Annotated in this window: 38 protein-coding genes; 19 read left to right on the forward strand and 19 right to left on the reverse strand. The window is 72.0% G+C overall.

What is annotated here, in order from left to right; genetic code table 11:
- Positions 1-301: 301 nt before the first annotated feature.
- The 4 genes from EDF19_RS03715 to EDF19_RS03730 all read right to left on the reverse strand — a co-directional run bounded on the left by EDF19_RS03715 (position 302) and on the right by EDF19_RS03730 (position 4,614).
- The gene (locus EDF19_RS03715) at positions 302-658 is read right to left on the reverse strand and encodes a hypothetical protein (protein ID WP_123679542.1); all 357 of its coding nucleotides are present in this window, start codon (positions 656-658) and stop codon (positions 302-304) included.
- Positions 659-783: 125 nt separating this feature from the next.
- A complete protein-coding gene (locus EDF19_RS03720) occupies positions 784-1,530 on the reverse strand; it encodes a 1-acyl-sn-glycerol-3-phosphate acyltransferase (protein WP_123679543.1) in 747 nt (248 codons plus the stop codon).
- A 90-nt stretch (positions 1,531-1,620) separates the two neighbouring features.
- Positions 1,621-3,474: a DNA helicase RecQ gene (gene recQ, locus EDF19_RS03725; RefSeq protein ID WP_123679544.1), complete on the reverse strand. Its 1,854-nt coding sequence runs from the start codon at positions 3,472-3,474 to the stop codon at positions 1,621-1,623.
- Positions 3,475-3,483: 9 nt separating this feature from the next.
- Positions 3,484-4,614 (reverse strand): CPBP family intramembrane glutamic endopeptidase, encoded by a 1,131-nt coding sequence (locus EDF19_RS03730; RefSeq protein ID WP_123679545.1) that lies wholly within the window; start codon positions 4,612-4,614, stop codon positions 3,484-3,486.
- Between the two features lie 36 nt (positions 4,615-4,650).
- On the opposite strand from EDF19_RS03730, the gene EDF19_RS18995 reads away from it, so the two are divergent.
- Positions 4,651-5,637: an EamA family transporter gene (locus EDF19_RS18995; RefSeq protein WP_185022653.1), complete on the forward strand. Its 987-nt coding sequence runs from the start codon at positions 4,651-4,653 to the stop codon at positions 5,635-5,637.
- Positions 5,638-5,856: 219 nt separating this feature from the next.
- Here the strand turns inward: EDF19_RS18995 and EDF19_RS03740 are convergent, their stop codons facing one another.
- On the reverse strand, positions 5,857-6,297 hold the full coding sequence (locus EDF19_RS03740; RefSeq protein WP_123679546.1) for a GNAT family acetyltransferase: 441 nt from the start codon (positions 6,295-6,297) through the stop codon (positions 5,857-5,859).
- A gap of 95 nt (positions 6,298-6,392) precedes the next feature.
- Between EDF19_RS03740 and EDF19_RS03745 the strand changes: the two genes are divergently transcribed.
- Together EDF19_RS03745 and EDF19_RS03750 are read left to right on the forward strand one after the other, a co-directional pair.
- Entirely contained in the window at positions 6,393-7,202 is an 810-nt protein-coding gene (locus EDF19_RS03745; protein WP_260216902.1) for a class E sortase, read from the forward strand.
- Positions 7,199-7,405, forward strand: a complete 207-nt coding sequence (locus EDF19_RS03750; RefSeq protein ID WP_260216903.1) for a hypothetical protein — start codon at positions 7,199-7,201, stop codon at positions 7,403-7,405. Before EDF19_RS03745 ends, EDF19_RS03750 begins: the two co-directional genes overlap by 4 nt.
- A 49-nt stretch (positions 7,406-7,454) precedes the next feature.
- On the opposite strand, the gene EDF19_RS03755 is transcribed toward EDF19_RS03750, so the two are convergent.
- From EDF19_RS03755 to EDF19_RS03770, 4 genes are all read right to left on the reverse strand, one after another.
- A complete protein-coding gene (locus EDF19_RS03755) occupies positions 7,455-10,430 on the reverse strand; it encodes an AAA family ATPase (RefSeq protein ID WP_123679548.1) in 2,976 nt (991 codons plus the stop codon).
- Positions 10,430-11,593 (reverse strand): exonuclease SbcCD subunit D, encoded by a 1,164-nt coding sequence (locus tag EDF19_RS03760; protein ID WP_123679549.1) that lies wholly within the window; start codon positions 11,591-11,593, stop codon positions 10,430-10,432. The genes EDF19_RS03755 and EDF19_RS03760 overlap by 1 nt, the downstream gene beginning before the upstream one ends.
- A gap of 61 nt (positions 11,594-11,654) precedes the next feature.
- On the reverse strand, positions 11,655-12,875 hold the full coding sequence (locus EDF19_RS03765; RefSeq protein ID WP_123679550.1) for a signal peptidase I: 1,221 nt from the start codon (positions 12,873-12,875) through the stop codon (positions 11,655-11,657).
- A gap of 92 nt (positions 12,876-12,967) precedes the next feature.
- Complete coding sequence (locus EDF19_RS03770) at positions 12,968-13,567, reverse strand: hypothetical protein (RefSeq protein ID WP_123679551.1); 600 nt, start codon at positions 13,565-13,567, stop codon at positions 12,968-12,970.
- A 242-nt stretch (positions 13,568-13,809) separates the two neighbouring features.
- Between EDF19_RS03770 and EDF19_RS03775 the strand changes: the two genes are divergently transcribed.
- A complete protein-coding gene (locus EDF19_RS03775; protein WP_123679552.1) occupies positions 13,810-14,358 on the forward strand; it encodes a MarR family winged helix-turn-helix transcriptional regulator in 549 nt (182 codons plus the stop codon).
- A 36-nt stretch (positions 14,359-14,394) separates the two neighbouring features.
- Positions 14,395-14,904 (forward strand): mycothiol transferase, encoded by a 510-nt coding sequence (locus EDF19_RS03780; RefSeq protein WP_123679553.1) that lies wholly within the window; start codon positions 14,395-14,397, stop codon positions 14,902-14,904.
- A 172-nt stretch (positions 14,905-15,076) separates the two neighbouring features.
- Here EDF19_RS03780 and EDF19_RS03785 read toward each other — a convergent pair whose 3' ends face one another.
- Positions 15,077-17,176, reverse strand: a complete 2,100-nt coding sequence (locus EDF19_RS03785; protein ID WP_123679554.1) for a DEAD/DEAH box helicase — start codon at positions 17,174-17,176, stop codon at positions 15,077-15,079.
- A 268-nt stretch (positions 17,177-17,444) separates the two neighbouring features.
- Complete coding sequence (locus EDF19_RS03790; protein ID WP_185022654.1) at positions 17,445-18,299, reverse strand: PPK2 family polyphosphate kinase; 855 nt, start codon at positions 18,297-18,299, stop codon at positions 17,445-17,447.
- 108 nt (positions 18,300-18,407) lie between these two features.
- Between EDF19_RS03790 and EDF19_RS03795 the strand changes: the two genes are divergently transcribed.
- Positions 18,408-19,442 (forward strand): alpha/beta hydrolase, encoded by a 1,035-nt coding sequence (locus EDF19_RS03795; RefSeq protein WP_123679555.1) that lies wholly within the window; start codon positions 18,408-18,410, stop codon positions 19,440-19,442.
- A gap of 235 nt (positions 19,443-19,677) precedes the next feature.
- Positions 19,678-19,971 carry a hypothetical protein gene (locus EDF19_RS03800; RefSeq protein ID WP_123679556.1) on the forward strand — a complete coding sequence of 98 codons (294 nt, stop codon included), beginning with the start codon at positions 19,678-19,680 and terminating at the stop codon, positions 19,969-19,971.
- On the opposite strand, the gene EDF19_RS03805 is transcribed toward EDF19_RS03800, so the two are convergent.
- From EDF19_RS03805 to EDF19_RS03815, 3 genes are all read right to left on the reverse strand, one after another.
- Positions 19,968-23,081, reverse strand: a complete 3,114-nt coding sequence (locus tag EDF19_RS03805; RefSeq protein WP_123679557.1) for an efflux RND transporter permease subunit — start codon at positions 23,079-23,081, stop codon at positions 19,968-19,970. The two genes, EDF19_RS03800 and EDF19_RS03805, sit on opposite strands and share 4 nt — an antisense overlap.
- A 38-nt stretch (positions 23,082-23,119) precedes the next feature.
- Entirely contained in the window at positions 23,120-23,827 is a 708-nt protein-coding gene (locus tag EDF19_RS03810) for a DUF6518 family protein (protein WP_123679558.1), read from the reverse strand.
- A 95-nt stretch (positions 23,828-23,922) separates the two neighbouring features.
- Positions 23,923-25,374 carry a PLP-dependent aminotransferase family protein gene (locus EDF19_RS03815; protein WP_260216905.1) on the reverse strand — a complete coding sequence of 484 codons (1,452 nt, stop codon included), beginning with the start codon at positions 25,372-25,374 and terminating at the stop codon, positions 23,923-23,925.
- Positions 25,375-25,435: 61 nt separating this feature from the next.
- On the opposite strand from EDF19_RS03815, the gene EDF19_RS03820 reads away from it, so the two are divergent.
- The 3 genes from EDF19_RS03820 (at position 25,436) to EDF19_RS03835 (ending at position 27,756) form a co-directional block, all read left to right on the forward strand.
- On the forward strand, positions 25,436-26,113 hold the full coding sequence (locus tag EDF19_RS03820; RefSeq protein WP_123679560.1) for a YitT family protein: 678 nt from the start codon (positions 25,436-25,438) through the stop codon (positions 26,111-26,113).
- Positions 26,114-26,266: 153 nt separating this feature from the next.
- On the forward strand, positions 26,267-27,178 hold the full coding sequence (locus tag EDF19_RS03825) for a DUF4097 domain-containing protein (RefSeq protein WP_260216907.1): 912 nt from the start codon (positions 26,267-26,269) through the stop codon (positions 27,176-27,178).
- Positions 27,175-27,756 carry a PadR family transcriptional regulator gene (locus tag EDF19_RS03835; RefSeq protein ID WP_123679561.1) on the forward strand — a complete coding sequence of 194 codons (582 nt, stop codon included), beginning with the start codon at positions 27,175-27,177 and terminating at the stop codon, positions 27,754-27,756. The genes EDF19_RS03825 and EDF19_RS03835 overlap by 4 nt, the downstream gene beginning before the upstream one ends.
- Before the next feature lie 120 nt (positions 27,757-27,876).
- Here EDF19_RS03835 and EDF19_RS03840 read toward each other — a convergent pair whose 3' ends face one another.
- Entirely contained in the window at positions 27,877-28,665 is a 789-nt protein-coding gene (locus tag EDF19_RS03840; protein WP_123679562.1) for a MerR family transcriptional regulator, read from the reverse strand.
- A gap of 130 nt (positions 28,666-28,795) precedes the next feature.
- Here EDF19_RS03840 and EDF19_RS03845 point away from each other — a divergent pair, with 130 nt between their 5' ends.
- The 4 genes from EDF19_RS03845 (at position 28,796) to EDF19_RS03860 (ending at position 32,693) form a co-directional block, all read left to right on the forward strand.
- Positions 28,796-31,015: an APC family permease gene (locus tag EDF19_RS03845; protein ID WP_123679563.1), complete on the forward strand. Its 2,220-nt coding sequence runs from the start codon at positions 28,796-28,798 to the stop codon at positions 31,013-31,015.
- Between the two features lie 11 nt (positions 31,016-31,026).
- Positions 31,027-31,782, forward strand: a complete 756-nt coding sequence (locus EDF19_RS03850) for a hypothetical protein (protein WP_123679564.1) — start codon at positions 31,027-31,029, stop codon at positions 31,780-31,782.
- A 115-nt stretch (positions 31,783-31,897) separates the two neighbouring features.
- A complete protein-coding gene (locus EDF19_RS03855) occupies positions 31,898-32,143 on the forward strand; it encodes a DUF3072 domain-containing protein (protein ID WP_123679565.1) in 246 nt (81 codons plus the stop codon).
- A gap of 109 nt (positions 32,144-32,252) precedes the next feature.
- Entirely contained in the window at positions 32,253-32,693 is a 441-nt protein-coding gene (locus EDF19_RS03860) for a DoxX family protein (protein ID WP_123679566.1), read from the forward strand.
- 192 nt (positions 32,694-32,885) lie between these two features.
- Here the strand turns inward: EDF19_RS03860 and EDF19_RS03865 are convergent, their stop codons facing one another.
- Complete coding sequence (locus EDF19_RS03865; RefSeq protein WP_123679567.1) at positions 32,886-34,007, reverse strand: NAD(P)-binding domain-containing protein; 1,122 nt, start codon at positions 34,005-34,007, stop codon at positions 32,886-32,888.
- Positions 34,008-34,165: 158 nt separating this feature from the next.
- Between EDF19_RS03865 and EDF19_RS03870 the strand changes: the two genes are divergently transcribed.
- Positions 34,166-34,384, forward strand: coding sequence for a DUF3073 domain-containing protein (locus tag EDF19_RS03870; protein WP_123679568.1), 219 nt, complete (start codon positions 34,166-34,168; stop codon positions 34,382-34,384).
- A gap of 394 nt (positions 34,385-34,778) precedes the next feature.
- On the opposite strand, the gene purM is transcribed toward EDF19_RS03870, so the two are convergent.
- Positions 34,779-35,876: a phosphoribosylformylglycinamidine cyclo-ligase gene (gene purM / locus EDF19_RS03875; RefSeq protein WP_123679569.1), complete on the reverse strand. Its 1,098-nt coding sequence runs from the start codon at positions 35,874-35,876 to the stop codon at positions 34,779-34,781.
- A gap of 73 nt (positions 35,877-35,949) precedes the next feature.
- On the opposite strand from purM, the gene purF reads away from it, so the two are divergent.
- Entirely contained in the window at positions 35,950-37,407 is a 1,458-nt protein-coding gene (purF, locus tag EDF19_RS03880) for an amidophosphoribosyltransferase (protein ID WP_123679570.1), read from the forward strand.
- Between the two features lie 86 nt (positions 37,408-37,493).
- Here purF and EDF19_RS03885 read toward each other — a convergent pair whose 3' ends face one another.
- Complete coding sequence (locus EDF19_RS03885) at positions 37,494-37,883, reverse strand: hypothetical protein (protein WP_123679571.1); 390 nt, start codon at positions 37,881-37,883, stop codon at positions 37,494-37,496.
- A gap of 107 nt (positions 37,884-37,990) precedes the next feature.
- Between EDF19_RS03885 and EDF19_RS03890 the strand changes: the two genes are divergently transcribed.
- A complete protein-coding gene (locus EDF19_RS03890; RefSeq protein ID WP_148071023.1) occupies positions 37,991-40,576 on the forward strand; it encodes a LuxR C-terminal-related transcriptional regulator in 2,586 nt (861 codons plus the stop codon).
- 292 nt (positions 40,577-40,868) lie between these two features.
- Here the strand turns inward: EDF19_RS03890 and EDF19_RS03895 are convergent, their stop codons facing one another.
- Positions 40,869-41,228 carry a sterol carrier family protein gene (locus tag EDF19_RS03895; protein ID WP_123679932.1) on the reverse strand — a complete coding sequence of 120 codons (360 nt, stop codon included), beginning with the start codon at positions 41,226-41,228 and terminating at the stop codon, positions 40,869-40,871.
- 57 nt (positions 41,229-41,285) lie between these two features.
- On the opposite strand from EDF19_RS03895, the gene purD reads away from it, so the two are divergent.
- Both purD and EDF19_RS03905 read left to right on the forward strand, forming a co-directional pair.
- Entirely contained in the window at positions 41,286-42,554 is a 1,269-nt protein-coding gene (gene purD / locus EDF19_RS03900; protein ID WP_123679573.1) for a phosphoribosylamine--glycine ligase, read from the forward strand.
- A complete protein-coding gene (locus EDF19_RS03905) occupies positions 42,551-43,420 on the forward strand; it encodes a phosphoribosylaminoimidazolesuccinocarboxamide synthase (RefSeq protein ID WP_123679574.1) in 870 nt (289 codons plus the stop codon). Before purD ends, EDF19_RS03905 begins: the two co-directional genes overlap by 4 nt.
- The last annotated feature ends 573 nt before the right edge of the window (positions 43,421-43,993 follow it).

A 43,993-nucleotide genomic window follows, 5' to 3' on the forward strand; every position in this document is an offset into this window, starting at 1 on the left:
CGCGGCGACGTCGGACGGGGCGAGGTCGGACGGGGCGAGGTCGGACGGGGCGCAGCCGAACGGGACGGGACCGGACGGCGCGCAGCCGGACGCGGCTGGCTCGGTCGGTCGAGGGACGTGGGAGCCGAGGCGACGGGAGGGGACACCGTCACCCCGGCAGCTGTGGGGCCGTTCGGTCGGGCGGCACGGCGACCGCGACCAGGCGTCGACGTGGCTCGGTTGGCCGCCCGTCGTGCCGCACCACGTGGGCGCAACGGCGGGCCGGCAGCAGGCGCGGGCGTCACGTCGGGGACCGACCGGGTCAGACGCGGACGATGCCGTCGCGGGCGATCCGGTCGAGCTCTTCGGCGACGGCGTCGACGACGGCGCGGGTGATGGCGTCGGCGACGACCTCGACCAGGGCGAGCTGCTCCGGCCGGACGGCGAGCTCGGTCACCATCGTCGAGGTGACGCGGACCGGGATGTCGTCGATCGCGGCGACGAGTGCGGCGGGGACGAGGGTGGAGGCGATCGTCCGGACGGGAGCGGAGACGGGCGAGGCGGGAACGGGAACGGGAACGGGCACGGGGGCCGCCGGGACCGCTGCCGGCACGGGCACCGACCGCATCGGCTGGTCGCGGTGCTCGGCGATGGAGTCGAAGAGGGGCGTTGAGGACATGCTGCTGACCGGCCGATCTGGAGTCGTGGCTGACAGGCCGTCATCGGGCGACCTGCTCGGGGTGGCGTGCCGTCGGGCACGGCCCCATTCAACCATCGATATTTCAGATACGCAATGCTTCTCGCTCAGTCTGGGTCGACGGCCGCCGCGGTCGGGTCGTCGGGCTGCAGTACACGCCGGACCCGCTCGACGATCGTCGCCGGCGGGTTGTTGTACGTGTTCGCCGGCTCCTGGCCGCTGAGCTCCTGGATCGCCGCCATCACGGCATCGGTGGCGTGCCGTCGTGCGCGCCCGGACGACGCCTCGCCGAACGAGGACAGGTCGATCGGCTTCCCGAACTCGATCGTCACCTTCGCGAGCCTCGGCAGCTTCGAGCCCACCGGCTGCACGTCCTGGGTGCCCGTCAACGCCACCGGCACGACCGGGGCCCCACTGGTCAGGGCCAGCCAGGCGACCCCGGTCCGGCCCTTGTAGATCCGGCCGTCGAGGGACCGGGTGCCCTCCGGGTAGATCGCGAACGCCTCACCCTCGTTCAGTCGCGCGAGCCCGAGGTCGAGTGCCTGCTGCGCCGCCGCGCCGGCACCCCGCTCGACGCCGATGGCGCCGATGCCACCGAAGAACGCCCGCGACACCGCACCACGGACGCCCGAGCCGGTGAAGTACTCCTGCTTGGCGAGGAACGACACCTTGCGCGGCGCCATCAGCGTGATCGCCGGGGAGTCGATGAACGAGCGGTGGTTGCTCGCCAGGATGACCGGTCCGCGTTTCGGCACGTTCCGCCGTCCGATGATCTTCGGACGCCACAGCAACCGGGCGAGCGGCGTCACCACCGCTCGGCTGAGAACGGTGGCGAACTTGGTCGAACCGGACACCGGGCCTCCTCGTCGTGACGGCGAGCTTCCGAGTGTAATGACGTGCGCCACGACCACATGCCCGGAGCGGCATGGACCCTGACCGTGTCGTCAGTCGGCCGTCGCGACCACGTCGAGCACGGCCCGGCCGTAGTGCTCGAGCTTCGCCGCACCCACGCCGGAGATCTCGGCGAGCTGGTCGACGTCAGCCGGGCGCACGGCAGCGATGCCCCGGAGCGTCGCGTCGTTGAAGACCACGTACGCCGGCACGCCCTGCTCGCGGGCCTGCGCCGCACGCCAGGCACGCAGCGCCTCGAACAGGCCGACGGCTTCCTGCGGCATGTCCGTGACGACGGTTCGTCGAGAGCGGGTCGCCCGAGGGGCCTTCACCGGGTCGCGGCGCATCCGGACCTGGACCGAGCCGGTCAGGACCTCGGCGCTCGTGGGACTGAGGACGACCGTGCCGAACCCGTCGCCGGACACCGCGGCGTACCCCTGTGCCAGCAACTGTCGGGCGACGGCACGCCACTCGCCCTCGGACAGGTCGGAGCCGATGCCGAAGGTCGCGAGCGAGTCGTGCTTGAGCTCCTGCACGCGCGGCGACTGCTTGCCGATGAGGATGTCGACCAGGTGCGAGACGCCGTACCGCTGGCCACGCTCACGGTCGAGCCGGACCACGGTGGACAGCAGCTTCTGGGCGGGGACGGTCCCGTCCCACGACTCCGGCGGCGCGATGCACGTGTCGCAGTTGCCGCACGCGGTGCTCTCCTGCCCGAAGTACGCGAGCAACCGCACCCGGCGGCACTCGATCGTCTCGCACAGGCTGAGCATGGCGTCGAGGTGCGCGCTGAGCTGCCGTCGGTGCGCGGCGTCGCCCTCCGACTGGTCGATCATCCGTCGCTGCTGCACGACGTCGTTCAGGCCGTAGGCGAGCCACGCGGTGGAGGGCAGGCCGTCACGACCGGCACGTCCGGTCTCCTGGTAGTAGCCCTCGACCGACTTCGGCAGGTCGAGGTGCGCCACGAACCGCACGTCGGGCTTGTCGATCCCCATGCCGAACGCGATCGTGGCGACCATCACGACGCCGTCCTCGCGCAGGAACGTCGACTGGTTGCGGGCACGGACGCGGGCGTCGAGACCGGCGTGGTACGGCAGCGCGTTGATCCCCTGCTCGGCCAGTGCCGTCGCGGTGCGCTCGACCGAGTTGCGGGACAGGCAGTAGACGATGCCGGCGTCGCCGCTGTGTTCGGTGCGGATGAAGGTGAGGAGCTGCTGCAGCGCCCCGGTCTTCGGTTCGATGCGGTACTGGATGTTCGGCCGGTCGAAGTCGGCGACGAAGTGCGCGGCGTCGTCGAGGCCGAGGCGGGCGGAGATCTCGCGGTGCGTCTGCGGGGTGGCCGTCGCGGTCAGGGCGATGCGCGGCACGGTCGGCCAGCGCTCGTGCAGGATGCTCAGTTCGAGGTAGTCCGGCCGGAAGTCGTGGCCCCACTGAGCGACGCAGTGTGCCTCGTCGATGGCGAACAGCGCGACGCGGGCCCGGTCGAGCAGGGCGCGGGTGGACTCGAGCCGGAGGCGCTCCGGTGCGAGGTAGAGCATGTCGACCTCGCCCGCGACGATCGCCCGCTCGACCCGCGACCGTTCGTCCGGTCCCTGCGTCGAGTTGAGGAACGCGGCCCGGACGCCGTTCGCCGCGAGGGCGTCGACCTGGTCCTGCATGAGGGCGATGAGCGGCGACACCACGACCCCGACGCCGTCGCGCACGAGGGCGGGCACCTGGTAGCAGAGCGACTTGCCGCCACCGGTGGGCATCAGGACGAGGGCGTCACGGCCGGCGACCACCTGGTCGATGATCGCTGCCTGCTCACCACGGAAGTCGTCGTAGCCCCACACCCGGTGCAGGACGTCGAGCGCCGCGGCACGGGACGCCGACACAGCGGCAGGCGCGGGCGCAGGGGTGGTGCTCATGCCACGAGCCTACGGGCGACCGGCGACACCCACGGTCTTCTCCACAGTGCCGTCCGTGCCGGAGCCGGCCAGGGCGTCGGACCCGGCCACGTCGTCGGCGCGGGTCGGTGCGATCGCCCAGCCCGTGCCTCCAGGCCGGAGCCAGCCGCGCCCGCCCGCCCAGGCCGGGGCCACACCGCGGAACCGGGGTGCCTCGCGCCCCGCGAACGTGCGGTCCAGTCCGCGCCACCGCGCCAGGAGCTCGACCATGCCCCAGAACGCCAGCGACGTGCCGAGGGTGATCAGCCAGCCGCCGATCGTGCCGTTCGACGAGTCCAGGTCGACCCGCGACCACCCGGGCGCCTGCAGCACGAAGATCATGATGTTGTTGAACGCGTGCTGCAGGACGGTGGCCTCGAGCCCTCCGGTGCGGAGCACGATGATCGCCGCGATCAGGCCGAACGAGCCGACGTCGAGGATGCCCCAGACGTTGTAGCCGTTCGGGATGTGCAGCAGGGCGAAGACGACGGTCGACACCAGCACGGCGATGACCGTGCCCGTCTTCCGCCACGGGATCCACGATCCGATCGTCTGCATGAGGAACCCGCGGAAGATGAACTCCTCCGCCGCGCCCTGGAACGGCACCAGCACGATGACGAGGGCGATCGTCAGCGTCAGGGTGCCGAGGGAGACCGTCGACTGGCCGAGCAGCTCGTGGTTCCAGCCCAGCCCGCCCTCGAACGTGAACGAGCCCCAGCTCTGCACCAGGAACATGATCACCGCGATGACGAGCGTCGGCAGCAGGCACCACGCCGTCCAGGCCCAGCGGACCCGGAAGCGCGTCGAGGTGAGGATGCTGCCGGGGCCGAGCCGAGCGATCTTCACCGCGAGCAGGATGCCGGGCAGCAGGACGACGAGCGACACCAGCGAGATCGAGAGGACCAGCGGGTCGGTCGGGTCGAGCGCGCCGGACTGCAGCCCGTCGAGCAGGTCGAACAGGCCCGACTGACCACGCACGGCAGCGATCGGGACGAAGTAGGCGACGGTGATGACGACCTGCGACACGATGTACCACCCCGCGAGGAACGCGAGGGCGACCAGCGGGCGCCACCACCTCCAGCGTGCGTCGACACGGGGCAGGCGGTGGTAGGGAACGCTCACGTCACGCAGGCTACCGGCACGGGCAGGATGGGAGCCGTGATCACCGTCGTGCTCGGCCTCGCCGGCGCGCTCGTCTACGGGTTCGCCGACTTCCTCGGCGGGCTGGCGTCGCGGCGCGTCCGGCCGGTGACCGTTGCCGCCCTGGGCGCTGCGATCGGGATCGTGCCGCTGCTGGTCGGGCTCGTGCTCCTCGGCGGGGCCTTCACGTGGACGGGGTCGCTGTGGGGTGCTGTTGCGGGGCTGTCGGGCGGGGTCGGCGTGCTGCTCCTCTACGCGGCCCTCGCGATCGGGCCGATGAGCGTGCTCTCACCCCTCACCGCCGTGTTCGCGGCCGTGGTGCCCGTGCTCGTCGCCGTGGTGCGGGGCACGGTGCTCTCGCCCGTCGCGGTCGTGGCGCTCGTCGTGGCGGTCGTGGCGGTCGTGCTCGTCGCCGCCGTCCGGGACACCTCGGGCGCCCGGATCACGGCACGCGGAGTGGTCGCCGCCGGGGTGGCCGGGTGCGGGTTCGGGGGGATCGTGCTCGCGTACGACATGACGCCGCCAGGAGCGGGCATCGCGCCGTTGGTGGTCGCACGGGTGCTGCAGGCGGTGCTGCTGGGAGCGGCGGCCGTGGTGGTGGCGGTGCGGGCAGCGCACGTTCGGGCCGCGTCGGTGCGGCCTGGGTCGGTCCGCCCTGGGTCGGTCCGCCCTGGGTCGGTCCGCCCTGGAGGCGCGGGAGACCCCGCAGCGTCGGCCGGCGTGCCGGGGTCTGCCGTGCCTCCAGTGCGGTGGTGGCGGTCCAGACTGCTGGTGGTCGTGATCGCGTGCGGCGTCTTCGACGCCCTGGCGAACGTGTTCATCCAGGCGGCGCTGCACTCGAGCGACGACCCGGTGACGCTGCCCGTCGTGAGCGTGCTCAACGCGCTGTACCCGATCGGCACCGTGGTGCTGGCCGGGGTCGTCCTGCGGGAGCGCCTGACGCCGCCGCAGTGGACGGGCATCGGGCTGGCCTTGGCCGCCTCGGTGGCGCTGGCGCTGGCCTGAGCGCTGGGTGCGGCCCGAGCGCGGGCGCGGCGGGCGCGGGCGCGGGCGCGGGCGGGCGGGCGCGGCGAGCGCGGTCCCGGGCGCGAGGTTTCGGGGTGAGCGACAGTCTTCGGGGCGATGTGCCCGAGAACTGTCGCTCAGCCCGAAAAGCGGCCAGCGGCAGGCCGTCGGCAGCCCGACGGCGGCGCGGACGAGGCGCCAGGCGTCAGGCGTCAGGCGTCAGGCGTCGGGGATCAGGCGCTTCCCGAGCGACACCGTGTGGTCGTCGGCGTACCCGAGCGACTCGTAGAAGCCCAGGACCTGCTCGTTGCCGGCACGCACCTGCAGGTTCAGCTTCGGGCAGCCGAGGTCCGTCAGCAGCCGCTCGAACTCCGCCATCAGCGTCCGTCCGAGTCCCGATCCCTGCAGGTCCGGCCGCACGGCGAGGTAGTTCACCCAGCCGCGGTGCCCGTCGAACCCCGCCATTCCCGCGGCGACGACGACCGCCTCGCCGTCCGCCGCGCCACTCGTCGCGACCAGGAAGAGCTCGGGCTGCACCGTCAGCTTGCGCGCGATGTCGCGTCGGGGGTCGTTCCACGGGCGGACGAGACCGCACGACTCCCAGAGGGCGACGACCGCTTCGGTGTCGTCGGGGCGGAACGCGCGGATCCGGTACTCCATGCCCCCACGCTAACGGGGGTGTGCAGAACCGTCGTCACCGCACGGTTCCCGTGATCTGATAGACCTGTCCGACCACCCACCCGATCAGGAGCCCCGTGACCGCACACGACACCTTCCCGTCGCGCCGCAGCGCTCGGGACGACGCCGAGGGTTCGCGGTCGCCCCGTCCACCCCGTCGGCGGATGACCGTCGGTGGCGCGCTCGTCGCCCTGATCGCGGAACTGCTCATCATCGCCGGCGCCGGCACCGGGCTCTACGTCGTCTGGACCGCGTGGTGGACGGACGTGGTCGCCGTGAACGAGCAGACGAAGCTCGTCGACGGACTCGGACAAGTGAAGACGGAGAAGAAGGCGGGGACCGAGCACCGCGGGACCGCCCCCGTCCTGGCCGAACCGCCGGACATCACCGACGTGTTCGGGACCATGCAGATCCCACGCTTCGGCAAGGACTACAACCGGCCGATCGGCGAGGGCACGGACCGCGAGCAGGTGCTCAACACCATCGGGCTCGGGCACTACCAGGACACCGCGATGCCCGGGGCTCCCGGCAACTTCGCCGTCGCCGGCCACCGGGTCACCTACGGCAAGCCGCTCAACCAGATCGCCGAGCTCAAGAAGGACGACTCGATCGTGGTGCGGGTGACCGACGCGAAGACGAAGTTCGACGTCTGGTACGTCTACAAGGTCACCGACAGCCAGATCGTCACGCCGGACCACATCGAGACCATCGCTCCGGTGCCGAACAAGCCCGGTGTCGACCCGAGCCCCTCGGACCGTTGGCTGACCCTGACCGCGTGCCACCCGATGTGGTCGGCCGCCGAGCGCTACGTCACCCACGCCAAGCTCGACTACTGGATGCCCGCGTCGGAGGGCACCCCGAAGGAACTCTCGGAGACCGCCAAGTGATCTTCCCGTTCGTCTGGCGCATCCTGCCCGGGCCCACCGTGCTCAAGCTCCTCGAACTGCTCGTGCTGCTCGCGGCCATCGTGTGGGTGCTGTTCACCTTCGTCTTCCCGTGGATCGCCGCCGACATCCTGCCCCCGCCCGACGGCACGGTGGAGTCGACCGCTACCGCTACCGCCACCGCCAGCGCCACACCGACCCCGTAGCGTCCGGCGACCCGGCAGCGCCAGCAGCGCCAGCAGCAGCGCCGGCCACTCAGACCGTGGTGGTCACGCGCGAGCCGCCGGCCTCGGTCCGACGCACGGCGATCCGCTCCGGGATCCGCTGCTTGAGTTCCTCGACATGGCTGACGATCCCGACCTGACGACCGCCGGCGGTCAGTCGGGAGAGCTGCCCGATCACGTCGTCGAGGGTCTCCGGGTCGAGTGTGCCGAAGCCCTCGTCCACGAACAGCGTGCCGAGGGAGACCCCGCCCGCCTCGGCCTGCACGACGTCGGCGAGCCCGAGCGCCAGGCACAGCGACACCGTGAAGGTCTCGCCGCCGGACAAGCTGCGCGGATCGCGGACGGTGTCGGTCGTGTGGTCGTGCACCGCGAGGGCGAGCCCGGTCCGACGCGCTCGGGATCCCGATTCGCGTTCGTCGGAGGTCTCGAGCGTGAACCGGCCGGCGAGCATCCCCCGCAAGCGGTCGTTCGCGGCGGCGACGACGTCCTCGAAGCGGCGCATGAGCACGTAGGTGCCGAGTGTGATCCCGGTCGGGTTGACCGATGTCGACCCGTTCGCGATGTCGGCGAGCCGGACGACGGCCCGACTGCGCGCCGAGGTCTCGTCGCGGGCACGGACCGCGCGGGTGAGTTCCGCCGCGCACCGATCGACCGCGTCGGCCCGGTCCCCCGCGGTGACGGCGAGCCGGTTCGCCTCGTCGAGAGACGCCGCCGTGTCGTCCCGTGCCGTGCGGGCGCCCCCGAGATCGAGTGCCGCGAGGTCGTCGTCGGCCGCTGCGACCACGGCCGGCTCGGCGAGCCCCGCCTGCACGACGGCGCGCTCCGCATCGGCCGCGGCGACGACCGCCCGGGCCCTGGAGGTCGCGTCCGCGTCGAGCAGGGCGGCCCGGGCATCGGCGACGTCGCTGAACCCCTGCTCGACGAGCACCCGTTCGACCTCGGCCCGGCGCTCGTCGAGGGCACGTTCGGCGACCCGCGCGCGTTCGTCGGCCTCGGTCACGGCACGCAGTCCGGCGAGCCGCCGGTCGAGCCCCTCGACGGCGCTCCGGAGCGTCGTGGGCTCGTCGTCGAGCATCTCCCCGAGCCGGTCGACCGCCGCCCGGACCGCAGCCACGTCGGCCTCGAGCCGCTCGCTGTCCGCGACGATGGTGGACGCGAGCACGGTGCGGCGGGCGTCGAGGTCGTTGCGCTCGCGTTCGAGCGCACGCGTCGCGGTGTCGTGGTCGGTCCGGTGCCGCTCGTGCTGCAGGACCAGCGCGGCGGCGTCGTGCGCTGCACGGACGCGCTCGTCGGCAGCGCCGGCCAGTCGGTCGAGCGCAGCGTCGTCCACCGCCCCGACGACGTCGACCAGGCGCTGGTGCTCCGCACGCTCGAGCGCGAGGTCGGTCGCGGCGTCGGCGAGTGCCTGGTCCGCTGCACGGGTGGCGTCGCCGGCGGACTCGACCGCCTCGATCGTGGGGTGGTCGTCCTGCGGCAGGGCGACCGCGGGGTGCGAACTCGATCCGCACACCGGGCACGGGTCCCCCGGGACGAGTGCTGCGCCGAGTTCTCCGGCCAATCCGGCGATCCGTCGTTCGCGCAGGACCCGCTCGGCGGCGAGGGCCTCGGACGCGTCGGCACGTGCAGTGGCGACCGTGCGTTCGGCCGCCCCGACGCGCACCGCTGCTCGGTCGCGCGCCGCGAGGTCGGACCGCAGGGAGCGGACCCGGGCGACCTCGTGTGCGGCGGCATCGGCGTCGGCTGCCGTCGCGGCGGCGGCACGCGCGGCCTCGACGATCCGGGCCCGTTCGGCCGGCCGGGTGTCCAGGGCGGCATCCCGCTCGACGAGCTGCGCCGCGAGGCGTTCGACCAACGCCGAGGCGTCGGCGATCGCGGACCGGCGGGCGGGGAGGCCGTCTTCGGTCGTGGCGAGCGGCCGGACCGTGGTCAGCTGGTCTGCCAACCCGTCGCGACGCCGCACGACCTCGGCCGCGTCGTCACCGACCACGTGCTGCTCGCGGACTGACCGCGACGCCGCGGCGGTCTCGTCCGCACGGGCGCCGGCGGCGTCGAGTCCGTCGGCGAGCACCGCGACCCGGGCCGCACGTTCCGCGGTGGTCAGTGCGCCGCGGAGCCCGTCCACGGCATCGCCCTCGGCGTCGAGTGCGCTGCGCCGCGCGACCAGGCCGGCACGCCGCTCGAGCGCGGCCGCTCGTGCCGTCACCGTTCGTTCGTGGTCGGCGGCGGTCGTGGCCGCCGCCGTCGCTGCCGTGCGGACGGCCGCCGCCGCATCGGCCGTCGCGCGGATCGACGCAACGGTCGCGGGCACCACGGACTCGTCGGCCTGCTCGATGCCGGCGGCCTGGGCGAAGCGGTTCAGTGCGTCGCGCACCCGGTCGTCGGCGCCGTCGACCTCGGCCTGGACTGCACGGCGTCGGGCGGCGAGCTCGTCGGCGGTGCGGTCGTAGACCTGGGTGCCGAAGAGGGACTGCAGGAGCTTCCGGCGGTCCTCGCCCGGAGAACGGAGGAAGCGCGCGAACTCGCCCTGCGGCAGGACGACGGTCTGCAGGAACTGTGCCCGGTCGAGCCCGACGATCCGGGCGATCTCGACGGCGGCTTCGGGGATGCGCGACGACATCGGCTCACCGGCGACGTCGGCGGGTCCGGCGAGCCGGAACAGCTGCACGGAGGCCTGCTGCTTCACGGTCCCGGTCCCCCGCTGCTTGGGGCGGTCGTACTGCGGGGTGCGACGGACACGGAAGGTCCCCGCGCCGGTCTCGAAGACGAGCTCGACGAACGGCTCGACCGCGGGGTCCGCGTGCTGGCTGTGCAGACGGTCGGAGCTGGCGTCCGACCCCGCGAGGCCGCCGTAGAGCGCGAACACGACGGCGTCGATGATGGTCGACTTGCCGGACCCGGTCGGGCCCTCGAGCAGGAAGACCCCGGAGGCGGCGAGCGCCGCGAAGTCGATCGTCACCAGGTCCGGGTAGGGACCGATGGCGCGCAGTTCGAGCCGGTGCAGGTACATCAGCGGTCCCCTTCGTGCTGCAGGGCGAGCACCGCTGCCTCGTACGCCTCGGTCAGGACCGCGTGCTCGTCGTCGTCCGGTGCAGCACCGGTGGCGAAGGCCACGAAGTCGGCAGCGACCTCGACCGGGTCGGACGTCGCGGTGACGGCACGGGCGACCGACGCCGGGCCACGGTCGGCCGGTTCGTGGGTGATGGCGAGCGCGTGCGGGAAGTGGTCCTTCACGCGGGCGTACATGCGCTCCGGGTGCACGGCGTCGGTGACGGCGACCCGGACCCAGGCGTCGGCGTCGCGCTGGAACGCCCCGGACTCGATGTCGTCGATGCTGCCCCGGACGTCGACCAGGCGCCGCGGCACCGGGGTCGGGACGAGCTCCGCCGTCACCGCTCCCCCGGCGTCGAGTTCGACGACGGTCACGGACTTCTGCTGGTTCCGCTCGCCGAACGAGAACGCCAGCGGGGACCCGGCGTACCGGATCCGGCCGCCGTCGCCCACCCGCTGCGGCCCGTGCAGGTGCCCGAGGGCCACGTAGTCGAACCCGCCGAACACGGACTCGGCGACGCGGTCCACCCCGCCGACGCGGATGTCCTGCTCGCTGTCGCTCGGGTCCGCCCCGCCGACGAACGCGTGCGCGACGATGACGCTCCTGGTGTCGGCACGGCTGGCGAGGTCGGCGCGGATGCGCTCGGTCGCGGCCTGCACGACGGCGTGGTGGGACCGGGCGAGGGGTTCGTCGGGGACCTCGGCCAGGGCGTACCGGGTGAGGTCGGGGTGCAGGTACGGGATGCCGTAGACCGCGACCGGACCGTCGGCGTCGTGGACGAGGACGGGTGTGGCGATGTGGGCGGGTTCGGCGAGGATGCGGACGCGCTGCCCCATCACCCCGGCGCCGAAGCCGAGCCGGGCTGCGGAGTCGTGGTTGCCCGGCGTGAGCACCACCGTCGTGGTCTCGGCGAGGCGTTCGAGCACGCGGGAGAGCATCCGCACGGCATCGACGGGCGGGATCGCACGGTCGTAGACGTCCCCCGCGATGACCACGAGGTCGACCGCGCGGTCGCGCACCAGGTCGACGAGCCAGTCGAGGAACGCCGCCTGGTGCTCGAGGAGGTCGGCACCGAGCAACGTGCGGCCGAGGTGCCAGTCACCGGTGTGCAGGATGCGCATGCGGACACGGTAACGCCGGCCGGGGACATCGTCGGGCGCCCCACGGTGAGCTGTGGAGAACTCAGGGCACGCAGCTCGCCGAGGCGAGGCCGAGGACGGAGACGACCCGCACCTTGACCGTCGGCGTGCTGGTCGCGGTCCAGTTGTTGCCGAGGTTCGTACGGAGGGTCAGGGTGTAGGTGGTGCCGAGGTCGAGCAGCCCCGCGCCGCCGTAGGTGAGCGACCGTTGCCCGCCGGTGGTGGTCGTGAGCTGGGTCGACCCGTTCATCAGGTCGAAGGAGTTCGGCACCGTCGGGTTCGTGTAGCTCCAGGCGATGGTGACCGTGCTCGACGATGCTGCGGTGCAGGTCAGCGTGGGCACACCGGTGGCGGTGCCGGCCGTCAGGGAAGCGGTCGTCACGGTGGTCTTCGACCACGGCACCGCCACCGCCTGTGCGGGCAGCAGCACGCCGACGCCACCGGCGAGCACGAGCACCGCAGCGGCACCGCCGAAGCGGCGCCAGCGCACGACGCGACGCGCCTGCCGCCGCAGCGAGCGACGGGTGATGACGGTGGGTGCGCCGGTCGGGAGGCCCGTGGCGGCGCCGTCCCGCGCCTCCAGACCGTCGTCGGTCCCGTCCGTGGACCCGCCGCCTGCGCCGTCGTCGGCACCGGGATCCGACCCGGAACCGTCGTCGTCCGAGGCGTCCGAGGCGTCCGAGGCGTCCGAGGCGTCCGAGGCGTCCGACGCCACCAGCCGCCGCAGCGACCCGTCGATCGTGCAGAGCGCGAGGACGGCCGTCAGGCCGAGCGCGAGCATGACCACCTTCGCCCACTGCCCCTCGCGCAGCCACAGGATCGGCAGCCCGACGAACGGGATGCGGAGGAACGCGACCCCGTGCACGGCCGACGGCTCGAGCGGGGTGGAGTCCTGCTGCGGGTTCGCGTCACCCTTGGTGACGAGCGTGCCGCCCGGGCCGTCCTCGACGTAGCGGTGCATGCGGAGGTGACCGGGCTGGTCGGGGTCGTCGGCGAGCAGGATCTTGCCGGTCCGGACCTCATCTGCGGCGACGGGTCGCGAGACGACGACGTCGCCGGGGGTGAGCCGCGGCTCCATCGACCCGGTCATCACCGTGGTGGGCTGCCAGCCGATCACGGCGGGTGCAGCTGCCCACAGGGCGAGGCCGAGGAGGGTCGCGACCACGCCGCGAGCGACGGTGGCGACGACGACGCGCCCCCAGTCGACGGCGTCACGGAGCACGGCGTGCGGTGTGGGACCACCGTGCACTGCGATGCTGCTCATGACTGCCTTCGACCGGGGGCGCGTTGTCGGGGGTGGTGTGTAGGGCTGGCTCGGGCTCAGCCCGGCTCACCGGGGACGGGGTGCGACCCGGCTCAGCTGTTCTGGGCCTCCCAGGTGAGGCCGAGGGACGCGGTGCCGCCCTGCACGGTGTTCGGTGCGGTGCTCGAGACCGTGTAGGTGAAGCGGTAGACGCGCGACTCGGAAGCGGAGCCGGTCGGGGCCCAGGTGCCGAGGCCGGTGGCGAAGTTCGTCGAACCGGTGCCGAACGCGGCGAGCGTGCCGTTGTAGAGCGTGCCGCTGGTCGAGGCCGGGGTGAAGCCGGTGCAGGAGCCGAAGCCGCCGCCGGTGCCCTGCTCGATCTGCAGGTTGATGTTGCCCGAGAGGTTGTTCGTGGTGGCCGGGTTCGTGCCGTACAGCTTCACGGTCGAGGCGAGCGAGCCGGTCGACGTGACGGTGATGCAGTTCGCGCCGGTCGAGCCGGGCTTCAGGCCGGTGGCGGTGAAGAGCGCGGTGTTGTTGTCGTCGTCGGTGAGGGCGACGCTGCCGGCGGTCCAGTTGCTGGTCGGGTTGACCGTGGTGGCCGAGAAGGCCGAGTAGGACGCTGTGGAGACGACGATCCCCGATGCCACGAGAGCGGCGGGGATGGCGATCCAGGCGGCGAGACGGGCGGCGCGAGGGGTGACACGAGACATTGCGGGGCTCCTGATCCGGAAGGTGTGGCGCCGTGGTCGCGGTGGTTGGTCGCGTCGGAGCCGAGGTGTTTGCTACGACGATCAAGTTACTTTGCTGCCGAGCTGGTCACAAGTGAAGCAACACCCCCACAGTTGGGGGTACCTTGATGAGTGAGATACTTGTTCACTGAGCAGGACGACGGCACACCTGTTCCGTCCCGCACGATCGCGCTGGCGATCACACTCTGAGAAGAGCCCACCCGATGACGGACACCTCCCAGGCGGTCCTGCCCCCGACGACGCAGCCCGCGACGCCCCCCGCGCCCGTGTCGCCCACCCTCTCGCTGCCCGAGGCCGTCCCGACGGACACCGACCTCGCGAAGCTGCTCACCGCGTTCCGTGTCCTCCAGATGCAGCACGCCCGTGTCCTGCACCACGAGAGCCTCGTCCGGGGACTGAACGCGACCGACACCCGGTTCGTCTTCTTCCTCAGCGCAGCCGACGGCGACGGGGTCACCCCGAAGCAGGCCGGCGAGTACCTCGAACTCACCACCGGCGCGATGACGTCCCTGGTCGACCGGCTCGAGAAGCGGGGCCACCTCGAGCGCCGTCCGAACCCGGAGGACCGCCGCAGCGTGCTCCTGCACCTCACCGCGTCCGGCGCCGAGATCGCCCGTGAGATCGGTGCCGTCTACGCCGACGCGTTCCGCCAGGTGGTCGCACCCGAGGACCGCTCGGCCCTCGCCGAGGCCTTCGACGGCCTCGGCACCGCCCTCGAGCAGCACTCCCGCGCCCGGGGCCGCACCGCGTGACCTCCCGTGTCGGAACGCGCGCGTAGCGTTGCCGGCATGACCCCCTCCGAACTCCTCATCGAAGCGTTCTCCCGCGTGCCGGCCACCGTCGAACGCGCCGTCGACGGCCTCTCCGAGGACCAGCTCGCAGCACGACCGGCCGCCGGGGCGAACACGTTGGCATGGCTCGCGTGGCACATCGCACGCGGGCAGGACGTCCAGGTGGCGGACCTCGCGGGCACCGAGCAGGTGTGGACCGCCGACGGCTGGTACGACCGGTTCGACCTGCCGTTCCCGGCAGAGGCGCTCGGCTACGGCATGTCCCGCGACGACGTCGGCCGCGTCCGCGCATCGGCCTCGCTGCTCACCGGCTACCTGCGCGCCGTGCACGAGCGCACCGTCGCGTACCTCGGCACCGTCGGCGCCGAGGACCTCGACGTCGTCGTCGACGAGGCGTGGGACCCGCCCGTCACGGCAGGCGCGCGCCTGGTGAGCATCCTCAACGACTGCACGCAGCACGCCGGACAGGCCGGCTACGTGCGCGGGCTGCTCTTCTTCAACAGCTGAGCGCGCGCGGTCGCGGGCGCGCGCGCGGGCGTGCTCGCTTCGTGAGCAGCCGCTTCGTGAGCAGAAATGGTCGGGTCCGATTTCGGGACCCGACCATTTCTGCTCACCATGTGACGGACGGGAGGCCCGGTACCAGCTGGTACCGGGCCTCCCGTCGTCCGTGTGGTCGCGACTACCGGGCGGCGAGCTCGCTGACGATTCCGTCGCCGGGTGCGGCCTGCACGAGGTCCGCCGCGATCTCCGCGCGCTCGAGGATGCCCTCGATCTTGCGGATGCGCCCACGCGGGACGAGGGTCACGACGGTGCCCTCCTTGCCCGCACGGCCCGTGCGGCCCGAGCGGTGCATGTACGCCTTGTAGTCGTCCGGGGCGTCGGCCTGCACGACGAGCGACACGTCGTCGACGTGGATTCCGCGGGCGGCGACGTCGGTGGCGACGAGCACGTTCACCCGGCCGCTCGTCAGGAGCTGCAGGTTGCGCGTGCGGCGCGACTGGTTCAGGTCACCGTGGAGCGACGTGGCACGGATGCCGGCGTCCTCGAACTGGTCGGCGAGACGCTCCGCGTAGGCGCGGGTCCGGGCGAAGACGATCGTCTTGCCGTCACCGGCGACGAGCTCCTCGAGGACACGGTCCTTCTCGCGCTGCTCGACGACGAGGACACGGTGGTCGATGGTCGAGGACGCCTGGTCCTCACCCGCGACCTCGTGGACGCTCGGCTCGTGCAGGAACTGCTCGACGAGTGCCGCGACCTGGGTGTCGAGCGTGGCACTGAAGAGCAGCTTCTGCGCGCGGTTGCCCTGCGGGGTGACCTCGGCGGTGGCGGAGAGGATCTCCTGCACCGGCTCGAGGAACCCGAGGTCGCACATGTGGTCGGCCTCGTCGAGCACGGAGATGACGACCTCGCTGAGGTCGAGCTTCCCCTTGTTCATCAGGTCCTGCACACGACCGGGAGTGCCGACGATGATGTCGACACCGCGCTCGAGGGCGCCCTCCTGGCGGCCGTAGGGGACGCCGCCGTAGATCTGCGTCGTGAAGAGGCCCACCGAACGGGCGATGGGCTGCACCGTGCGGTCGATCTGCAGGGCGAGCTCACGGGTCGGCGCGAGGATGAGCGCACGGGGGGCGCGGCCCATCTTGCGCTTCGTGCCGCCGCCGTGCTCCATGAGCTTCTCGACGAGCGGGGCGCCGAACGCGATGGTCTTGCCGGAGCCGGTGCGGCCTCGGCCGAGGACGTCCTTGCCCGCGATCACGTCGGGGATCGTCGCCGCCTGGATCGGGAACGGGCTGCTGGCGCCGAGCTCCTGCAGGGCGCGGGAGATGTTGCCGCCGATGCCGAGGTCGCCGAAGGTCACGCCCTCGACGTCGGAGGCGACGGTGGACTCGGCCTGGAGCTTCGCGAGCTTGACGTCGTCAGCGGGGACGAACTTGCCGCGCTCGGGCTCGTCGAAGGAGCGACGCGGGGCGCGGTCGCTGCGGTCGTCGCGGTCGAAGCTGCGACGGGGACGGTCGTCCTGGTCGCGACGGGGCGCACGGTCGTCGCGGTTGAACGAACGGGGCGCACGGTCGTCACGGTCGAACGAACGACGCGGACGGTCGTCGTTGTCCCGACGCGGGGCACGGTCATCGCGGTCGAAGCGACGGGGGCGGTCGTCCTGGTCACGACGGGGCGCACGGTCGTCACGGTTGGAGCTGCGTGGTGCGCGGTCATCGCGGTCGAAGCGACGGGGCGCACGGTCGTCACGGTCGAAACGACGCGGGCGGTCGTCGTTGTCCCGACGGGGAGCGCGGTCGTCACGGTTGAACGAACGGGGCGCACGGTCGTCACGGTCGAAACGACGCGGGCGGTCGTCGTTGTCCCGACGCGGCGCACTGGGCCCCTGCGAGCCGGTTCCGGCGCGACGCGGAGCTTGCGGAGCGTCGGGACGGCCGTGCGAGTAGGGAGCGTCACGGTCGAAGCGACGGGGCGCACGGTCGTCACGGTCGAAGCGACGGGGCGCACGGTCGTCACGGTTGTAGCCGCGACCACCACGGTCGTCGCGCTCCGGGCGGCGCTGACCGCCCTCGCGGGGCTCCCAGTTCGGCCGGGCAGGGCGCTCGCCCTGGGCCGAACGGCCGCGACGCTCCTCGGCGTCCCAGCGCTGCTTCTGACGCGGAGCGGTCGGCTCGGCGGCACGGAAGCCGCGGTGCTTGCTGCTGCGTGCGGCGGGGGTGCCGTTCGGGTGACGGGTACGGTCGGAGGCGCGGTTGTCCGCGCCCTTGTTGTACGGGGCCATGACTGCTTTCTCGGGTGCGCAACGTACCGCAGCGCCCGACAGCGACATCGGCGGGGGCTGCTTGCGGAGAGGGGGTTCATCCCGTCGCGATTCGACGTGATTCCAGCCCTCGAGCAACACACACCCAACAAAAAGCCCGTGATCACGATGTCACGGCGTCGAAGGCCGACCGAGCGAGTCTACGCGACCCCGCGCTCTGATGCCAGCCCCGTCGTCGACGGTCGGCCGCGAGCCGGACCCGGCCCGTGCCTCCCGGCCCGCCCGTCGGTCAGGACTCGGCGAGCCGCTGACGCTGCTCGGCCACGTCGAAGTCCGCCGGCGGCCACGAGAGTTGCATGTCCTCGAGTGCACGGAGCAGGAGCTGCTGCACGGCCAGGCGGGCGTACCACTTCCGGTTCGCCGGGATGACGTACCAGGGTGCCTGCGGGGTCGAGGTCCGGTCGAACACGATCTGGTACGCGTCCTGGTACCGCTCCCAGAGCAGCCGCTCGTCGATGTCGCCCGGATTGAACTTCCAGTGCTTGTCGGGGCGGTCCAGGCGCTCGCCCAGGCGTTCGCGCTGCTCGTCCTTCGAGATGTGCAGCATCACCTTGACGATCGTGGTGCCCTCGGCGGTCAGACGGTCCTCGAACGCCGTGATCGCGCCGTAGCGTCGCTCGATCTCGGCGGGCGAGGCGTACGCACGGATGCGCTGGATCAGGACGTCCTCGTAGTGGGAGCGGTCGAACACCCCGAGCTGCCCGGCGGCCGGCAGCTGCCGTTCGATGCGCCAGAGGAAGTCGTGCTCGCGCTCCTCGGCCGTCGGGGCCTTGAAGCCGGCGTAGTGCACACCGTTCGGGTCGACGGCGCCGACGACGTGCGAGACGATGCCGCCCTTGCCCGCGGTGTCCATGGCCTGCAGCACGAGGAGCACCCGTCGCTGGTCCCCCGCGGTGGAGGCCGCGTACAGCCGCTCCTGCAGGGCCGACAGTCGGGACGCACCCGCGGCGAGCGCCTCGAGCCCGTCGATCTTCCGGCCGGGGAACCCCGGGGTGGCATCCGGGTCGACCTGGTCGAGACGGAACCCCGGTTCCACGCGGAGGAGCGGCTCGGGATCGGCGTTCCATGCCTTGCGACGACTCACGGGTCCTCCTGCGCTCCGGGTGTCCGGGTGACCCCTCCCCTCATCCTGGCACCGCGACGGCTGATCGGTGTGGTGTGGCGAGCCGCCGGTGCGGCTAGCGTGGAGCCGATGAAGTCCGGCCGCCGCACAGTGCTCGCGCTCGTCGCCGCGGTCGTGGCGCTCGGCGCGGTCGCGTCCTGCAGCTCGGACCCGGTCGGCGACGAGAACGCCACCGTCACCGCGGACAGCGTGATCTACCCACTGTCCTTGCGGTACCACGGCATCGACGTCGTGGCCGACGTGCCGTACGGCACCGATCCGTTGCAGCGCCTCGACGTGTGCCTGCCGGCGGACAGCGACCCCGACACCACGGCCACCCCGACGGCGACACCCGCGCCGTCGGCGTCCGCATCGGCCTCGGCGTCGGCCTCCGCAGAACCGGACCCCGACACCGTCGGCTCGGGTCGCCCGGCGGTCCTGATGATCCACGGCGGCAGCTGGTCGCACGGCGACAAGGCGACGGCCGCGTACCGCTCGGTCTGCGAGTACCTGGCGTCCGAGGGCTTCGTCACGTTCAACGTCGACTACCGGCTCGCACCGACCGACCCGTTCCCGGCGGGGCTCGACGACGTCCGGCGCGCGCTCGACTTCGTGTTCCGACCGGCGACGCTCGAGACCTACGACGTCGACTCGCAGCGGGTCGGGGTGTTCGGCGGGAGTGCCGGCGGCAACCTCGCGGCGATGCTCGCGGTGACCGACCACGAGTCCGCCGCCTACGCCGAGGGCAACCGCATCCGGGCGGTGGTGGACCTGAGCGGCCCGACGAACCTGACGACTCGCTCGACCCGGTCCGACGGGGTGTCCGCATCGTTCCAGCGGAAACAGCTGCTCTACCTCGGGTGCCGGTCGTACGCGAACTGTCCGGCAGCGACCCGGGCGTCACCGGAGTACCACGTGACCGCGGACACGGCGCCGTTCTTCATCGGACACTCCACCGACGAGTTCATCCCGATGTGGGAGTCACAGGAGTTCGCTGCGACCCTCCGGTCCCACGACGTGCCCGTGACGTTCGTGGCCGTGGAGGGGACGGCGCACTCCATCGCGCAGCTCGACGAGGCGATGAGCCGACGCGTCGCGACGTTCCTGCGGAGCCACCTGGGCTGAGCGGGTGGGTGTGCCCTGCCGGACGCCGCGGGCGGCGGGCGGGTGCCACGCTGGACGCCGCGGGCGGCGGGCGGGTGCCACGCTGGACGCCGCGGGCGGCGGGTGCGTGCCACGCCGGACGCCGCGGGCGGCGGGTGCGTGCCACGCCGGATGCCGCGCACGGGCGCGTGCCCCGGCCGGGTGGCACCCGGACTCGGGACTGCCGCCGACGGCCGTGGCGGCGGAGACTTCCGGGGTGACCGACACCTCGACCCGCCCTGCACGCGCCGCCGCGACCCGCTGGGAGCGCAGCTCGCTGCAGACGGCCGCCGAGCTCCTGCTCGGGCTGTCGTTCACCGCCGCGGTGGCCTTCGGCGGCTACGCAGCGGTCACCGGCCAGATGACCGTGGTGTCCCAGGGCGCCGGGATCGTGTTCCTGGTGACCCTGACCTGCGTGCTCGTGTCGTGGTTCCGTGCCGTCGAGCGCGAGGAGCACCCCGCCGCCACGGTCGACCCGATCGCGGCCGTCGACGCCGAGTACCGCCGCTAGTCCTCCACCCCCTCGACCGACTTGACGCCACGTCGGTCGGCACGACGCTCCCGCGCCCGCTCGACCACGTAGTAGAGCGCCGGCAGCACCACGAGCGTGAGCAGCGTCGAGGACACCAGCCCGCCGATCACCACGAGGGCGAGCGGCTGCGAGATGAACCCCGACTTGCCGGTGAGCCCGACCGCCATCGGCACGAGCGCGAAGATCGTCGCGAGCGCCGTCATCAGGATCGGCCGGAGTCGTCGGGTGGCGCCCTCGACCAGGGCCTCCCGGACGCGCAGTCCGCGCCGCCGGTACTGGTTCACCAGGTCGATGAGCACGATGGCGTTCGTCACCACGATGCCGACGAGCATGAGCACGCCGATGAGCGACGCGACGCCGAGCGGGATGCCCGACGCGATCTGCAGCAGGATCGCGCCCGTCGCGGCGAACGGCACCGACACCAGGAGCAGCAGCGGCTGGAGCAGGCTGCGGAACGTCGCGACCATCACCACGTAGACGATCAGGATCGCGACCAGGGCGGCGAGCAGCAGCTGGCTGAACGCGGACGACTGGCTGGACGCGACGCCGCCGATCGACGCCGATGCCCCCTTCGGCAGGTCGAGTCCGTCGACCGCGGTGGTCACCGACTGCACGGCGGCGCCGAGGTTCGACGAGTCCGGGGTCACCGTGATGGTCGCCGTCCGCACGGCGTCCGTGGTGGTGACCGACGTGGGGCCCTCGGCACGCTCGACGGTCGCGACGTCGGACAGCGGCACCGGGCCGGTCGAGGTCGGCACCGAGAGTGCTCGGAGCGCGGTGATGGTCGTGGGCGGGTCGGAGGCGGCGATGTACACGTCGAGCGAGGCGTCGTCGATCTCGACCGTGCCGGTGTCCCGCGGCGAGATCGAGGCGGCGACGATGCCACCGACCTGGGTCTCGGTCAGACCGAGGTCTGCGGCCTTCGCACGGTCGACCCGGACGGCCAGGTACGGCTCGGCCGACGACAGGTTGCTCGTGGCCGCGGTGGTGTTGTCGACGCCCCGCATCTCGCGGAGCACCTGGTCGGCAGCGGTGCGGAGGCCGGCCTGTGTCGGGGCGCTGACGTCGACCTCGATGTCGCTGCTGCCACCGAACCCGCCACCGGACGACGACAGGGCGAGCTCCCCCTGGTCGGGCAACGCGTCGAGTCGCTTCCGGGTGTCCGCCTGCACACGGGTCTGGTCGGCACCCTCGTCCGTGGTCACGGCGTACTGGACCGACGCCGTCCCGCCACCGCCGAACGCGGCCTGGATCGACTCGCCGCTCGTCCCGATCGTCGTCTGGACCGTCTCGACGCCGTCGACCGCACGGATCTGGCGTTCCACGGTGCGGGCGGCATCGGACTGCTCCGCCAGGCTGGTGCCGGGTTCGAGGTCCTGGGTGACGGTGAAGGTGTTCTGGCCGGAGTCGCCGAGGTAGTTGGTCTTCACGAACGGCAGGGCAGCCGCGGTCCCGCCGAGCACGAGCACCGCGGCCAGCAGCACCACCCACGGTGCCCGGATCACGAAGCCGAGGACGGGCTGGTACCCACGGCGCAGGCGGTCCGGCGCTGCGGCGTCGTGCAGGTCCTCGCCGGAGGACAGCGCTCCGGTCGACGGCACCGCCCCGGCGTGCTTGTGCCCCTTCGGCGCCCGGAGGAACCAGTACGCCAGCACCGGGACGATGGTCAGCGCCACGAGCAGCGACGCGACCAGCGCCATGGTCACCGTCAACGCGAAGGGCCGGAAGAGCTCCCCGACCAGTTCCGCGACGAAGGCCACCGGCAGGAACACCACGACGGTCGTCAAGGTGGACGCGGTCACGGCGCCGGAGACCTCGCGGACACCGTCGAGCACCGCGCGCCGCCGGTCGACCCCGGGTTGGAGGTGCCGCTTGATGTTCTCGATCACGACGATCGAGTCGTCCACGACGCGGCCGATCGCGATGGTCAGCGCGGCGAGCGTGATGATGTTGAGCGTGTAGCCCGCCGCCTGCATGCCGATCGCGGCGAGCAGCACGGACGTCGGGATCGAGATCGCGGTGACGATGGTGGAGCGGATCGACAGCAGGAAGAGCAGGATCACGAGCACCGCGAAGCCGAGGCCGAGCAGGCCTTCCTCGGCCAGGGAGTCGATGGACTGCTGGATGTAGGGCGCCTGGTCGAACACCACGGTGAACCGTGGGTCGCCGCTGATCTTGGCCTCGATGTCGGGCAGGGCGGCGCGGACGGTCTCGGACACGTCGACGGTGTTCGCCTCCTGCGTCTTCGTGATCGCGATCGTCAGGGCCTGCTCGCCGTTCACCCGACTGATCGAGGTGCGGGGCGACTCCTCGATGGCGACGTCGGCCACGTCGCCGAGCTCGGCGGCACGGGCGCCGCCGGTGAGCGGCAGGGCCTCGATGTCCTTGATCGAGGCGATCCGTTCACCGGTCTGCACCGAGAGGGTCGAACCGCTCTGCGTGATCGTGCCGCCGGGGATGAGCGTGCCGTTGTCGTCGAGCGCGTCCGAGATCGCGGTCTCGCTGAGGCCCCTGGCGGCCAGGGCGTCCTGGTCGGGCGTGATGACGACACGTCGACCGGGGTTGCCGAAGACGTCTGCCTGCCGGACACCGTCGAGCTTCTCGAGGTCGGGTACCGCGGTGGCGTTCAACCGGTCGACGAGCTGTTCCTGGTCGCCGTCGGCGGACACCGCGAGCTGGATCACCGGCAGGTCGTCGAAGGACCCGGTGACGATCTGGGTCTGCACGGAGTCGGGCAGCGACAGTGCGTTCACCGCGGTCTGGATCTTGTCCTCGGCGCTCGCCAGGTTCGATCCGTACTGGAACGACGCGGACACCACGCTCTGTCCGGTCGACGAGGTCGCACTGGTCGACTCGAGGTCCGGAACGACCTGGATCGCCTGCTCGATCTTCGTCGAGACGTCGTTCGACACGACCTCTGGTGTCGCCCCGGGGTAGGCGCTGACGATGGCGACCTGCGGGAACTCGACGCTCGGGATGAGTTCCTGCTTGAGGTTGGTCAGCGCGATGCCGCCGAAGATCGCGACGACGACGGTGACGAGCGCGATGAGGGCCCGGTTGCGGAGGCTGAAGACCGAGAGGAGGTGCACGCTCCGATCCTCGCAGGGGACGTCCCCGAGCGCCCGGATCAGCCGCCGAGCAGCAGGTACGCCCCGAGGACGCCGACCGTCCCGACCACACCGGTGCCGAGCGCGATCACCCGGCCGACCGACGTCCGTGCGGTGACCACCCCGACGACGAGCAGCACCATGCCCACGACGATCTCGACGACCCAGGTGACCGGCCCCGTGGTGTCCACGACCTGCAGGAGCGCCCGGACCCCCTCGCCGACGAGCACCGCGGCGGTGATCCCGAGCGCACCCGCCCGCCAGCGGTCGTCCCGGGACCGGACGGCCACGGCGACCGCTCCCGCGAGCACCCCGGCCGGGATCCCGATGAGCTCCCAGAACCCGAGCAGCGACAGCGAGTCCGCGAAGCCACGCAGGTTGGTCGTCGCCCAGTAGCCGACGTGCATGAGTTCGAGGAGCACGACCCCGAGCAGCATCGCGAGCGGCAGGGCGACCCGGCCGGCGCGGACACCGGCGACCGCGCAGAGCGCCACGGCGACGAGGAACCAGGGGCCGGCCGAGTTGGCGACCGACGACAGCGCGGGCACCACCTGGCCGAACGAGGTCAGGACGCCGGCCAGCAGGGCGCCGCTCAGGGCCATCGTCACGCGGGCGACCGCGGGGACCGCCGGGCACGGCACGACGCCGCCCGACGGGGACGAGGACGACGACGGGGTCGACGACGGCGCAGCTGCGGCCGGAGCACCGGCGGACATGGTCGCGTTCATGGCATCAGCATCGCGGCACCCGCCGCAGCGCACATCACCCCGTGGAGCGAGAAGGAGCCGACGACCTCACCCCAGAGGATGACCTGCAATCCCCGTCACACCACCGCCGCGAGCGATCCGCGGACCCCCGCGACCTCGCCCCCGATCCGCGTCCACGACCGCTCCAGCACGTCGACGAGCCGACCTCGGTCCGACGGCGCCATCGTGAACGGCACCCGCAGGAACCGCTCGAACCCGCCGTCGGGGCCGAACACGCCTCCCGAGGCGAGCACCACGCCCTCGGCCCGCGCGGCCAGCACCAGCGCGCTCGACACCGGCCGGCCGAGCCCCACCCACGTCGTCAACCCGCCCGCCGGCGACGGCACGTCCCACTCCGGGAGCCGCGCACGCAACGCGCCCACGACCTCGTCGCGACCCTCGCGCAGGGACGCACGCCGCGCCTCCAGGACGGCCGTCGTCCGCGGGACCAGCTCGCGCGCGACGAGCTGGTCGAGGACCGGCGTGCCCAGGTCGCCCGTCGGGCGGGCGAGGAGCAGCCGCTGCAGGAGGGCAGGCGACGCACGGATCCAGCCGATCCGCAGGCCGCCCCAGAAGACCTTGTCGGCCGACCCGATCATCACCACCGACGACCCCGACGGGTCCGCCGCTGCCAACGGCGGCGACGGCTCCCCGTCGATCCGGAGCTCGCCCATCGTCTCGTCGGCGATCACGGTGGTGCCGACCGACGCGGCGACCGACAGCAGCAGCTCGCGGGTCGACGCGGACATCGTCGCTCCGGTCGGGTTGTGCAGCTCCGGCATGACGTACGCCACGGACGGTGCGGTCCGGCGGAGCGTGGTCTCGAGCGCGGTGGCGTCCCACCCGTCGTACGCGTCGACCGGGACCCCGACGAGTCGCCCGCCGGCTTCGCGGAAGGCCTCGTGGGCGTGCGGGTAGGTCGGTGACTCCACGAGCACGGCGTCGCCGCGGCGGACGAGGACGCGGGCGAGGAGGGCGATGGCGTGCTGCGCACCGATGGTCACGATGACCTGCGACGCCTCGGTCGGCAGCCCGCGGTCCGTGTACCGATCGGCGATGGCGGCCCGGAGTCCGGGGTCGCCGACGGTGTCGTACCCGATCCCGGCGAGCGCCGCGGGGACGTGCCGCACCGCTCGTTCGACGGCCTCTGCGATGCCCGGTGCCGAGTGCAGTGCGGCCTTGCGGAGGTCGAGGACCTCGCCGTCGACCACGCCCCCGAGCCGCTCGGGGTCGGGGCGGCCGACGAGCGACGCGGGCAGGTGGACCACGCTGCCGGAGCCACGGACGGAGACGACGAAGCCGTCGGAGCGCAGCCGGGCGTAGGCGTTGGCGACGGTGGTGCGGGAGACGCCGAGCGCGGTCGCGAGTCCGCGTTCAGCCGGCAGCCGCACCCCCTGTGCCACGCGGCCGTCGATGACGAGCACCCGGATCGCGTCGGACAGGGCTTCGTACGCCGGGGCGTCGGTGCCGGCGCGCCAGTCGGTGAGCAGCAGGGCGGCGGAACGGGCACTCAGCAGGACGGGGGTCACGGGTCCACGGTAGCGCGATTGGCCCTCGACCAGCAGTCCAATCTTCGGCGACGATGCATCCATGTCCCGCAACACCGCCCTGACCATCCGCTTGGTCCAGCTCGTCGTCGGGCTGTTCCTCTACGGCGCCTCCACCGCGCTGCAGGTCCGAGCGGTCGTCGGCGTCTCGTCGTGGACCGTCCTGACGCAGGGCCTCGAGAACGTGGTGCCGTGGTCGTTCGGCGTCATCACCGTCGTGTCGAGCGGCGTGATCCTGCTGTTCTGGATCCCGCTCCGCCAGAAGCCCGGCATCGGCACGCTGCTGAACGCCCTGGCGATCGGACCGAGCGCCGACCTCGTGCTGTGGCTCGTCCCGGAGCCGGCGGGCCTCGTCCCCCGCATCGGCTTGTTCGTCGCGGGCCTGGTGCTGCTCGCGATCGCGACGGCGTTCTACATCGGCGCAGGGTTCGGCACCGGCGCCCGGGACGGCCTGATGGTCGGCCTGCACCAACGCCTCGGCTGGCCGCTCTGGCTCGCGCGCACGATCATCGAGGTGACCGTCGTCATCGTCGGGTGGATCCTCGGCGGGGACGTCGGCGCCGGGACGGTGATCGCCGCCTTCGCGATCGGCCCGATGGTGCAGCCGCTCATGCCGCTCTTCCGCCGGTTCCCGTGGAGCCCCGAGCGCACGACATCCGGCACCGGCGCGCCGACCCCCACCCTGGAGGCCCGCCCCGCCCCCGCCGCGCGCGCTTCGTGAGCAGGAATGGTCGGGTCCACTGCCCGCACCCGACCATTCCTGCTCACGATCGCCCCGCGGCCACGCATTGCCCGTGCGCCCCTTGTGGAGACACGGGTCGCGATATAACGTGTCCTCCACAGACGCGATACATCGCGAGTTCGAGGAGGCAACATGGCGCAGGAGAAGTGGCTCGTCGAAGAGCCCAAGGTCATCGACACCGGCATCGTCCGACGTTTGCGCGTCGGACTCGTCGGTGGTCAGGTGGACGTCGTCGCGCACGACGAGCCCACCGCCCGCGTGGAGATCCACAGCGTGTCCGGCAAGCCGATGAAGATCGAGGTCGACGGCGACACCCTCACCGTGGACCACCCGCAGATCCGCTGGGATGACCCGATCGGCTTCCTCAAGTCGTTCCGGGGCAAGGCCCACGCTGACGTCAGCATCCTGGTCCCCCGCGACGCCGGCATCACGCTCGGGGTCGTCTCGGCCGGCGCACTGCTCTCCGGCACGAACCGCGGCGCGACGCTCAACACGGTCTCCGGCGACCTCGTCGTCGACGGCGTCGCGGGTGACGTCACCGTGAACGCGGTCTCAGGTGCCACCACGATCCGCGAGCTCGACGGCGCCCTCACCGTGCACACCGTCTCCGGCGACGTCGTCGCCACGGGTGAGATCCCCCGCTTCCAGGCGGACGGCGTCTCGGCCGACGTCGTGCTCGACCTGCACGGCGTCCCCGACTCGGCCCGCGTGAACACGGTGTCCGGTTCGGTCAGCGTCCGGCTCGAGGACGGCGTCGCCTACCAGTGCACCGTGAGCACGGCCTCCGGCAAGCTGCAGTTCGACGACTCCGAGATCCGCGGCGTTCGCGGCTCCTACGTCAAGCAGGGCGGCGAGCTCTCCGGCCAGTGGCTGGACCTGCGCGTCAACTCCGTCTCCGGCGACATCGCGGTGCTGCACGCCCCGGCCGCGACGGAGACCCCGGCGCCGACCACCGCGGCCCCGGCCGACCCGGCGACGACCCCGTGGAACGCCGCCCCGACCAACGACGCTGCTCCGACCCACGAGGGCGAGGTGCACGAATGAGCCCGGTCTTCGCGCACGGCCACCTGCGCCTCTACCTGCTCGTGCTCCTCGCCGACCACCCGATGCACGGGTACGAGCTCATCCAGGCCCTCGGTGACCGCTTCGGCGGCACCTACGTCCCGAGCGCCGGCACCGTGTACCCGCGGCTGGCGAAGCTCGAGGACGAAGGTCTCGTCTCCAAGACCGCCGACGGCCGCAAGACCGTCTACGCGATCACCGACGCCGGCCGCGCCGAGCTCGACGCCCGCGCCGACGAGATCGCCGCGGTCGAGTCCGGGGTCGCCGACTCGGTGAAGTCCCTGGCCGACGGCGTCCGCGCCTCGGTGGGCGAGGCGATGCGGTCCCTCCGAGCGGACCTCGCAGCCTCGGCCGAGGGTCCCGGCTCCGGCCCCGAGGACGAGCCCGTGTCAGTCCCGTCGGAGAGCGCCCGCGCCCTCCGCGAGCTCGAGATGGCGCTGTCCTCGTTCCGCCAGCAGGTGCGTGCGGACCTGCGCCGTCGCGCGACCCGCGGCACGCTCGGTCCGGACACCGTCACGCGTCTGCGCGACGGTCTGGAGGCCCTGCGCAAGTCGCTCTGACGACCGACGGCCGACAGACGGTCGCGACCCGTGCCTCCCGGCAGTTCGCCAGGAGACACGGGTCGTTCCCGTGTCAGCGCCCACCCGCTGAACCGGGCTCCGTTCGCGACCGGACGCGCGCTACAGCCCGCCGTCGGCGAACGCGACCATCGCGTCCCGCAGGGCGCGTGCGGCGCCCGCGCCGGCCCAGTCGTACGCGTGCGCGAACCGCTCGTCGTGGACGTACATCTCGGCGAGCGTGCGGAACCGCTCCGCGGTGAGCTCGGCCGCCGGTGTGGCCTCGGCGAGCCAGGCGAACTGCCGTCGCGCCAGCGCCTCGGCGGCCGGTGAGTCCGACGCGTCGTCGGAGGCGGCGAGCGCTGCGGCGTCCCGTGCGATCGCACGCAGTTCCTCCTGGAACGCCTGCTTGCCGGTGGCGTCCTTGCCCTGCCACCAGGTCGTGCCGTGCTGCCAGGCGTCCGGCCCCCAGCGCTCCTCGACCTCTTGTCGGAAGCGCGTCTGGTCGAACCCGTCGAACGTGTCCGTGGCGTTCATGTCCTCTCCCTTCTCGATCCTCGTGATGGTGGTGCGCACGGCGGCGAGCTGCCGCGCGAGTCGATCCCGCTCGCGTTCGAGCCAGGCGACGTGTGCCGTGAGCGCGGTGACGTCGTCCTGCTCGCCGTCGAGGACCCGGGCGATCTCCGTCAGGCCCAGTCCGAGTCCGCGCAGGAGCAGGATGCGCTGCAGCCGGACGAGCGCGCGGTCGTCGTAGCGGCGGAGTCCGCCGTCGCCGACCGCCGTCGCCGGCAGCAGCCCGATGGCGTCGTAGTGCCGGAGCGTGCGACTGGAGACGCCCGCGGAACGCGCCACGTCCGCGATGCCGTGCGGTGCTTTCGCAGCTGTGTCGCCGATGTCTGACCGATCGCTCATGCAGGCAACGGTAGAGGTTGACGCAGCGTCAACCGCAAGGGGCGCGGCCGAACTCGTCGCCATCGCCTGCGGCTGATCCGGAATACATGCGTCGGCACCCGTGTTGACTCGCGCTTCGAAACGAGTAGGTTTGCCGCTCGTGACGAACGAGATCCGGTCGTTGAAAGCACGACTGATCGGGGATCCCCTCCCCTCCGAGAAGCTCGAAGGACAGCTCCTCCCGAAGCACCTGGCCCTGCCGATCTTCGCGAGTGACCCGCTGTCCTCTGTCGCGTACGCGCCGCAGGAACTCCTGATGATCCTGCTGCTCGGCGGCATGGCGTTCCTGACCTTCGCGCCGTGGGTGGCCGCACTCGTCGTGCTGCTCCTCGTCGTGGTCGTCGCGTCGTACCGACAGCTGATCAAGGCGTACCCGTCGGGTGGTGGCGACTACGAGGTGGCGCACCGGAACCTCGGTGAGAAGGCCGGCCTCGTCGTCGCGTCGGCGCTGCTCGTCGACTACGTGATGACCGTCGCGGTGTCGGTGGCGTCCGGCGTGGACAACATCATCTCGGCGCTCCCGATGCTCAACCAGTTCCGCGTCGAGCTCGCACTGGTGTTCGTCGTGCTGCTCGCCGCGACGAACCTGCGCGGAGTGCGGGAGTCGAGCAAGGCGTTCGCGATCCCCACCTACCTGTTCGTGGCGTCGGTCTTCGTCATGGTCGTCACCGGCCTGGTGCGGGTCGCCGCGGGCAACGCCCCCGTCGCCGAGTCCGCCGCGTACACGGTGCAGAACGTCGAGCACACCACGCAGGCGGCGTTCATCCTGCTGCTCCTCCGGGCCTTCGCGTCCGGTTGCTCGGCGCTCACCGGCGTCGAGGCGATCGCGAACGGCGTGCAGGCCTTCCGACGCCCGAAGATCAAGAACGCGCAGGCGACCCTCGTGGCGATGGGCGGCATCGCGATCGTCCTGTTCATCGGGCTCATCACCCTCGCGCTCGTGTCCCGCGTGCACTACGCCGAACGCGCCTGCGACCTGCAGGGCTTCGCGGACTGCGCGACGACGCCGCAGCGCTCCCTGATCGCCCAGATCGCGGCGGCGACGTTCGGGGACAACTCGGTGCTGTTCTTCGTCATCCAGGCGACGACCGCGGCGGTGCTCCTCCTCGCCGCGAACACGGCGTTCAACGGGTTCCCGCTGCTCGGCTCGATCCTGGCCCGTGACTCGTACGCGCCGAAGGCGCTCTCCACCCGCGGTGACCGGCTCATCTACTCGAACGGCGTGATCGTCCTGGCGCTGGTCGCCGCCGCGCTGCTCGTGGTCTACCGGGCCAACGTGACCAGCCTGATCCAGCTCTACATCATCGGCGTGTTCGTGTCGTTCACCCTCGGCCAGACGGGGATGGTCGTGCACTGGACGCGGCTGCTCCGGACGGACCCCTCCGTGAACCGGGGGCAGGTCATCCGGTCGCGGATCACCAACGCGATCGGCGCGACGTTCACCCTGGTCGTGCTCGTCATCGTCACCATCACGAAGTTCACGCACGGCGCCTGGCTGGTGTTCCTGATCATGCCGATCCTCTACGTGCTGATGCTCGGGGTGAACCGGTACTACCGCGACGTCTCCCACGAGATCGAGGCCGACGTCGAGACGAAGTTCGGTGCGACCGGCGACCACGCGATCGTGCTGGTGAACAAGCTGCAGAAGCCGGTGCTCAAGGCGCTCGACTACGCCGTCGCCGCGGAGCACGCGAGCATCGAGGCGGTCCACGTCGCGATCGACGACGCCGACGCCCAGCACCTGCGCGACCAGTGGGCGGAGTACGGCCTCCGGGTGCCGCTCACGATCATCCCGAGCCCGTACCGCGACATCTCGATGCCGCTCATCAAGTACATCAAGACCCACCGGCTCGAGCACGGCTCCGAGGTCGTCACGGTCTACACACCGGTGTTCATCGTCGGGCACTGGTGGGAGGGGCTCCTCCACAACCACCGCGGCCGTCGCATCCGCAAGAAGCTGCTGCTCGTGCACGGCGTCACGGTCGCGCTCGTGCCGTGGCTGCTCGACTCGTCGGAGCTGCTCTACGGCCGTCGGTCCCGTCCGCTGCCCGGCCAGGAGCGTCGCGGCGAGCCCGTCCGGCCGCCGTTCCGCGCCCCGGTGCCGTCCTCGCCGCCACCCGCAGACCCCGGTTCGGGGTCCGGGTCCGCAGCTTCCGACCGTCTGCTGCGGTCCGCGCAGCGCAACAGCCTGCAGCCCCGACGGGCGACGCGGCCGGCCGGTCCCGCCGAGGGTGCAGACCCCACGCTCTCGACGGGGGAGATCCACGCGCTCGTCCCGTCGCCTGCGCGCCGCGGGGCCGACGAGTCGTAGCATCTGACGTCATGACGATCTCCGACCTGCGGACGTTCGCCACGTTCGACGGCCACGGCGGCAAGGTGTCGAAGCGTGTCGAGGTCCTCGACCACGAGCCCCCGGTCGGCAGCGCCCACGAGGGACTCGTCGCGGTGCTCGGCGAACACCCCCTCGGTGCGCTCGACGAACGTGCCGCCGACGAGTCGGCCGCGCTGTCGCGTGGCGTCCCGAGCGTCGGCTGGGTGGACCCGGCCGCGCTCCGGGACTGGTACCGGCCCGACCGCGTGGTCGTCTCCCGCCTCGAGGCGCGGCAGTCCGGCATCGAACCGGGCCTGTACGCCGACTCACGCGGTCGCGGTCGCGTCCGGATCGACGGCCTGGAGGCACGACTCGCCCCCGACGGTCGGCCCGCGTTCCGCGCGCTGGCCGGTCCCGGCGACGAGCCCGTCGTGGACGTCCCGCTGCCGGTGGACCAGGCGGTCCGGCTCGTCGCGGTGACCGCCGTCGACGAGGGCCTCGAGGTCGTGACCACGCCGGTCTCCCCCTACCTGCAGCCCGGTGCGCACGACGCGTTCGACGACGACGTCCCCGGGTTGCCGCCGCGGCCGTCCAGCGGGCGGGTCGTGGTGTCGGCGACGGTCCTGCTCGACGGGGCCCTGCACGAGGTCGAGCGGATCGACGAGCGGGCGGCCACGATCTGGATCCGGCGGGACGGGCAGGTGGTCCCGATCGCGACGAGTGCCGTCGGGCCCGATCTCGTGCGGTACACGGCGGTCCCCGTCTGACGCGGGCTCGGGTTCGGCTTCGGCTTCGGCTTCGGCTTCGGTTTCGGCTTCGGCTTCGGCTTCGGGGGACGACGGGCTGCGTGGCACGTCGGGGGTGGCGCGTAGCGTCGCCGGCATGAGTGATGCAGACCAGACCATCGGCGGCGCCCGTCCGGACCCGTCGACCGACGCGAGCAAGGACCCCGAGCAGTGGGTCACCGGTGACGAGCCGATGACCGGACCGCAGCGCAGCTACCTCGACACCCTGGCTCGCGAAGCCGGCGAGGAACTCCCTGCCGACCTCACCAAGGCCGAGGCCTCGGAGCACATCGACCGCCTGCAGCAGCAGACCGGCCGCGGAGCCGACTCGTCCGGTTCCTGAGGACCGGTCCGCCGTTCGGCGGACAGCAGCCTGGGCATGTTCTGGTGATGTCCGGGAAGACCCCCGGACGAGGGGCATCGGTGACGCGTCAACGGTTAGCTTCGGGGCCATGCGAACGACATCGACCTCCATCGGCCTGACCGCGCTCCGCATCGTCCTCGGGGTGGTGTTCATCGCCCACGGCGCACAGAAGTTCGCCCAGGGCATCCCGAACGTGGCCCGGGGGTTCTCCGGCATGGGCGTGCCGTTGGCCGACGTCGCGGCGCCCCTCGTCGCGGGTCTCGAGCTCGTGGGCGGAGTGCTGCTCGTGCTCGGTGTCGCCACCCGGGTCGTGGGGGTGCTGCTCGCCGTCGACATGGTGGTGGCCGGGCTCCTCGCGCACGCCACCGCCGGGTTCTTCTCGCAGGACGGCGGGTTCGAGTACGTGCTCGTGCTCGCGGTCGGGTCGCTCGTCGTGGCGCTGACCGGCCCGGGGCGCTTCTCGCTCGACGCCTTGTTCCTGGCCGCGTCGCGCCGTCGTCGTGGCGTGCGGGAGCCCTTGCCCGCTTGACGCGCTCGCGCCCGCGCTCGCACGGTGCGACGTCGCGCGCGCCCGCCTCCCGCAGTGTGCGAGGTTCCGTGCAGTGTGCCGGGCGGTTTGCCTCGCACACTGCGCCGAACCTCGCACCGTCGCGCGGGCCCCGTCGCACCGTGCGACCCACACCCGCGGCTCTCCTCGCACCGTGCGAGGTCGCGCGACGCCTCACGCCCCGGCGAGTGCGTCCATCACCTGTCGCGCGATGAGCCGGCCGGCCCGGTTCGCCCCGATCGTCGACGCCTGGGGCCCGTAGCCGGCCAGGAACAGCCGCGGTTCCTCCACCGAGCACCCCTCGGCGACGACGACCCCGCCAGCCGAGGTCCGCAGGTGCAACGGCGCGAGGTGCCGGAGGTCCGCCCGGAACCCCGTCGCCCAGATGATCGCGTCGGCGTGCACGTGCGTGCCGTCAGCGGTCACGACACCGGTCTCGTCGATCCGCGTGAACATCGGCTCGTCCCGCAGCACACCGCGGTCGATGCCCGCACGGATGCGCCGCGACACCGGGACACCCGTGCCGCTGACGATGCTCGGCAGGACCTCGCCCGCCCGTGCTGCACGATCCTGTTCGTCCACCGCGGCGACCGCCGACTCGAGGTCGAGCGACGCCGTCTCCGCCCACACCATCGGTCGCCGGGTGAACCACCTCGTGGACCGGGCGACACCGTCGAGCTCGAGCAGGAAACCGATCGCACTCGTCCCTCCGCCGACGACGACGACGTCCTGGCGGGCGAACTCCGTCGCGCTCCGGTACTCGGTCGTGTCGACTTGACGACCCTTGAAGCGGTCGCGGCCCGGGTACCACGGCACGAACGGCGTTCCCCACGTGCCGGAGGCGTTGACGACGACGTCCGCACTGATCCGCGTCTCGGTGCCGTCCGGCGTCCTGGTCGTGACGCAGAGTCCACCGTCGGGCCCGTCGATGCGGGAAACGGACGACACGGCGACGGGCCGCCGCACACGGAGGTCGTAGTGCTGCTCGAACCGCCGGTAGTACTCGCCGACGACGTCCCGGGCGGGCCGCGATCGATCGGCATCGTCGAACTGCAGCCCCATGGCGCGCATGCCGGGCAGATCGTGCACCCGGTGGGCTGCCCCGAGCCGGAGCGCTTCCCACCGGAACTGCCACGCGCCGCCGGTGCCCGGTGCGCGGTCGAGCAGCACGAGGTCCTGCCCCGGCACGAGTCCCAGTCGGCGGAGGTGGTATCCCACTGACAGACCGGCCTGGCCCGCACCGATCACGACCACGCGGGCGTGCTGGTCGACTGGCTTCTCGAGGGGTTCGGTCATCACTTCGATTCTCCTGTGCGCGGAGCCGTCGCGGCGACGTCCAGAACGAGGTACATGGTAGAGTGATCGGCAGATTTCAAACCACGAACCGTCTGGTTCCCCGAGTGATCTTCCGTCATTCGCCAGGACCGGACCAGAGCCGAACGAGGGGGTCACGCATGGGGCGCGGCCGTCAAAAGGCGAAGCACACCAAGGTTGCCCGCGAGCTGAAGTACTTCAGCCCGCAGACGAACTACGGTGCACTCGAGCAGGAGCTCTCCGCCGGACAACACTCCGATGACGACCTCATCGACCGCTGGGCGGACCAGTACGGTCCCGATGCGGCAGAGGACACCGACGAGTTCGAGTCCCAAGAGGACCAGAACAAGTCCGCCTGACCTTCGTCGCCGTCACGCCGCGCGCCTCTGGGCAGCGCGGCGTTTCTGCGTGCCCGGACGCCTCGCACCGTGCGCTCAGAACTCACCGCGCGGACCCCGCCGACCGGTCGCGACTCCCCGCGCGGGTGACGCCGAGCGGTCACGAAGTGTCGCCCGCGGACGGTCCAAGCGACAGTTCGTGACCACTCGGCGGGCGCCTGACGGCAGGTTGTGACCACTCGGCGCAGCGCGCAGCGCAGCGCCGGCAGCAGCACCGGCAGCAGCAGCAGCGCCGGCAGCAGCAGCAGGACCGGCGGCAGCAGCAGGACCGGCGGCAGCAGCAGCCGCGGCACCAGCCCTGGAGGCACGAGCAACGCCCGCCCCGCGTCCTGCGTGACGGGCGTGGCCGGCTCGGTCAGCCCGCGTAGCTCCCGACGAGCCGCACCGCGCCGCCGTCGACACCCTTCGCGCCCTGCTCGAACCCGGTCAGGTCGCGCGCAGACGTGGCGATGGTGCCGACCGGCCACGTCGGCATGCCCGCGGCACCGAGCGAAGCGATGACGTCGGCAGCGGCACCCGCGGAGACGACGGCGAACATGCCGATGCCCAGGTTCCAGGTGCCCTCGGTGTCCTCGATCGGGGTCCCCGCCATCGAAGCGAGCACCCGGAAGACGGGGAGCGGCTGCCAGGTGGAGCGGTCGACCTCGACCCAGGAGCCGACGGGCAGCACGCGCGCCAGGTTCGCCGCGATGCCACCACCGGTGACGTGCGACAGGGAGTGCACGGCGCCGGGGTGCTGCGCGAGCAGGTCGAGCAGCGGCGTCGTGTACAAGCGAGTCGGCTCGAGCAGCGCTTCGCCGACGGTGACACCAGCGAACTCGGGCAGCTGGTCGGTGAACCCGACGTTCCGCGACGCCAGGATGTGCCGGACGAGCGAGTAGCCGTTCGAGTGCAACCCCGAGGACTCGATCGCGAGCACGACGTCGCCGTCCTGCACGAGGTGCGCTCCGAGCTGCGCATCGGCCTCGACGACACCCGTCGCCGCGCCGGCCACGTCGTAGTCGTCCGGCCCGAGCAGCCCCGGGTGTTCGGCGGTCTCGCCACCGACGAGTGCGGTCCCCGTCTCCGCGCAGCCGCGGGCGATGCCGGCGACGATGTCCGCGATGCGGTTCGGGACGACGCGCCCGCAGGCGATGTAGTCCGTCATGAAGAGGGGCTTCGCGCCGACCACGACGATGTCGTCGACGACCATGCCGACCAGGTCCTGCCCGATGGTGTCGTGCTTGTCGATCGCCTGCGCGATGGCGACCTTGGTGCCGACGCCGTCGGTCGAGGTCGCGAGCAACGGGTGTGAGAAGTCCTTCAGGAACGCCACGTCGTAGAGTCCGGCGAAGCCACCGACGCCGCCCAGCACCTGCGCGTTGTGGGTGGCCGCGACTGCGGACTTCATGAGTTCGACGGCCAGGTCACCGGCAGCGGTGTCCACTCCGGCTTCGGCGTACGGGTTGGGCATGCGGAGTCCTTCGCGGTGACATGGCAGACTTGTTCGGTACCCCCCGATTCTACGGTCTGGAGCACACCCGCGAATGTGCGGCATCGTCGGCCTTGTTGCGCAGGGCCCAGCCAACCAATCCATCTACGACGCACTGCTCCTCCTGCAGCACCGCGGGCAGGACTCGACGGGCATCGCCACGGTCGAGGGTCACGTGCACCACATGCACAAGACCCGCGGTCACGTGCGCGAGTCGTTCCGTACCCGTGACATGCGTGCCCTCCTCGGCACCATGGGCCTCGGGCACGTGCGGTACGCCACGAAGGGTGCCGCGAGCAACGAGGAAGAAGCGCAGCCGTTCTACGTGAACGCGCCGTACGGCATCGTCCTCGTCCACAACGGCAACCTCACCAACACGCGGGAACTGACGCGTGAACTGTTCGACATCGACCGTCGGCACCTCAACACCACGTCGGACACCGAACTCCTGGTGAACGTGCTGGCGCACGAGCTGCAGGGGCAGGTCCGCGGCACGGACCTCGACCCGGGTCAGGTCTTCGACGCCGTCGAGCGCGTGCACGAGCGCGTCGAGGGCTCCTACGCCACCATCGCCACGATCGCCGGCCACGGGCTCCTGGCGTTCCGCGACCCGTTCGGCATCCGGCCGCTGATCCTCGGGCACAAGTTCGACGAGGCCGGCAAGCCGGAGTGGGTCGTCGCGAGCGAGTCGCTCGTCCTCGAGTCCGGCGGCTACGAGATCGTCCGCGACGTCGCCCCCGGCGAAGCGATCTTCATCGAGATGAACGGGCAGATGCACGCCCGCCAGTGCGCGAAGAACCCGCGGCTCGTGCCGTGCTCGTTCGAGTACGTGTACCTGGCCCGTCCGGACTCCGTGATGAACGGCATCTCCGTCTACGACGCGCGTCTGCGTCTCGGCAACCGCTTGGCCGACACGATCGCCCAGTACGCCCCGACCGGCGACATCGACGTGGTCATGCCGATCCCGGACTCCTCCCGGCCCGCCGCGATGCAGGTCGCGCAGAAGCTCGGCATCGAGTACCGCGAGGGCTTCTACAAGAACCGCTACGTCGGCCGCACGTTCATCATGCCGGGGCAGGCGGAGCGCAAGCGTTCCGTGCGTCAGAAGCTCAACGCGATGTCGTCGGAGTTCAAGGGCAAGAACATCCTGATCGTCGACGACTCGATCGTGCGCGGCACGACGAGCAAGGAGATCGTGGAGATGGCCCGCGCCGCCGGTGCGAACGAGGTCACCTTCACGAGCGCCGCTCCCCCGGTCCGCTACCCGCACGTCTACGGCATCAACATGCCGACGCGCGAGGAACTGATCGCGCACGACCGGAAGATCCCGGAGATCAACCGCGTGCTCGGCAGCGACCACCTGATCTACCAGGAGATCGGCGACATGCGGGACGCGATCATCGAGGGGTCCGACGTGACCGATCTCGAGATGAGCTGCTTCACGGGTGAGTACGTCACGGGCACCGTGAGCCCGGAGTACCTGTCCTGGGTCGAAGCGAACCAGCTCAGCTGAGTGGGGGTCGCGAACGCGACCCGTCAACGGCCGGGAGGCGCGGTGCCAGCTGGCACCGCGCCTCCCGGCCGTTGATCTGGTGGCGGCTACTGCCGCTGGTCGCCGTGGTCGTCGATCTCACCCTCGACCGTCTCGGGCGGCAGTTCGACCTCGACGCGCTCAGCGGTCAGGCGTGCCGCACGACGGGCGTAGACCCGGTCGAACACGACGGCGGTGACTGCGCCGACGAAGGCACCGGCGGTGACGCCCCACAGGCTGAAGTAGCCGACGAGGCTGCCGAAGCTCGATTCCTCCTGCTGGCCGCCGAGGTTCATGGTGAGCGAGACGACCACGAGGGTGGCGAGGAAGCCGAGGACGGCACCGCCGACGATGAAGACGCCGAACTTCGGGGCTCGGCGGATCGTCACCTCGTCGGAGGAGGAGACGGTGGTCGGTGCCGGAGCCGGGCGTTCGTCGGGTCCATCGGTGTTGCTCACCCTCCCATTGTCCCCCACTGTGGGACGTGCTCCGGCCTGTCCGCCGCGCGCGATCCGGGGGAGGATGGACGGACTCGTTGGTATCCCATGGGCAGGAGGTGATCCGGATGCGTGAACGCACGGTGCCGGGTCGCGACCGCACCCCCGCCATCCCTGCCCGGATCGCGTGGCCCGTCATGCAGCGCCGCGAGGAGGACCGCGCGGTCTCCGTCGTCGCGGAGCACCACTGGAGCGTCGCCCTCGTCGGCGCCCCGGGGCTCGGCAAGAGCACCGCGGCCGCCCGGGTCACGGACCGGGTCGCCGGCCGCGACGCCACCGGCCGGACCGTCGTCGTGCCCATCACGGCCGTCGCCGCCGGGCGGTCGATGCCGTTCGGGGTCATCGCGGAGCGCTTCGGCGAGCTGCCGGCGACCCTCACCGAGCTCTCCGACGACGCCGGCGCCGAGGAACGCCTCCGCTCGATCTCCGAGTTCGCCGACCGCGACGTGCTGCTCCGCGTCGACGACGCCGACCACCTCGACGCGATCTCGGCCCGGTACGTCGCGTGGCTCGTCCGGCACCAGGGCGCGCGGCTCGTCCTGACCTGCCGTGACTTCACCGCCCTGCCCGAACCGCTCCGCACGCTGTGGCAGGACGACCTGCTCGAACGGATCGACCTCGAGCCGCTGGTGCTGCACGAGACGACGGCACTCGTGGCCGAGGCGCTCGGGTCGCAGCTCGAGACGGCGTCGGCCGAACGGCTGCAACGCGCCACCGCCGGGAACCCCCTCTACCTGCGCGAGGTCGTCCGGGCTGCCCGAGCGTCCGGTGCTCTGGAGCACACCGCGTCCGGCTGGTACTGGCGCGGCCGGATCACCGCGTCGAACAGCCTCGCCGACATGTACCGGACGGAGCTCGGGTCGCTGCCGGAGGACCTCCGCGACGTCGTCGACATCGTCGCCCTGGCCGACCCGATCCCCCTCACCCGGCTGCTCGGACTGGTCTCCGGCGGCGACGTCGACCGCGTGGTGGCGCTCGGCCTGGTCCGGATCGACTCGCTCGACGACGGCGCGGCGGTCGCCCGTCCGCAGCACCCCCTGATCGGTGAGGTCATCCGGGGCCTGGTGCCGGTCGCCCGGCGTAGCGCCCTCTTCGCGCGGGCCAACGGCTTCCGTGCCGACCGGCACGAGGGTGCGCCGCCCGCGGCCCGGCTCCGAGCCGCGCTCTGGGCACTCGAGTGCGGCGTGATGCCGCCGACCGACCAGCTCCTCGACGCTGCACACGTCGCCGTGCGACTGCAGGAGCACGAGAGCGCGATCGCCCTCAGCTCTGCCGCGCTCCGCACCCAGCTGCACCCGGACGAGCAGGTCGCAGCGCACTGCCTCCGCTCGCTCGCGCACTCGTACAGCACCGGGCGCGAGGCCGGGCGGGCCGACGCCGAGGCCGCGTGGGCGCTGGTCCGTGCCGACCCCGAGGCGGTCGACGACGCCTCGGTCATCGAGGCCTGCGAGACCCTCGCGAACATCCGCCAGTTCCACGACGACGACGTGCTCGCCGCGGTCGCGCTCACGGACGTCGCCGCCCGTCTGGTGTCCGGCGACGCCGTCGAACGACTCCGCCTGCTGCGACTCGCGCACCTCGGCTGGGGCGGGCGCTTCGACGAGGTCCGCGCCGAGGTCGACCGGACGGACGTCGTGCACGCGCCGACGATCCCGGTCGCGTTCCTCTGCATCGCACCCTGCGCCGTGATGGCCCTCGCGACCGCCGGACGGCTCGACGACGCCTCGGCCCTCGGTCGCCGGGCCCTCGCCACCGCCGTCGAGCACCTGGAAGACGCGCCGTGGAGCGTCGGTGAGATCGTCTCGGTGCTCCACCAGGTGCAGGTCTGGCGAGGCGACCTGGCCGACCTCATCACCGAGGTGCCGGTCCGACGCTCCAGCCCCTACCTGAAGTACGACTTCACGCTCGAGCTCATCGGCGACGGCAACCTGGCGATCGGGCAGCGCCGGTGGGACGACGCCATCGCCGCGTTCTCGGCGGCCTGCGAACGGTACGACGTGGCAGACCACGGAGGCTTCGCCGCCTACCCGTGGGCGCGACTCGCGATGGCGTACGCCTACGCCGGCCGACTCGAGGACGCGACGAAGGCCCTCGACCGCGCCCGCGCCACACCGCTCCGGGCGATGCGGATCACCGGCGAGCAGGTCGCGGTGTCGATCTCGTGGTCCGAGGCCGTGCTCGGCAACCCCGCCGGGCTGCAGCACGCCGACGACATCATCGAGCGGGGCACCGCCTCCGGCTCGTGGACCCACGTCATGTACGGCGAGACGCTGCACTACTCGATGGACATGCTGAACGGTCGGGACACCGCGGCGTCGCTCGACCGGATGCGGGCGGCGGCGCAGCGGGTCGACGGTCCCCTGGCCGCCGCGATCGTCGAGTACGCCGACGCCGTCCGGTCCCGGGACCACACACGTGTGGTCGCGGCGCAGGGGGTGCTCGCGTCGCACGGCATGGCGGTCTCGGCCGGACGGACGAAACCACCCCTGACGAAACGCGAGTACGAGGTCGCCGAGCTCGCCGCGCAGGGCCTGAGCAACCGCCGGATCGCCGAGACCCTCGGCCGGTCGACACGCACGATCGACGCGCACCTGTCGCGGGTGTTCGCGAAGTGGGACCTGCACGCGCGGTCGGAGCTCACGGAGCTGTTCTGAGCGCGTGCGGTCGGTGTCGGCCTGACCACGGCCCGTGTTGCCTTGACCACGGTCGGTGTTGCCTTGACCACGGTCGGTGTTGCCTGACCGCGCAGGACCGGGACGACCGTTCTGCCCCCGTTGACGCAAGAACGTTGCGGATTGCAGCACGACGCGCCGCCGTGGTTGACACGTTGTGTGGAACTTCGCGTACCTTGGTCCCTGTCGCCGGGTTCGGACCCGTTCGGGTCGGGTCCGAATCCCGGCGACTTCAAGCCTAGGGAACCGATCGGTGCGTACGCATCGGTAGGTGTTACCTAATTCGAACCGGCAGGAACGCCGTCAGATCCGCTCGTGATCCAGATGCGCTCACCCGCGACTGCGCGGCCGCCTCGTCCCACGTCAGCGCTCCCGTCGCCAGGGCGATCCACGTCGCCGCATCCGTCTCGACGACGTTCGGTGGCGTGCCACGGGTGTGCCGCGGACCGGGAACGGCCTGCACCGCGGCGAACGGCGGGACACGGACCTCGACGCTGTTGCCGGGGACGTCGTCCGCCAGGCACTGCAGGGTCCACCGGACCGCGGTCGCCAGGACGGGCCTGGCCGTCTCCCCCTGCTGCACGGCGGCCAGCGCTGCACGGCCTTCGGCGTCCTCGATCCTCCTGGGTGGCATCTCCACAGGCTAGCCGTCGCATCGCGGCGGACTCGCCCTGCTCGGTAGGGTGATCGGGTGCGAATCCTCGTCCTCGGTTCCGGTGCCCGCGAGCACGCGATCATCACGGCCCTCCTCGCTGAGCGGGCCGGTCACGTCATCACGGCTGCTCCCGGCAACGCCGGCATCGCTGCCGACGTCGAGACCGTCTCCCTCGACCCCACCAACGGGGCTCTCGTCGCCGAGTACGCGATCGAGAACGACGTCGAACTCGTCGTCGTCGGGCCCGAAGCGCCGCTCATCGCCGGCGTGGCCGACCCGGTGCGCACCCGCGGCATCCCGGTCTTCGGTCCCGGCAAGGCCGCCGCGCAGCTCGAGGGCTCGAAGGCCTTCGCGAAGCGCATCATGTCCGAGGCGAACGTGCCGACCGGTCGCCCCGTCTACGCCGGCACCGCCGAAGAAGCGATCGCCGCCATCGACGAGCTCGGCGCCCCCTACGTCGTGAAGGCCGACGGCCTCGCTGCGGGGAAGGGCGTCCTCGTGACCGAGGACCGTCAGGCCGCGATCGACCACGCGACCTACTGGCTGCAGCACGGGCACGTCGTGGTCGAGGAGTTCCTCGACGGCGAAGAGGTCTCGTTGTTCTTCCTGAGCGACGGGCACGACGTCCGACCGCTCAGCCCCGCCCAGGACTACAAGCGTCTGGCCGACGGCGACCTCGGACCGAACACCGGCGGCATGGGGGCGTACTCGCCGCTGCCGTGGCTCGCCGACCGCTGGGAGTCCGAGCAGGCGTTCGTGGACGAGGTCACCGACCTCGTCGCACTCCCCACCGTCCGCCGGCTCGAGCACGAGGGCACACCGTTCGTCGGGCTGCTCTACTGCGGCCTGATCGTCACCGAGCAGGGCGTCCGGGTCATCGAGTTCAACGCACGCTTCGGCGACCCGGAGACCCAGGTCGTCCTCCCCCGCCTGGCGACGCCGCTGAGCGGACTGCTGCTCGCCGCCGCGACGGGCCAGCTCGGGGGCACCCCGGCACCCTCGTTCCGTCCGGACGCAGCGGTCACGGTCGTGCTCGCGAGCGAGGGCTACCCGGAGAACCCGCAGACGGGCCGGCCCATCACCGGCATCGACGCCGCGAACGCCCGCGAAGGGGTCTCGGTCGCGCACGCGGCCACCGGGGTGCTCGACGATGCACTCGTCGCCACCGGCGGCCGGGTCCTCAGCGTCGTCGCGACCGGCGCGGACTTCGCCGAGGCACGCGAACGGGCCTACGCGGGCCTCGGGGACATCACCCTGCAGGGCGCGCAGTACCGCACCGACATCGCCGCGAAGGTCACCCGATGAGCGCCGCGCCGACGATCGAAGGCTGGGACCACGTCTCCTCCGGCAAGGTCCGCGAGCTCTACGTGCCGACGGGCACCCCGGACATCCAGAGCGCGACCGAACTGCTGCTCGTCGCCTCGGACCGGGTCAGCGCCTACGACTTCGCGCTCGAGCCGCCGATCCCCGGCAAGGGCGAGCTGCTCACCCGGCTCTCGCGGTTCTGGTTCACGCAGCTGAGCGACGTCCCGAACCACATCATCGGCCCGTCGTCCGGCGGCACCCCCGTCCCCGCCGAGTTCGAGTCCCGGTCCATGCACGTCATGCCGCTCGAGATGTTCCCCGTCGAGTGCGTCGTGCGCGGCTACCTGGTCGGCAGCGGTTGGGCGGAGTACCAGGAGTCCGGCAGCGTCTGCGGCGTGGCACTCCCCGCCGGGCTGTCGAACGGCGACCGGCTGCCGGAACCGATCTACACGCCGGCGTACAAGGCGCCGCAGGGTGAGCACGACGAGAACATCTCGTACGAGCAGACCGTCGACCTGGTCGGGGCCGAGGTGGCCGCGACGCTGCGCGAGCTGTCGTTGCACGTGTACACCGAGGCGGCGGCGATCGCGCTCGACCGCGGTGTCGTCATCGCGGACACCAAGTTCGAGTTCGGGCGCGATGCCACCGGCCGGATCCGGATCGCGGACGAGGTCCTGACGAGTGACTCGAGCCGCTACTGGGACGCCCGTTCCGGTGGCCGGACCGATTCGTTCGACAAGCAGATCGTGCGGGACTGGCTCAGCGCGAACTGGGATCGGCAGGGTACGCCGCCGGTGCTCCCCGACGCGATCGTGGAGCGCACGGCCGCCCGCTACGCCGAGCTCATCGAGCGCCTGGGCGCGTAGCACGCGCGCAACGGTCCGGCGGTCGGGTCCGGTCGGACGGTCGGTCGCGGGCGCTGCCGTGCGGTGACGGGCGCTCGGTCGTGGGCGCTGCCGTGCGCTGACGGGCGCTCGGGCCGAGGGGTCACAACTCGCCACTCACGTTCGGCGAGCGGTCACGAACTGTCACCCGGAACCCCGCCAGCCGACACTTCGTGACACCTCGGCGCAGACCCGGCGGCGTGTTGCGACCACTCGGGCGCGGGCGCTGCGCGGGCGGTCGGTCGGGCTGCTGTCCGCTCGGGCCGAGGGGGTCACAACTCGCCGCTCACGTTCGGCGAGCGGTCACGAACTGTCGCCCGGAGCCCCGCCAGCCGACACTTCGTGACACCTCGGCGGAACTCCGGCGGCGTGTTGCGACCGGTCGGGCGCGGGCGCGGGCGGTGCGTCCGCTCGGGTCGTCGCGCTGCCGCGCGCGCTCGGGCCGAGGGGTCACAACTCGCCGCTCACGTTCGGCGAGCGGTCACGAACTGTCGCCCGGAGCCCCGCCAGCCGACACTTCGTGACACCTCGGCGGAACTCCGGCGGCGTGTTGTG

It is taken from the genome of Curtobacterium sp. PhB115 (genome assembly GCF_003752025.1).
In the GTDB taxonomy this organism is placed as follows: Bacteria; Actinomycetota; Actinomycetes; order Actinomycetales; family Microbacteriaceae; genus Curtobacterium.

Coding starts and splice junctions, on each gene's coding strand:
- EDF19_RS03895 (WP_123679932.1), bottom strand. CDS start 41,228: ATGCCACCCAGGAGGATCGAGGACGCCGAAGGCCGTGCAGCGCTGGCC.
- EDF19_RS03865 (WP_123679567.1), bottom strand. CDS start 34,007: ATGACCGAACCCCTCGAGAAGCCAGTCGACCAGCACGCCCGCGTGGTC.
- EDF19_RS03810 (WP_123679558.1), bottom strand. CDS start 23,827: ATGAACGCGACCATGTCCGCCGGTGCTCCGGCCGCAGCTGCGCCGTCG.
- EDF19_RS03785 (WP_123679554.1), bottom strand. CDS start 17,176: ATGGCCCCGTACAACAAGGGCGCGGACAACCGCGCCTCCGACCGTACC.
- EDF19_RS03760 (WP_123679549.1), bottom strand. CDS start 11,593: ATGCGCATCCTGCACACCGGTGACTGGCACCTCGGCCGCACGTTGCTC.
- EDF19_RS03860 (WP_123679566.1), top strand. CDS start 32,253: ATGCGAACGACATCGACCTCCATCGGCCTGACCGCGCTCCGCATCGTC.
- EDF19_RS03740 (WP_123679546.1), bottom strand. CDS start 6,297: ATGGAGTACCGGATCCGCGCGTTCCGCCCCGACGACACCGAAGCGGTC.
- EDF19_RS03775 (WP_123679552.1), top strand. CDS start 13,810: ATGACGGACACCTCCCAGGCGGTCCTGCCCCCGACGACGCAGCCCGCG.
- EDF19_RS03840 (WP_123679562.1), bottom strand. CDS start 28,665: ATGAGCGATCGGTCAGACATCGGCGACACAGCTGCGAAAGCACCGCAC.
- EDF19_RS03890 (WP_148071023.1), top strand. CDS start 37,991: ATGCGTGAACGCACGGTGCCGGGTCGCGACCGCACCCCCGCCATCCCT.
- EDF19_RS03780 (WP_123679553.1), top strand. CDS start 14,395: ATGACCCCCTCCGAACTCCTCATCGAAGCGTTCTCCCGCGTGCCGGCC.
- EDF19_RS03715 (WP_123679542.1), bottom strand. CDS start 658: ATGTCCTCAACGCCCCTCTTCGACTCCATCGCCGAGCACCGCGACCAG.
- EDF19_RS03765 (WP_123679550.1), bottom strand. CDS start 12,875: ATGAGCAGCATCGCAGTGCACGGTGGTCCCACACCGCACGCCGTGCTC.
- EDF19_RS03795 (WP_123679555.1), top strand. CDS start 18,408: ATGAAGTCCGGCCGCCGCACAGTGCTCGCGCTCGTCGCCGCGGTCGTG.
- EDF19_RS03825 (WP_260216907.1), top strand. CDS start 26,267: ATGGCGCAGGAGAAGTGGCTCGTCGAAGAGCCCAAGGTCATCGACACC.
- EDF19_RS03835 (WP_123679561.1), top strand. CDS start 27,175: ATGAGCCCGGTCTTCGCGCACGGCCACCTGCGCCTCTACCTGCTCGTG.
- EDF19_RS03905 (WP_123679574.1), top strand. CDS start 42,551: ATGAGCGCCGCGCCGACGATCGAAGGCTGGGACCACGTCTCCTCCGGC.
- purM (WP_123679569.1), bottom strand. CDS start 35,876: ATGCCCAACCCGTACGCCGAAGCCGGAGTGGACACCGCTGCCGGTGAC.
- EDF19_RS03770 (WP_123679551.1), bottom strand. CDS start 13,567: ATGTCTCGTGTCACCCCTCGCGCCGCCCGTCTCGCCGCCTGGATCGCC.
- EDF19_RS03855 (WP_123679565.1), top strand. CDS start 31,898: ATGAGTGATGCAGACCAGACCATCGGCGGCGCCCGTCCGGACCCGTCG.
- purF (WP_123679570.1), top strand. CDS start 35,950: ATGTGCGGCATCGTCGGCCTTGTTGCGCAGGGCCCAGCCAACCAATCC.
- EDF19_RS03850 (WP_123679564.1), top strand. CDS start 31,027: ATGACGATCTCCGACCTGCGGACGTTCGCCACGTTCGACGGCCACGGC.
- EDF19_RS03870 (WP_123679568.1), top strand. CDS start 34,166: ATGGGGCGCGGCCGTCAAAAGGCGAAGCACACCAAGGTTGCCCGCGAG.
- recQ (WP_123679544.1), bottom strand. CDS start 3,474: ATGAGCACCACCCCTGCGCCCGCGCCTGCCGCTGTGTCGGCGTCCCGT.
- EDF19_RS03755 (WP_123679548.1), bottom strand. CDS start 10,430: ATGTACCTGCACCGGCTCGAACTGCGCGCCATCGGTCCCTACCCGGAC.
- EDF19_RS03820 (WP_123679560.1), top strand. CDS start 25,436: ATGTCCCGCAACACCGCCCTGACCATCCGCTTGGTCCAGCTCGTCGTC.